Annotated in this window: 48 protein-coding genes, 1 rRNA gene and 5 pseudogenes; 17 read left to right on the top strand and 37 right to left on the bottom strand. The window is 71.7% G+C overall.

The window, feature by feature from the left end:
- The 3 genes and pseudogenes from ACWBNA_RS42380 to ACWBNA_RS42370 all read left to right on the top strand — a co-directional run.
- Positions 1-543 (top strand): annotated as a pseudogene (locus tag ACWBNA_RS42380) (hypothetical protein); the annotation flags it as partial.
- A gap of 237 nt (positions 544-780) precedes the next feature.
- Positions 781-1,788: a phosphatase PAP2 family protein gene (locus ACWBNA_RS42375; RefSeq protein WP_482709918.1), complete on the top strand. Its 1,008-nt coding sequence runs from the start codon at positions 781-783 to the stop codon at positions 1,786-1,788.
- Between the two features lie 9 nt (positions 1,789-1,797).
- Positions 1,798-1,947, top strand: a pseudogene (locus tag ACWBNA_RS42370) (phosphatase PAP2 family protein); the annotation flags it as partial.
- A 99-nt stretch (positions 1,948-2,046) separates the two neighbouring features.
- On the opposite strand, the gene ACWBNA_RS42365 reads toward ACWBNA_RS42370, so the two are convergent.
- A complete protein-coding gene (locus ACWBNA_RS42365; RefSeq protein ID WP_482709917.1) occupies positions 2,047-2,262 on the bottom strand; it encodes an I78 family peptidase inhibitor in 216 nt (71 codons plus the stop codon).
- A gap of 432 nt (positions 2,263-2,694) precedes the next feature.
- Between ACWBNA_RS42365 and ctaD the strand changes: the two are divergent.
- Positions 2,695-4,266, top strand: a pseudogene (ctaD, locus tag ACWBNA_RS42360) (aa3-type cytochrome oxidase subunit I); the annotation flags it as partial.
- Here the strand turns inward: ctaD and ACWBNA_RS42355 are convergent.
- The 3 genes from ACWBNA_RS42355 to ACWBNA_RS42345 are packed head-to-tail and all read right to left on the bottom strand — an operon-like array spanning position 4,265 to position 7,162.
- Positions 4,265-5,305 (bottom strand): helix-turn-helix transcriptional regulator, encoded by a 1,041-nt coding sequence (locus ACWBNA_RS42355; RefSeq protein ID WP_482709916.1) that lies wholly within the window; start codon positions 5,303-5,305, stop codon positions 4,265-4,267. The pseudogene ctaD and the gene ACWBNA_RS42355 overlap by 2 nt on opposite strands.
- Positions 5,306-5,358: 53 nt before the next feature.
- Entirely contained in the window at positions 5,359-6,651 is a 1,293-nt protein-coding gene (locus ACWBNA_RS42350) for an ABC transporter substrate-binding protein (RefSeq protein WP_482709915.1), read from the bottom strand.
- The gene (locus ACWBNA_RS42345) at positions 6,626-7,162 is read right to left on the bottom strand and encodes an MTB12 C-terminal domain-containing protein (protein ID WP_482709923.1); all 537 of its coding nucleotides are present in this window, start codon (positions 7,160-7,162) and stop codon (positions 6,626-6,628) included. Before ACWBNA_RS42345 ends, ACWBNA_RS42350 begins: the two co-directional genes overlap by 26 nt.
- Positions 7,163-7,293: 131 nt before the next feature.
- Between ACWBNA_RS42345 and ACWBNA_RS42340 the strand changes: the two genes are divergently transcribed.
- The 3 genes from ACWBNA_RS42340 to ACWBNA_RS42330 are packed head-to-tail and all read left to right on the top strand — an operon-like array spanning position 7,294 to position 11,209.
- Positions 7,294-7,773 (top strand): hypothetical protein, encoded by a 480-nt coding sequence (locus ACWBNA_RS42340; RefSeq protein ID WP_482709913.1) that lies wholly within the window; start codon positions 7,294-7,296, stop codon positions 7,771-7,773.
- A complete protein-coding gene (locus ACWBNA_RS42335; RefSeq protein WP_482709912.1) occupies positions 7,773-10,517 on the top strand; it encodes an ABC transporter permease subunit in 2,745 nt (914 codons plus the stop codon). Before ACWBNA_RS42340 ends, ACWBNA_RS42335 begins: the two co-directional genes overlap by 1 nt.
- The gene (locus ACWBNA_RS42330; protein WP_482709911.1) at positions 10,514-11,209 is read left to right on the top strand and encodes an ATP-binding cassette domain-containing protein; all 696 of its coding nucleotides are present in this window, start codon (positions 10,514-10,516) and stop codon (positions 11,207-11,209) included. Before ACWBNA_RS42335 ends, ACWBNA_RS42330 begins: the two co-directional genes overlap by 4 nt.
- Here the strand turns inward: ACWBNA_RS42330 and ACWBNA_RS42325 are convergent.
- Positions 11,148-11,738 (bottom strand): LysM peptidoglycan-binding domain-containing protein, encoded by a 591-nt coding sequence (locus ACWBNA_RS42325; RefSeq protein ID WP_482709910.1) that lies wholly within the window; start codon positions 11,736-11,738, stop codon positions 11,148-11,150. The genes ACWBNA_RS42330 and ACWBNA_RS42325 overlap by 62 nt on opposite strands.
- 115 nt (positions 11,739-11,853) lie before the next feature.
- Positions 11,854-12,534: a LysM peptidoglycan-binding domain-containing protein gene (locus tag ACWBNA_RS42320; RefSeq protein ID WP_482709909.1), complete on the bottom strand. Its 681-nt coding sequence runs from the start codon at positions 12,532-12,534 to the stop codon at positions 11,854-11,856.
- 546 nt (positions 12,535-13,080) lie between these two features.
- Between ACWBNA_RS42320 and ACWBNA_RS42315 the strand changes: the two genes are divergently transcribed.
- Complete coding sequence (locus tag ACWBNA_RS42315) at positions 13,081-13,863, top strand: hypothetical protein (RefSeq protein ID WP_482709908.1); 783 nt, start codon at positions 13,081-13,083, stop codon at positions 13,861-13,863.
- A gap of 122 nt (positions 13,864-13,985) precedes the next feature.
- Entirely contained in the window at positions 13,986-14,354 is a 369-nt protein-coding gene (locus ACWBNA_RS42310) for a hypothetical protein (RefSeq protein ID WP_482709922.1), read from the top strand.
- Between the two features lie 71 nt (positions 14,355-14,425).
- On the opposite strand, the gene der is transcribed toward ACWBNA_RS42310, so the two are convergent.
- The 5 genes from der to aroH all read right to left on the bottom strand — a co-directional run bounded on the left by der (position 14,426) and on the right by aroH (position 19,081).
- Positions 14,426-15,901, bottom strand: a complete 1,476-nt coding sequence (gene der, locus ACWBNA_RS42305; protein ID WP_482709907.1) for a ribosome biogenesis GTPase Der — start codon at positions 15,899-15,901, stop codon at positions 14,426-14,428.
- 266 nt (positions 15,902-16,167) lie between these two features.
- Positions 16,168-16,755: a lysophospholipid acyltransferase family protein gene (locus ACWBNA_RS42300; protein ID WP_482709921.1), complete on the bottom strand. Its 588-nt coding sequence runs from the start codon at positions 16,753-16,755 to the stop codon at positions 16,168-16,170.
- A 62-nt stretch (positions 16,756-16,817) separates the two neighbouring features.
- Positions 16,818-17,504, bottom strand: coding sequence for a (d)CMP kinase (cmk, locus tag ACWBNA_RS42295; RefSeq protein ID WP_482709906.1), 687 nt, complete (start codon positions 17,502-17,504; stop codon positions 16,818-16,820).
- Between the two features lie 132 nt (positions 17,505-17,636).
- Positions 17,637-18,722: a prephenate dehydrogenase gene (locus ACWBNA_RS42290; protein ID WP_482709905.1), complete on the bottom strand. Its 1,086-nt coding sequence runs from the start codon at positions 18,720-18,722 to the stop codon at positions 17,637-17,639.
- Complete coding sequence (aroH, locus tag ACWBNA_RS42285; RefSeq protein ID WP_482709904.1) at positions 18,719-19,081, bottom strand: chorismate mutase; 363 nt, start codon at positions 19,079-19,081, stop codon at positions 18,719-18,721. The genes ACWBNA_RS42290 and aroH overlap by 4 nt, the downstream gene beginning before the upstream one ends.
- Positions 19,082-19,319: 238 nt before the next feature.
- Here aroH and ACWBNA_RS42280 point away from each other — a divergent pair, with 238 nt between their 5' ends.
- The 3 genes from ACWBNA_RS42280 to ACWBNA_RS42270 are packed head-to-tail and all read left to right on the top strand — an operon-like array spanning position 19,320 to position 21,007.
- The gene (locus ACWBNA_RS42280) at positions 19,320-19,988 is read left to right on the top strand and encodes a hypothetical protein (RefSeq protein ID WP_482709903.1); all 669 of its coding nucleotides are present in this window, start codon (positions 19,320-19,322) and stop codon (positions 19,986-19,988) included.
- An 18-nt stretch (positions 19,989-20,006) separates the two neighbouring features.
- On the top strand, positions 20,007-20,588 hold the full coding sequence (locus ACWBNA_RS42275; RefSeq protein WP_482709902.1) for a DUF6529 family protein: 582 nt from the start codon (positions 20,007-20,009) through the stop codon (positions 20,586-20,588).
- Complete coding sequence (locus ACWBNA_RS42270; RefSeq protein ID WP_482709901.1) at positions 20,585-21,007, top strand: Rieske (2Fe-2S) protein; 423 nt, start codon at positions 20,585-20,587, stop codon at positions 21,005-21,007. Before ACWBNA_RS42275 ends, ACWBNA_RS42270 begins: the two co-directional genes overlap by 4 nt.
- 4 nt (positions 21,008-21,011) lie before the next feature.
- On the opposite strand, the gene ACWBNA_RS42265 is transcribed toward ACWBNA_RS42270, so the two are convergent.
- The 12 genes and pseudogenes from ACWBNA_RS42265 to ACWBNA_RS42210 form a co-directional block, all read right to left on the bottom strand.
- A complete protein-coding gene (locus ACWBNA_RS42265) occupies positions 21,012-22,028 on the bottom strand; it encodes an ADP-ribosylglycohydrolase family protein (RefSeq protein ID WP_482709900.1) in 1,017 nt (338 codons plus the stop codon).
- Positions 22,025-22,756, bottom strand: a complete 732-nt coding sequence (locus tag ACWBNA_RS42260; RefSeq protein WP_482709899.1) for an NUDIX hydrolase — start codon at positions 22,754-22,756, stop codon at positions 22,025-22,027. The genes ACWBNA_RS42265 and ACWBNA_RS42260 overlap by 4 nt, the downstream gene beginning before the upstream one ends.
- Positions 22,757-22,870: 114 nt before the next feature.
- Positions 22,871-23,023, bottom strand: a pseudogene (locus ACWBNA_RS42255) (RNA polymerase subunit sigma-70); the annotation flags it as partial.
- A 104-nt stretch (positions 23,024-23,127) separates the two neighbouring features.
- On the bottom strand, positions 23,128-24,273 hold the full coding sequence (locus ACWBNA_RS42250; RefSeq protein ID WP_482709898.1) for a pseudouridine synthase: 1,146 nt from the start codon (positions 24,271-24,273) through the stop codon (positions 23,128-23,130).
- Complete coding sequence (gene scpB / locus ACWBNA_RS42245; RefSeq protein WP_482709897.1) at positions 24,273-24,947, bottom strand: SMC-Scp complex subunit ScpB; 675 nt, start codon at positions 24,945-24,947, stop codon at positions 24,273-24,275. Before scpB ends, ACWBNA_RS42250 begins: the two co-directional genes overlap by 1 nt.
- Complete coding sequence (locus ACWBNA_RS42240) at positions 24,944-26,050, bottom strand: segregation and condensation protein A (RefSeq protein ID WP_482709896.1); 1,107 nt, start codon at positions 26,048-26,050, stop codon at positions 24,944-24,946. Before ACWBNA_RS42240 ends, scpB begins: the two co-directional genes overlap by 4 nt.
- An 18-nt stretch (positions 26,051-26,068) precedes the next feature.
- Entirely contained in the window at positions 26,069-26,644 is a 576-nt protein-coding gene (locus ACWBNA_RS42235) for a hypothetical protein (RefSeq protein WP_482709895.1), read from the bottom strand.
- Positions 26,629-27,765, bottom strand: coding sequence for a ParA family protein (locus ACWBNA_RS42230; RefSeq protein WP_482709894.1), 1,137 nt, complete (start codon positions 27,763-27,765; stop codon positions 26,629-26,631). Before ACWBNA_RS42230 ends, ACWBNA_RS42235 begins: the two co-directional genes overlap by 16 nt.
- 427 nt (positions 27,766-28,192) lie before the next feature.
- Entirely contained in the window at positions 28,193-29,317 is a 1,125-nt protein-coding gene (gene ald / locus ACWBNA_RS42225; protein WP_482709893.1) for an alanine dehydrogenase, read from the bottom strand.
- Positions 29,318-29,453: 136 nt separating this feature from the next.
- A complete protein-coding gene (locus ACWBNA_RS42220) occupies positions 29,454-31,565 on the bottom strand; it encodes a tetratricopeptide repeat protein (RefSeq protein ID WP_482709892.1) in 2,112 nt (703 codons plus the stop codon).
- 161 nt (positions 31,566-31,726) lie between these two features.
- Positions 31,727-32,353 carry an NUDIX domain-containing protein gene (locus ACWBNA_RS42215; RefSeq protein WP_482709891.1) on the bottom strand — a complete coding sequence of 209 codons (627 nt, stop codon included), beginning with the start codon at positions 32,351-32,353 and terminating at the stop codon, positions 31,727-31,729.
- 85 nt (positions 32,354-32,438) lie between these two features.
- Positions 32,439-34,085 carry a CTP synthase gene (locus tag ACWBNA_RS42210; protein ID WP_482709890.1) on the bottom strand — a complete coding sequence of 549 codons (1,647 nt, stop codon included), beginning with the start codon at positions 34,083-34,085 and terminating at the stop codon, positions 32,439-32,441.
- A 522-nt stretch (positions 34,086-34,607) separates the two neighbouring features.
- Here ACWBNA_RS42210 and ACWBNA_RS42205 point away from each other — a divergent pair.
- Complete coding sequence (locus tag ACWBNA_RS42205) at positions 34,608-36,410, top strand: glycoside hydrolase family 15 protein (protein WP_482709889.1); 1,803 nt, start codon at positions 34,608-34,610, stop codon at positions 36,408-36,410.
- A 67-nt stretch (positions 36,411-36,477) separates the two neighbouring features.
- Positions 36,478-37,860 (top strand): FAD-binding oxidoreductase, encoded by a 1,383-nt coding sequence (locus ACWBNA_RS42200; protein WP_482709888.1) that lies wholly within the window; start codon positions 36,478-36,480, stop codon positions 37,858-37,860.
- On the opposite strand, the gene ACWBNA_RS42195 is transcribed toward ACWBNA_RS42200, so the two are convergent.
- Positions 37,847-38,803, bottom strand: a complete 957-nt coding sequence (locus ACWBNA_RS42195) for an LLM class F420-dependent oxidoreductase (RefSeq protein WP_482709887.1) — start codon at positions 38,801-38,803, stop codon at positions 37,847-37,849. The two genes, ACWBNA_RS42200 and ACWBNA_RS42195, sit on opposite strands and share 14 nt — an antisense overlap.
- Before the next feature lie 61 nt (positions 38,804-38,864).
- Between ACWBNA_RS42195 and ACWBNA_RS42190 the strand changes: the two genes are divergently transcribed.
- Entirely contained in the window at positions 38,865-40,505 is a 1,641-nt protein-coding gene (locus ACWBNA_RS42190; protein WP_482709886.1) for a PucR family transcriptional regulator, read from the top strand.
- A gap of 12 nt (positions 40,506-40,517) precedes the next feature.
- Here the strand turns inward: ACWBNA_RS42190 and ACWBNA_RS42185 are convergent, their stop codons facing one another.
- The 5 genes from ACWBNA_RS42185 to ACWBNA_RS42165 all read right to left on the bottom strand — a co-directional run bounded on the left by ACWBNA_RS42185 (position 40,518) and on the right by ACWBNA_RS42165 (position 46,280).
- Positions 40,518-41,654: a glycosyltransferase family 4 protein gene (locus tag ACWBNA_RS42185; RefSeq protein ID WP_482709885.1), complete on the bottom strand. Its 1,137-nt coding sequence runs from the start codon at positions 41,652-41,654 to the stop codon at positions 40,518-40,520.
- A 692-nt stretch (positions 41,655-42,346) separates the two neighbouring features.
- Positions 42,347-44,065, bottom strand: a complete 1,719-nt coding sequence (recN, locus tag ACWBNA_RS42180) for a DNA repair protein RecN (RefSeq protein WP_482709920.1) — start codon at positions 44,063-44,065, stop codon at positions 42,347-42,349.
- 208 nt (positions 44,066-44,273) lie between these two features.
- Positions 44,274-45,179, bottom strand: a complete 906-nt coding sequence (locus ACWBNA_RS42175; protein ID WP_217242293.1) for an NAD kinase — start codon at positions 45,177-45,179, stop codon at positions 44,274-44,276.
- Entirely contained in the window at positions 45,176-45,991 is an 816-nt protein-coding gene (locus tag ACWBNA_RS42170) for a TlyA family RNA methyltransferase (RefSeq protein ID WP_482709884.1), read from the bottom strand. The genes ACWBNA_RS42175 and ACWBNA_RS42170 overlap by 4 nt, the downstream gene beginning before the upstream one ends.
- A gap of 7 nt (positions 45,992-45,998) precedes the next feature.
- Positions 45,999-46,280, bottom strand: coding sequence for a hypothetical protein (locus ACWBNA_RS42165; protein ID WP_482709883.1), 282 nt, complete (start codon positions 46,278-46,280; stop codon positions 45,999-46,001).
- A 42-nt stretch (positions 46,281-46,322) separates the two neighbouring features.
- Here ACWBNA_RS42165 and ACWBNA_RS42160 point away from each other — a divergent pair, with 42 nt between their 5' ends.
- Entirely contained in the window at positions 46,323-46,670 is a 348-nt protein-coding gene (locus ACWBNA_RS42160; RefSeq protein WP_482709882.1) for an SCP2 sterol-binding domain-containing protein, read from the top strand.
- Here ACWBNA_RS42160 and ACWBNA_RS42155 read toward each other — a convergent pair.
- From ACWBNA_RS42155 to ACWBNA_RS42140, 4 genes are all read right to left on the bottom strand, one after another.
- The gene (locus ACWBNA_RS42155) at positions 46,654-47,643 is read right to left on the bottom strand and encodes an ABC transporter ATP-binding protein (RefSeq protein WP_482709881.1); all 990 of its coding nucleotides are present in this window, start codon (positions 47,641-47,643) and stop codon (positions 46,654-46,656) included. The two genes, ACWBNA_RS42160 and ACWBNA_RS42155, sit on opposite strands and share 17 nt — an antisense overlap.
- Positions 47,604-48,641, bottom strand: a complete 1,038-nt coding sequence (locus ACWBNA_RS42150; RefSeq protein WP_482709880.1) for a FecCD family ABC transporter permease — start codon at positions 48,639-48,641, stop codon at positions 47,604-47,606. The genes ACWBNA_RS42155 and ACWBNA_RS42150 overlap by 40 nt, the downstream gene beginning before the upstream one ends.
- A complete protein-coding gene (locus tag ACWBNA_RS42145; protein WP_482709879.1) occupies positions 48,638-49,681 on the bottom strand; it encodes a FecCD family ABC transporter permease in 1,044 nt (347 codons plus the stop codon). The genes ACWBNA_RS42150 and ACWBNA_RS42145 overlap by 4 nt, the downstream gene beginning before the upstream one ends.
- A 109-nt stretch (positions 49,682-49,790) precedes the next feature.
- Positions 49,791-50,819, bottom strand: a complete 1,029-nt coding sequence (locus tag ACWBNA_RS42140) for an HAD hydrolase-like protein (RefSeq protein WP_482709878.1) — start codon at positions 50,817-50,819, stop codon at positions 49,791-49,793.
- Positions 50,820-50,890: 71 nt separating this feature from the next.
- Here ACWBNA_RS42140 and ACWBNA_RS42135 point away from each other — a divergent pair, with 71 nt between their 5' ends.
- A complete protein-coding gene (locus tag ACWBNA_RS42135; protein ID WP_482709877.1) occupies positions 50,891-52,183 on the top strand; it encodes a DUF1015 domain-containing protein in 1,293 nt (430 codons plus the stop codon).
- A gap of 57 nt (positions 52,184-52,240) precedes the next feature.
- Here the strand turns inward: ACWBNA_RS42135 and ACWBNA_RS42130 are convergent, their stop codons facing one another.
- The 4 genes and pseudogenes from ACWBNA_RS42130 to rrf form a co-directional block, all read right to left on the bottom strand.
- Complete coding sequence (locus ACWBNA_RS42130; protein WP_482709919.1) at positions 52,241-53,119, bottom strand: tetratricopeptide repeat protein; 879 nt, start codon at positions 53,117-53,119, stop codon at positions 52,241-52,243.
- Between the two features lie 45 nt (positions 53,120-53,164).
- Positions 53,165-53,758 (bottom strand): annotated as a pseudogene (locus ACWBNA_RS42125) (tetratricopeptide repeat protein); the annotation flags it as partial.
- A complete protein-coding gene (locus ACWBNA_RS42120) occupies positions 53,689-54,378 on the bottom strand; it encodes a hypothetical protein (protein ID WP_482709924.1) in 690 nt (229 codons plus the stop codon). The pseudogene ACWBNA_RS42125 and the gene ACWBNA_RS42120, both read right to left, overlap by 70 nt.
- A gap of 323 nt (positions 54,379-54,701) precedes the next feature.
- A 5S ribosomal RNA gene (rrf, locus tag ACWBNA_RS42115) occupies positions 54,702-54,791 on the bottom strand.

The following is a 54,791-nucleotide window of genomic DNA, read 5'->3' as shown; positions in this document are numbered from 1 at the left end:
CGCGCCCCCGGCACGCGCCGCGCCCCCGGCACGCGCCGCGCCCCCGGCACGCGCCGCGCCCTCGGCATGCTCCTCGCCCCCCTCGGCGCCGCCGCCTACGTGCTGTGGGTCGGCCACCGCACCGGCCGCGGCCCGCTCGGCTACCTCGACGTCCAGGCCGGCTGGCGCAACGGGTTCGACGGCGGCCAGGCCTTCGCCCGCTTCGTCGCCGACAAGTTCACGTCGTTTCCGTCGGCCCTGGCGGGCGTGGGGCTGATCGTCGGGGTCGGACTGATCGTCTGGCTGTACGTCGTCTGTGTTCGGCAGCGCCAACCGCTGCCGCTCCTGGTGTACGCGGGTGTCGTCACCGCCCTCGCCCTGTGCGCGTCGAGCTACTTCGGCTCGAAACCGCGCCTGCTGATGCCCGCCTTCCCCCTGCTGCTGCCGCTCGCCCTCGCCCTGGCCCGGCTGCGTACGCCCAGGTCGGCTGCGGTGCTCGGGACGGTCGCGGTGGCATCGGCGGTGTACGGATCGTTCTGGCTGAACGGCTCCGGTCCGCCCTGACCGGCTCCGGAGCGCGATGAGCGCCCGGAGAATTCCTCCCCATGATTCGGTGAACGAATTCATAAGCGGGATAAAACCGCAACCCAGAATGATCAAAGGAATTGAAGGACACGCGCGGCAGGCATTGCGGAATCATTGGAGATAAACCTCTCTCTGAGAGGAATCCCACATCACATCGTCATCACAAAGCCGTGGATTCGCCCGGGACCAGAGCTCACTCGCTGTAACGTCGATTGGGTGCGTACCGAACGAAACCTCACCCGTCTGGACCGGGTGTTCGCGAGGCTGGACCGTGAGCCGGAACGGCCGGCTCACATCGACGTGCCGAAGATGAGCCGGCACCGGGTCGCGCTGCTCGCCGGAACCCTGGCTTTCTACCTGGCGATCGTGTGGCTCGTGGTGACCACCTCCTGGCTGGTCCGACTCGACTGGCAGGTCATGTTCTTCCGGCCGTACCAGCAGTGGGCCGGCATCCACTGGTTCGTCGACTACTACGTGGTGCTCGGCCAGCGCGGCCCGACCGCGGTGATGGTCGCGGCCTGGCTGGGCTGGCGTTCCTGGCGGCAGCACACGCTGCGGCCGCTGCTGACCCTGGGCGCGGCCCTGCTGCTGCTGAACATCACGGTCGGCGCGGCCAAACTCGGCATGGGCAGACTCGGGCCCCACTACGCGACCGCCATCGGCTCGAACGAGATGGGCCTGGGCGGCGATATATTTCCCAGCGGCCACACCGCCAACGCCGTGGTGACCTGGGGAATCCTGGCCTATCTGGCCTCCGCCCCATGGGCCCGCCGCTGGCTGTCCGCCGTGTCGGCGGTGACCTCGCTCGGCGTCGGCATGGCCACGGTCTACCTCGGTACGCACTGGCTGAGCGACGTGCTCCTCGGCTGGGCCGCCGGCCTGCTGGTCCTGCTGGCGCTCCCCTGGATGGAGCCGCTGATCGCACGCGCGGAGGCCGGGATCTTCGACCTGCGCGACCGCTGGCGCGCCCGCGGCGGCATCACGGCTCCGGCACCGCTGTCGCCCGTCGAGACCCCCGTGCGGCTCAAGCCGCGCCCGGCCTCCGAGAACGAGACCGCGGCCCGCACCGCGACGCCGCGCGCGCCCGTCTACCTGGCCCCGGGCCCGCACACGGTCCGCTCGGAACGCACTCCGCTCACCCCGGCCGGCAGTCGGCGCCCACCCCAGACGGACCGCGTGGTGCGCGGTACCACCTCGACGGCCCGGCCCCTGACGGGCGGCTGACCTNCGACGCCGCGCGCGCCCGTCTACCTGGCCCCGGGCCCGCACACGGTCCGCTCGGAACGCACTCCGCTCACCCCGGCCGGCAGTCGGCGCCCACCCCAGACGGACCGCGTGGTGCGCGGTACCACCTCGACGGCCCGGCCCCTGACGGGCGGCTGACCTGGGACAGCGGGCCGGTACGCACGCACCCGCCCACCGGACACGGCGACGGCCCCGGCTCTCTTTCCAAGAGCCGGGGCCGCCCCCGTGCGGGGTGGGTCAGCCCTTCCAGGCCCGGGCCACCTGCCCGTCCTTCACCTCGAAGTTCAGCCGTCCCACGCGGTACTCCATGGTGATGATCGCCCCCGGCGGCAGCGACCGCACCGTCGACCACCCACGCTCGCGCGCGAGCCGTTCGGCCCGGTCGGAGTCGAGGCCGACGTAGGTGTCCGGACTGTCGTCGGGTTCGGAGTCAGGAGTCGGAATCGGTGCCATACGGCCACGCTAGGCCCTGTCCGACGGCCGGGGAAGGCCGGGCCCCGCACCCAGCGTCACGCGTCCCTCTCCGGTCACGCTTCTGTCACAGAATCACGACACCCGTTTCCCTCGAACTCCGTCACACGTACGAGCGGTTCCCTAGGCCTTCCGCAGGTAATCGAACGCAATTCCCGCGTGTCGCCAGAGCTGCGAGAAATGCCCGGCGGAAAGTTCCGGGAGAACCGTTCCCCACCCTCTTTCCCCCGCTGATTCCGCGGAGGCCCGCGGGGTCCTGCTGCCGGACGAGAAAATACCCGGTTCCGGCACAGAACCCCCGTACGCCCTCTGTCGACCAGGCGATCCCGCGAGCATCATGGCGGGAGCTCGCGGGTACGCGTGGCGCGGGCTTCAGGGGGCCCGGGACAGGGCGAGCGAAGGGGCGAGCGAGCGATGGGCACGCAGACCGTGCAGGCGACGGCACGACCCGTGCGGACCGAGCGTCATGGCCGGGTGGTCGTCGACTGGCTGACCACCACCGACCACAAGAAGATCGGCCATCTCTACCTGATCACGTCGTTCGGGTTCTTCCTGATCGCCGGTGTGATGGCGCTGCTGATGCGCGCCGAACTCGCCCGGCCCGGTCTGCAGATCGTCGACAACCAGCAGTTCAACCAGCTCTTCACGATGCACGGCACGATCATGCTGCTGCTGTTCGCGACCCCGAGTTTCGCGGGCTTCGCCAACGAGCTGATGCCGTTGCAGATCGGTGCGCCCGACGTCGCCTTCCCCCGGCTGAACATGCTGTCGTACTGGCTGTTCCTCTTCGGCGGACTGATCGTGCTCGGCTCGCTGCTGGTGCCGTCCGGCCCGGCCGCCTTCGGCTGGTTCGCCTACGCGCCGCTCAACGACTCCGTGCACTCCCCCGGCGTCGGCCCCGACCTGTGGATCATGGGCTTGGCGCTGGCCGGCTTCGGCACGATCCTCGGCGCGGTCAACTTCATCACCACCATCGTCGGGATGCGCGCCCCCGGCATGACGATGTTCCGGATGCCGCTCTTCACCTGGAACACCCTGTTCACGTCGATCCTGATCCTGATGGCGTTCCCGGTGCTCGCCGCCGCGCTGCTGGTCCTGGAGGCGGACCGGCGGTTCGGCGCGCAGGTCTTCGACGCGGCCAACGGCGGCGCGCTCCTGTGGCAGCACCTGTTCTGGTTCTTCGGGCATCCCGAGGTGTACATCATCGCGCTGCCGTTCTTCGGCATCATCACGGAGATCATCCCGGTCTTCAGCCGCAAACCGCTGTTCGGCTATCTGACCCTGGTCGCGGCCACGATGGCGATCACCGGTCTGTCGATGGTGGTGTGGGCGCACCACATGTTCGCCACGGGCGCGGTGCTGCTGCCGTTCTTCTCGTTCATGAGCTTCCTGATCGCGGTGCCGACGGGCGTGAAGTTCTTCAACTGGACCGGCACCATGATCAAGGGCTCGCTCTCCTTCGAGACGCCGATGCTGTGGGCGACCGGCTTCCTGGTGTCGTTCCTGTTCGGCGGTCTGACCGGGGTGATCCTCGCCTCGCCGCCGCTGGACTTCCACGTCACCGACACGTACTTCGTGGTCGCGCACTTCCACTACGTCGTCTTCGGCACGGTCGTCTTCGCGACCTTCGCCGGCTTCTACTTCTGGTGGCCGAAGTTCACCGGCAAGATGCTCGACGAACGCCTCGGCAAGATCCAGTTCTGGACCCTGTTCATCGGCTTTCACACGACGTTCCTGGTGCAGCACTGGCTGGGCGCGGAGGGCATGCCACGCCGGTACGCCGACTACCTCGCCGCCGACGGGTTCACCGCGCTGAACACGCTGTCGACAATCGGCGCGTTCCTGCTCGGCATCTCGACGCTGCCGTTCCTCTACAACGTCTGGAAGACCACCAAGTACGGCGAGAAGGTCGAGGTCGACGACCCCTGGGGCTTCGGCCGCTCCCTGGAGTGGGCGACCTCCTGCCCGCCGCCCCGGCACAACTTCACCACGCTGCCCCGGGTGCGCTCCGAGTCCCCGGCGTTCGACCTGCACCATCCCGAGTACGCGGCGCAGATTCCCCAGCCCGAGCCAAAGAGCGAGCAAGCCGGTCGCGAGCCGTCCTGATCGCCTGCGTCAGCTCGGCCGGCTCCAGCACCTCGAACTCGAAGCCCAGCATCATCACGTGGAGCACCATCACGTCGAGGCTCGCGGCTCCGGTGCGCAGGATGCAGCTGTCCGCGTCGGAGGCCTCCAGGGTCCCGGCGGAAGGCGAGATTCGCTCCGCGGCCTCCTCCAGGGGCACCAGCAGCCGGATGACGGCGTGTGCGGCGTACGCGCGCGTGGAGACGCCTTGGGAGACGTACGCGGCGAGGTCTTCGGCGGGCGGGGTGCGCGGTGGGAAACGCGGGCCGTGCGGGGGCCTGGGGGTCATGCGGTCGACGCGGAACGTACGCCAGTCGTCGCGGTCGAGGTCCCAGGCGACCAGGTACCAGCGGCGCTCGCTGCACACCAGGCGGTGCGGTTCGACGCTGCGGCGGGTGGGGGCGCCGTCGTGGTCGCGGTACTCGAAGCGCAGCCGTTCGGCGTCCCGGCAGAGGTTGGCGAGCTCGGTGAGGACGGCCGGGTCGACGGAGGAGGGCAGCGGGCCGCGCAGCATCGGCACGGTGAAGGCGTTCAGGGCGCTCACGCGGCGGCGCAGCCGCCCGGGCAGGACCTGTTCCAGCTTGGCGAGGGCCCGTACCGAGGTCTCGCCGATGCCGTCGATGCCCTGCCCGGCGGCCGTGCGCAGTCCCACGGCGACCGCCACGGCCTCGTCGTCGTCCAACAGCAGTGGGGGCAGTTCGGCGCCCGCGCCCAGCTGGTAGCCGCCGCCGGTGCCCGGGCTGGCGTTGACGGGGTAGCCCAGCTCGCGCAGTCGGTCCACGTCCCGGCGGACGGTGCGCGCGGTGACGCCGAGGCGGTCGGCCAGGTCGGCGCCGGACCATTCGCGGTGGGCCTGGAGGAGTGAGAGCAGGCGCAGCAGTCGTGCCGAGGTCTCCAACATGGGGCCGAGTCTGCCAGCGGTCGCGGACAGCCGCTGTCCGCAATCGGCGTCCTTCAGGGCCGGTACGGCAGCTGGGGAACGTCGAAGCAGGTGCTGTTCATGTCTCCCTGGGACACCCATCCCCGCCCGTCCTCCCAGCGGGCCACCGACAGACAGGCCCGGCGGGTCTTCGGTGGTTCGGCGTACCGCTCGAACACGACCGGGACGAGCAATCCGCCCGCGGTGTATCCCTCGCCGCGGTTCATGAAGGCGTCCACGCACGCACGCGTGACGCCGCCTTGGGGGCAGGACCTGGCCGCGTCCGTGAACCACCTCGCGGCCGCCCAGCCCTCCAACTGCCACTGCGAGTGCGTCTTCAGGTCTTTGGTGGCGTCCCGGAACTCCCGTACGGCCTCATGGCCGGTGTCCTCGTGGTTGCGGCTGGACGCGGTCGCCCACAGGGCGTTGCGGCAGCGCGGGGCGTCCTTGTAGTCCTCGGGGACGGTGGACGTCCAGTTCTGTACGTTCGTGACCTTGGCGGTGATCTGGACGCCGGCGTCGTCCATCGCCTCGCAGAGCCGGGCGTTGCCGTGGCCGTCGATGGCGTCGAAGACGAGGTCGACGCCCTGCTCCTTCAGATCGGCGGCGACCGCGCGGAAGTTGGGCAGCGCGAAGTCGACCTGTTCGGTGACCACCCGGTAGCCCTCGGCCTTCAGCCCTCGCTCGACCAGTGAGGCGTAGGCGGCGGACGCGGCCTGGTTGTACGAGACGACGGCGGCCGTACGGGCGCCGTGTTCGCGCTTGAAGTAGCGGTAGACCTCGGTGCCGCCGTACTGCTCGCCGTCCCAGCCGGTGGTGCCCTCGCGGGGCGCGAGGCTGCCGTAGATGCCGTACAGGTGCGGCCAGGTGTCGTAGGCGGCCCCGATGGGCTGGCCGCCGATGTCGGGCACGCGCGCGCGTGAGACGCGGGAGGCGCCCGCGTAGTCGAGGGCCGTGGTGGCGACCAGGGCGACGACCTCGTCCTCCTCGACCAGCTTGTGCACGCAGGTGTTGTTGCCGACGCCGCTGCCGCCGTCGTCGCACAGCCGCACCTCGACAGGACGGCCGTCGATGCCGCCGCGCGCGTTGAGACGGTCGAAGTAGGCCTTGGCGCCGTCGCGCGGGCCGGTGAACGCGTTGCCGCCGACCGGGCTGGTGGCGCTGGTGATGATGCCGACGCGGACAGGCGTGCCGTCCCTCCGCGCGGGCGCCGGCGTCCGGTCGCCGTGCTCGAAGTCGCTCTCCGGGAGGCGGCTGCCGCAGGCCGTGCCCAGGAGGAGCAGCAGGCCCGCGACGGCCGACTCAGCAGCCCGGACCCGGCGAGGCATTGCCGCTCAGGCCGACCAGCCCGCACAGCGTCTTGACCGAGACCTTCCACACGTCGTCCTGCTCGACGGCCGTACCGGCGGCGTCGGGCATGACCGTGGCGCCCTTCAGGGTGAGGGTGTACGTCACGTTCGCCTCGGTCGGCGAGGTGAACTCGACCTTGCCGACCTTCGCCTCCACCTGGCCGCCGCGCTCGTCGCCGCTGAAGCCGTCCAGGACCTGGCCCATCCGGTCGCCGTTCTCCAGGACGGCCCGCTTGTCCTCGACCGGAACGGCCGGATCGAAGAACTTCACCCAGTTCCGCTTGATCTCCCGCTCGGCCGCCGCGGGGTCGTCCGGAGCGGTCGGGCTCGGCTCCGCGCTGGTGGAGGTCTCCACCGAGGGGGTGGGCGGCGTGGTGTCGTCGCCGCCGCTGTCGTCCGAGCACGCTGTGAGGGCCGAGGCGAGGAGGAACACCCCCACCACCAGCCCTCGGCCGCCGTTCCTCCGCTTGAGGTCGCTCCCGAGAACCATCTGGCTCACCACCGGGTGTCGGTCCGGGCCGTAGGCGCCCGGTGCTTTCAGGGTCAGCTTGCAGAAGGCATAGTGCAAGTCCATGGGCGGACTTGGAAGGCAGCCGGACACATGACGTGTGGGAGCCAGAGATGCGGACAGCCCGACTGCGGACCATGCACCCCGTCCTGTGGGCCGGCTGGGCCGCGCTCGCCGCGGGCGCGGTGCTGTGCGTGCTCGGCTGGTACGGCGTCTCGGGCGAGCGGTTCGCCGAACGGCAGCTGCCCTATCTCGCCTCCTGCACGGTCCCGGGCGCCGCGCTGATCGTCGCGGGCGCGGTACTCCTCACCCACGGCCGCACCGCACTCGCCGCCACCCGCGTGGAGGAGCTGTACGGCCTTCTGGTGGCCTCGGAGCCCGCCGACGCGGAGGAGGAAGTCGGGCAGCCGGTGTCCGCACCCCTGGCGGTCAGCGGGGACCTGCTGATGGTGCCGGGCGGCACCCTCTGGCACCGGGCTGACTGCCCGCTGGTCTCGGGGAAGGCGGAGGCCGTTCCGGTGGACTCCAAGCTGGTGGCGAGCGGCGAACTGGGCCCCTGTCCCATCTGCGAGCCCGCCGAAGAAACCGACTGATGTCCACCCTGACGTACGACCTCACGCTCGCCGGCCTCTCGGTCGGCAGTGCCGCCGCCCTCACCGGGATCGGCCTGATCGTGACGTACCGCGCGACCGGCGTGCTCAACTTCGCCCACGGCGCGATCGCGATGGTGTGCGCGTACGTGCTGCGGCAGTGCGTGGTCGAGTGGGGCTGGCCGCTGTGGGCCGGGGCGGCTCTCACGCTGCTGGTGCTGGCGCCGGGCATCGGTGTGGCACTGGAACGGTTCGTCTTCCGGCCGCTGTCGGTGCTCGGCGGCGACCCCGCGCAGACCCTGGTCGCGTCCATCGGCGTGTTCGTGCTCCTGGTCGGCGGGGCCGCGCTGGTGTGGGGGCAGGGCGCGCGGGACGACGCTCCGGAGCTGGTGCCGGCGGACCCGTGGGGTCAGTTGGCGGTGGTTCTGGTGCTGGCCGCGACGGTCGGTGCGGTGATGCGCTGGACGCGCTTCGGGCGGGAACTGCGGGCCGTGGTCGACGACCGGCAACTCGCCGTGCTCGGCGGGATCGACGCGGACCGGGTGGCCGCGTCCGGCTGGGCGTTCGGCTCGTTCACGGCCGGTCTGACGGGCGTGCTGCTGGCACCGTACGTACGCCTGGACCCGTATGGTCTGCCGTTGCTCGTCATGGAGGTGGTGGCGGTCGCGGTGGCCGCGCGGATGCGCAGCGTGCCGGTGGCCGTGGCGGTGGCGCTGGCCATCGGGGTGGCGCAGAGCCAGCTGACGAGACTGCACCCGTCGGGCTGGGGCGAACCGCTGCTCCAGGCGGTCGGCGCCAACCTCTTCGTCGTGACCCTGCTGCTCGCGGCGCTGGCGCTCCCCGGGATCGGCACGCGCGACGCGCTGCCGCGCACGGCCACCGCGCGCGTGCCGACGCCGCCGGGCGCCTGGATCGTGGCCGCCGTGCTGTTCCTGCTGCCGCTCGGCTTCGCGGGCTCGGACCTGCACACGGCGGTCCAGGTGCCGGCGCTGGGCGTGGTGCTGCTGTCCCTGGTGGTGGTCACCGGACGCGGCGGCCAGATCTCCCTGGGGCAGGCGGCGTACGCGGGCCTGGGCGCGCTCTTCACGGCCCTGCTCGCGGCCGGGCGCTTCCCCGGGCTGCCCCGCCTCCCCGAACTGGCCGCGCTGGCCGTGGCGGTCCTCCTGGTCGCCCCCTTGGGCCTGTTGACGGGCTGGCCGGCGATCAGCCGCCGGGGTCTGGCCCTCGCGCTCGCGACCTTCGCGGTGGGCGTCGGGGTGAGCCGCTTCGTCTTCGCCCAGCCGTACGCCGTCTCCGGTCTGTCGCTGGGCCGCCCGGCCGGCTTCGACGGGGACCGGGCGTACTACGTCCTGGAGCTGTGCCTTCTGGTGGCCGCTCTGCTGGCGACGCACGCCCTGCGCCGGGGCCGCACCGGCCGGGCCCTGGCCGCCATGCGCGACCACGAGGCGGGCGCGTCGGCCGCGGGCGTCCAGGTCCCGTCCCTGAAACTTCTCGCCTTCGTCGCCGGCGCCGCCCTGGCCGCCCTCGGCGGCGGCATGCTCGGCATGGGCCTGCGCGCCTTCGACCCAGGCGCCTACGACCCCGTCCGCGGTCTGCTCTGGTTCGCCGCGGTCGTCGTCCTGGGCGCCGACAGCACCCTGGGCGCCCTGGCCGCGGCCGCGTTGCTGGTGGGCCTCGACGCGGGCGCCCGGGGCGGGGTGGCGGCGGCGCTGATCGGGGTGCTGGCGGTACTGGTCGGCCGCTTCGCCGGAGGACCGTACGAGGCACTGCGGACGGCGACGGGGCGACTGCGGCTGCGGCGGAGGGCGGCGTTGACACCGCTGGGTGCGCGGGTGCGGTCGAGGCTGCGGGCCGGGGAACAGCGCCCGGCGGCAGGGTGGTCGAAGACCCGTCACCCGGGTGCCGCGGCCGCCGACGGCACTCCGCCCCCACCAGGGCCGCCCGCACCCGACCACGAGACCCGCACGGGTGGTGCGGGCGGTAGCCCGGACCCGGCCGGAGGCCGGGTGCCGCCCAGCACACCCGCACCCCCACTCGCGCCCGCCACCCTCACGGCCCGCCACCTCCACGCCCGCTACGACGGCTTCACCGCCCTCGACGGCGTCGACCTCGACATCCTCCCGGGCCGGGTCACCGCGATCATCGGCCCCAACGGCGCCGGAAAGAGCACCCTGTTCCACTGCCTCGCCGGGACCCACCGTCCCTCGCACGGGCAGGTCCTCCTCGGCGGGCGGGACATCACCCGGCTCACCGCACACGCCCGCACACGGCTCGGCATCGCCCGCACCTTCCAGCAACTCGCCGTCTTCCCGTCCTTGACCGTGGCCGACAACGTTCGGGTGGGCGCGGAGCAGGGACGCGTCACCGACCCCGACGCCGTGGAGCGGACCCTGCGACTGCTCGGCCTCGACGGTCCGGTGCGCGCCTCCCCTGCCGCCGATCTGCCGACCGGCACCCTGCGCCGCGTCGAACTGGCCAGGGCCCTGGCGGGCAGCCCGCGCGTCCTGCTGCTCGACGAGCCCGCCGCCGGCCTGGACACCGCCGAGGTCACCGCGCTCACCAAGGTCCTGAGGGCTCTCGCCGCCGACGGCACCGCCCTGCTCGTCGTCGAGCACGACCTGGACCTGGTCGCCGACCTCGCCGACGAGGTGCACGTGATGACGGCGGGCCGCATCGTCGCCTCCGGCCCGCCCGCCCGCGTCCTCGACGCCCTCGACGCTTTCGGCGCCCAGGAGGCCCCCGCATGACCGCCGTCCTGGAACTGCGCCACGCGCGCGTGCGCTACGGCCCCCTGGAGGCCCTGCACGGCGTCACCCTCGCCGCCCCGGGCCCCGGCCTCACCGTCCTGCTGGGCCGCAACGGCTCCGGTCGTACGACGGTGCTGCGCGCCTTGGCCGGCACCGTGGCGCTGTCCGGCGGCGCGGTGCTCTGGGACGGCACCGACGTGACCCGCGTACCGGCGTTCGAACGGGCCCGCCGCGGCCTGTGCCTCGTCCCCGAACGGCAGGCGGTGTTCGGCTCTCTCACCGTGCGCGAGAACCTCGAACTCACGGCGCCGGCGTACGACCTCGCCCTGGACGCCTATCCGCAACTCGCGCCCCTTCTCGCGCGTCGCGCGGGCACCCTCTCCGGAGGCGAGCAGCGCATGCTCGCGCTCTCCCGCGCCCTGCTGTCACGCGCGCGCGTGGTCCTCGTCGACGAGCCCGCCCAGGGCATGTCACCCACGATCGCGGCCCGCACGTACGCGCTGTTGGCCTCGCTCGACGCGTGTGTGGTCGTCGCCGAGCAGCGGCTGCCGCCCGTAGTGCACGGCCGGACGGCGGTCGTGTACGAACTGCGCCGCGGGTCTGTGGCGTTCGGGGGCGAGGCGGGAGAGCTCAGGAAGCGGGAAGGGGCGGGCCGAACACGGCGAAGGCCCGGCCCGAGCCCTCCGGGATGACCAGCATGGTGCCCGGGTTCAGCCGGTCCGGAGAGCCGCCGATCATGTCCTTGTTGGCCTTGTAGAGCTCCTGCCAGCCGCCCTTGACGCCGTACTTGCGGGCGATCGCAGCGAGCGTGTCGCCGGATTTCACCGTGTACATACGGCCCTTGAGCCCGTATCTCTTGGAACAGACCGGCCAGGCCTCCCAGCCCTGCACGGCCACCACCTCCTGGGCGACGGCGATCTGCTCCTCGCGGGTGGCGAGGTCCGCGCGTGGGGCGTACTTCAGTCCGCCGAAGCTCTCCCAGGTCGGCTGCCAGAACTGCAGCCCCCCGTAGAAGCCGTTTCCGGTGTTGACGTTCCACCGCCCGCCGCTCTCGCACTCGGCGATGCAGCCCCAGGGCCACTGGTCCTCGGCGCACTCGTAGGGCACGCGTGTCGAGGACGGTCCGGGAGCCGGTGGTGGCGTCGACGCGTGCGCGACGCCGGAGGCGAGGGCGCAGAGCAGGGCCACGGCCAGAGCGAGCTTGATCGGCTTTGCGTTCATCGGCCCACGCTAAGCAGCGGGGGCCGTGTCCCGGTCGCGGCGCGTCCGGTGCGCCCAGGCGCCCCACCCGGTCGGCGGACCGGGCGGGGCGCCGTGTCCGAGGAGGGGGAGCGGCTCAGAGGTCGAGGCGCTGCCCGGGCACGATCACGTGGGGATCGGCGCCGACGACGGCCTTGTTGACGGCGTAGAGCCGCTGCCAGGTGGTCCCGTGCGAGGCGGCGATGCCGCTCAGCGTGTCGCCCGCGCGGACGGTGTAGTCACCGCGGGACGAGCCGCGGGTCGTGTTCTGTGCCGATCGCTCCGGCGCCTTCGACGGAGCCGCCTCGGTGGTACCCGACCCCGAGGCCGAACCGGACGCCGAACCGGACGCCGATGTCGATCCGGATCCCGAGCCGGCCGCGGAACCCGCGGGTGCGCTCCCGGATGCTCCGGCCCGCGCCGAGCAGGTCGGCCACGCGTCCCACCCCTGGGCCTGCTGGACCTTGGCGGCGACGGTGATCTGCTGGGACTTCGTGGCCCGGTCGGCGGTCGGCGCGTAGGCCGCGCCGCCGTACGCCCGCCAGGTGGAGGCGGAGAACTGGAGTCCTCCGTAGTAGCCGTTTCCGGTGTTGATGTGCCAGTTGCCGCCGCTCTCGCACTGGGCGATGCGGTCCCACACCCCGCCGTCCGCCGCCACGGCGTTGCCGGACGCGGCCAACAGCCCGAGCGGGGCGAGCAGGGCCGCCCCGGCCAGAACCGCCGTCGTACGGGCCTTACGAACGTTGTTGTCGCGAGTGGTATCGGCACATTCGGACATGTGGTTCCCTCTCCACGAACCCGGGGTCCCCCAAGGCGGGACGCGACGCCCTGCGTGTCGTACGCGGTCGTCGCGCTCCGCCCCGTCCGCCGGAGGCTGTGAAGCGAGCAGGCGTCGAGGACGCGTGCGGCCGGCGGACGAACCCGAGCGGTGCTCGATGCACACGGCGGAGGAATGTAGAGAGGGTGACGGGCCGGTATCAAGCAACTGCTTGTCACTCCAGGTCAGTTCACCATTACCCCGGGTATCGGCTTTTTTCGGCCGCCCACTTCATTCGCCGATTTCCGGATTTGTCGACCAGTCGCCTCGACAATCTGTGACCCACCTCACCGGCCCAACTTCCTTTGCCTTCCGAGGAATTGACGGTGAGTGCCGGATTCCGTACCACAGGTGACCCTGCGCTGTGGATGGTTCGATTCCGTTCGCCGTGGAGCGTGACTCCCGCCACAGATCACCCGTTGTCTCCTTCATGAGCCCGGGACCGCCCGGTTCACGGGCCGGGAGCCACCCGGCCCCGCCACGCACCACATCCCGAGGGAGCCACCCGTGCCGCGCATGCTCGACGTCAGCGACGAGGTACGTGCCGAGATCGGCGACGAAGAGGCCGACCGGCTGCTCGCCGGAGAGAACGCACCCGGCAGTTACGACTGCACCTCCTGCCGCACCCAGGGCGACTCCGATCAGGAGCGCACCAGCACCGTCCTGTTCATCGGCGACGAGACCGCCGTCCTCGCCTTCGCCCATGCCGGCTGTCTGCCCTCCCAGGTGGTCCAGGTCACCGAGGAGCAGCTCCGGGGGGCGGTGAAGTCCATCACCGGCGACACCGTCGACCTGGAGCCGGACAAGATCGCACCCGAGCAGGCCGTGCTGGGCGTGACCAGCGGACTCGTCCTGATCGCCGGGGAGTTGTACCCGGCGCTGGTGGTCGAGCCGACCGCGCCGATCGTGCGGCCCGGTGCGACGGGGGTCGGCGACGACTTCCTGCCGCTGCTCATCGAGCAGGGGTTCATGCCGCTGACGACGATCGACTCCGCGCCTTCCGTGCTGCACGGGTGGTCGGTGCTGCTGGCCGTGGGTCAGCTGCACGCGGTGCTCCAGCCTTCGCCGAACGGCGGGCAGCCGGTGGCGTGGTGGCAGGCGCACCAGCCGCTGCAGGTGACCGAGAGCTGGCGGGCCGCCGCGAACAAGCACCAGCAGGTGCTGATGTTCGCCGCGCCGGTGGGGTCGATCGGGCGGCAGCCGCGGGAGGACCTGCTGCGGGACGCGCTGGACAAGGCGGCGGCCAACGGGAAGCTGGTGGCGGCCGCCATGCCGCTCGCGGGGACGTGACCGCGGCGGCCTTCGAAGGGTTGCGCGACCTACGGCGGCTACGGGTGGTACGTCGCTGGTCGCGCCCCTGAAGGCCTGCCGCCCGACCGCATCTCTTCATGTGCGGGGTCGTTTGGACATACGTGCACACCTACGACGTTCCCCGCCGCCACTCCTTCCAGCCGATCCCGCCTGCACGGTCGGCCCAGGAGCCCTCCGGCGGCCCATCGGCCACGCCGATCTACGACGCGCTCTACGCCGAGTACGTCAAGTCGTTCCGTTCCCTGCCGGGTGACCGCAGTGGCGAGGACGAGTTGGGCTTCACCGCCTTCGGGAACATCCCGCACAGTACGGGCTCGTTCAGCACCTCCTACAGCGCCTACAGCGCGGGGGCGTACAACGCCCGTCAGCAGTCGCAGTGGCAGCGGGTGGGACAGATCGGACAGCAGCACAGCACCGGGATGCATCACGTACCGGCGGCGCTGCCGCCCGGACTGCGCAGGAGCATCTGAGGCAGGCATGAAAGAGGGCGGCCCCCGGTCGGGGGCCGCCCTCTTTCATGCCTGCGTCACTTCTTCCTGCGTTACTTCTTCCTGCCGCGCTTCTCGCGCACCCGCACCGAGATGTGGATCGGCGTGCCCTCGAAGCTGAACTCCTCGCGCAGCCGGCGCTCGATGAAGCGCCGGTAGCCCGCCTCGATGAAGCCGGAGGCGAAGAGCACGAACCGCGGGGGCTTGACGCCGGCCTGGGTGCCGAAGAGGATGCGCGGCTGCTTGCCGCCCCGGATCGGGTGCGGGTGGGCGGCGACCAGTTCGCCGAGGAAGGCGTTCAGCCGGCCCGTGGGGACGCGGGTCTCCCAGCCGGCCAGCGCCGTCTCGATCGCCGGGACCAGCTTCTCCATGTGCCGCCCGGTGCGCGCCGAGACGTTCACCCGGGGCGCCCACGCGACCTGGGCGAGCTCGGTCTCGATCTCGCGCTCCAGGTAGTAGCGGCGCTCCTCGTCGAGGGTGTCCCACTTGTTGAACGCCAGGACGATGGCACGGCCCGCCTCCACGGCCATGGTGACGATGCGCTGGTCCTGGACCGAGATGGACTCGGAGGCGTCGATCAGGATGACCGCCACCTCGGCCTTCTCCACGGCGGCCGCGGTGCGCAGCGAGGCGTAGTAGTCGGCGCCCTGCTGGAGGTGGACACGCTTGCGGATGCCCGCCGTGTCGACGAACTTCCAGGTGACGCCGCCGAGTTCGATCAGCTCGTCGACCGGGTCGCGGGTGGTGCCCGCGACCTCGTTGACGACCACGCGCTCCTCGTTCGCCACCTTGTTGAGCAGCGAGGACTTGCCGACGTTCGGGCGTCCGATGAGCGCGATGCGGCGCGGACCACCCAGCACGGTGCCGAAGGTCTGCTCGGGCGCGTCCGGCAGGGCCTCCAGGACGGCGTCCAGCATGTCGCCGGTGCCGCGGCCGTGCAGCGCGGAGATGGGGTGCGGTTCGCCGAGGCCCAGGGCCCACAGGTAGGCCGCGTCGGCCTCACCGCTCTGGCCGTCGACCTTGTTGGCGGCCAGGACGACGGGCTTGCCGGCCTTGCGCAGCAGTCGTACGACCGCCTCGTCGGTGTCGGTCGCGCCGACCTTGGCGTCCACGACGAACACGACCGCGTCGGCCGCCTCGATCGCGTACTCGGCCTGTGCGGCCACCGAGGCGTCGATACCGAGGACGTCCTGCTCCCAGCCGCCGGTGTCGACGAGCTTGAAGCGGCGGCCGGCCCACTCGGCCTCGTAGGTCACGCGGTCGCGGGTGACACCGGGCTTGTCCTCGACGACCGCCTCGCGGCGGCCGATGATGCGGTTCACCAGAGTCGACTTGCCGACGTTCGGGCGGCCGACAACGGCGAGAACGGGCAGCGGCCCGTGACCGGCCGCCTCAAGCGCCCCTTCGACGTCCTCGACGTCGAAGCCCTCTTCCGCGGCGAGCTCCATGAACTCCGCGTACTCGGCGTCGCCAAGCGCTCCGTGGTCGTGCTCCTCGCCCGAGCCGTCGGAGTGGATGTGGTCGTTCATGAAGTCCGTACCTCGTTCATCGTGGTGATCGGTGGAACACCCGGACCGTTTGTCCGGTTGATCCACTACTCAGTGTGGCCTAGGGCCTGTCCGTCGAATCCTGCCGGAGACGCGGGGTCTGGCACGCACATCTGCCGCGTTGTCGTCGGTCGCCGACGCTCCGCGTCGACTCCCTCCTCCGCCTTGCAGCTGCACGCGCCAGACCCCGCTCACCTACGTTAATGGGTCATCGTTGCTTTCCTCCGGCCTGATCCGTCGGACAGGCCCTAGCGCCCGGTCAGGCGCCTGGCGTTTTCCAGGTGTGCGGTCAGCTGCTTCTGAATGCGTTCGGTCGCCTCGTCGAGCGCCTTGCGCGTACGTCGTCCGCTGCCGTCGCCGGCCTCGAACGGGTCGCCGAAGACGACGTCGACGCGGCTGCGCAGCGCGGGCAGCCCCTTTGCCAACCGTCCGGGCCGGTCGGAACTTCCCAGTACGGCGACCGGGACGATCGGGGCACCGCCGCGTACCGCGAAGTACGCGAGCCCGGCGCGCAGTGCGGCGAAGTCGCCCTCGCCGCGGGTGCCCTCCGGGAAGATCCCGAGGACGCCGCCCTCCGCCAGCACGCCCAGTGCCTGGGTGATCGCCGTACGGTCGGTGGTGTGCCGGTCCACCTTGACCTGCCCGATGCGGAGCAGGAAGGGGTCGAGCGGTCCGATGAACGCTTCCTTCTTGATCAGGAAGTGCGTGGGCCGGGGCGCCACGCCCATGACCATCGGGCCGTCGATGACGTGGGAGTGGTTGACGGCGAGGATCACCGGACCGGTCGCGGGGACCCGCCAGGCGCCGAGCACGCGCGGTTTCCACAGCCCGTACATCAGGCCGACGCCGATGCGCCGCCCGACCTCGGCGCCCTTTTCCGAGGGCACGGACGAGGCGCTCACTTCGCGGCCCGCTTCTCCTCGACGAGCGTGACGACGCACTCGATGACCTGCGCCAGTGTGAGCTCGGTGGTGTCCACCTCGACCGCGTCGTCCGCCTTGGCGAGCGGCGAGGTCTTGCGGCTGGAGTCGGCCGCGTCCCGCTTGATCAGGGCCTCGCGGGTGGCCTTGACGTCGGCGCCCTTCAGCTCACCGCTGCGGCGGGCGGCCCGTGCCTCCGGCGAGGCGGTGAGGAAGATCTTCAGGTCGGCGTCGGGCAGCACGGTCGTCCCGATGTCGCGGCCCTCGACGACGATGCCCCGCTCGGCGGCGGCCGCGATGGAGCGCTGCAGCTCGGTGATCCGGGCGCGCACCTCCGCCACCGCGCTGACCGCGCTGACCTTGGAGGTGACCTCCTGGGTGCGGATCGGAGCGGCCACGTCGGTGCCCTCGACCGTGATCGTGGGGTTCTCCGGGTCGGTGCCGGAGACGATGTCGGGCTTGCCGGCCGCCGCGGCGATCTCCGACGGGTCGTCGGTGTCGATCCCGTTGTTCACCATCCACCAGGTGATCGCCCGGTACTGGGCGCCGGTGTCGAGGTAGCTCAGGCCGAGCTGGGCCGCCACGGCCTTCGACGTGCTCGACTTGCCCGTGCCGGAGGGGCCGTCGATGGCGACAATCACGGGCTGGGCGGCGCCGTTTTCCACGGGGGGACACCTTCCTGGTGCGTGGTGGGAGTGTGCGGGGACGCAAAAGCACCCCGCACAAGGTTACTGGCTCGCCGGAGGCCTCCTTACGGGCGGAGGCCGAGGGCCTTCCTCCTGGTGCCGCGGGCGTTCCTACTGGCGGATGGCCCAGCCCCGCTCCCGCAGCGCCGCTGTCAGGACCGGCGCCGCCTTCGGCTCCACCATCAGCTGCACGAGACCGGCCTGCTGCCCGGTCGCGTGCTCGATCCGTACGTCCTCGATGTTGACCCCGGCCATCCCCGCGTCCGCGAAGATGCGGGCCAGCTGGCCCGGCTGGTCGTCGATGAGGACGGCCACGACCTCGTACGCCCGCGGGGCGGACCCGTGCTTGCCGGGAACGCGGACCTGGCCCGCGTTGCCGCGCCGCAGGACACCCTCGATGCCGGCGGTGCCCTCGCGCCGCTTGTCCTCGTCCGAGGACTGCAGTGCCCGCAGTGCCCGGACCGTCTCCTCGATGTCGGCGGAGACGTCCCCCAGGAGGTCGGCGACCGGCCCGGGGTTCGCGGACAGGATGTCGATCCACATCCCGGGGTCGGACGCGGCGATCCGGGTCACGTCCCGGATGCCCTGCCCGCACAGCCGTACGGCGGCCTCCTCGGCGTTCTCCAGGCGCGCGGCGACCATGCTGGAGACCAGGTGGGGCATGTGGGAGACCAGGGCGACGGCACGGTCGTGGGCGTCGGCGTCCATGACGACCGGCACGGCTCGGCAGTGCGAGACCAGTTCCAGGGCGAGGTTCAGCACCTCGGTGTGGGTGTCCCGGGTCGGCGTCAGCACCCAAGGGCGGCCCTCGAAGAGGTCGCCGGTGGCCGCCAGCGGGCCCGACTTCTCGCGGCCCGACATCGGGTGGGTGCCGATGTAGGACGCCAGGTCCAGGCCGAGGGCCTCCAGCTCGCGGCGCGGGCCGCCCTTGACGCTGGCCACGTCAAGGTAGCCGCGGGCGACGCCCCGGCGCATCGCGTCGGCGAGCACCGCGGCCACGTGGGCGGGCGGGGCGGCGACGATCGCGAGGTCGACGGGCTGCTCGGGCGCCTCGTCGGTGCCGGCGCCCAGCGCGGCCGCCGTACGGGCCTGCTCCGGGTCGTGGTCGGCGAGGTGGACGACGACGCCCCGCTGGGACAGGGCGAGGGCGGCGGACGTACCGATCAGGCCGGTGCCGATGACGAGGGCGGTTCTCACTGGGCGATGTCCTTGCGCAGGGCGGCCGCGGCGCCGAGGTAGACATGCGCGATGTCGGCCCGGGGCCGGTCCGACTCGATGTGCGCGAGGACGCGGACGACGCGCGGCATGGCGCCCTCGATGTCCAGTTCCTGGGCGCAGATCAGCGGGACGTCCACGATGCCGAGCTTGCGGGCCGCGGCGGCCGGGAAGTCGCTGTGCAGGTCGGGCGTGGCCGTGAACCAGACGCTGATCAGGTCGTCCGGGGTGAGGCCGTTGCGCTCCAGGACCGCGGTGAGCAGAGCCCCGACCTGCTCGTCCATGTGGCCGGCCTCGTCCCGCTCGAGTTGGACGGCGCCCCTCACCGCTCGTACCGCCACGACGATGCTCCTTGCTGATGTACGGCTCTTGGTCCATCCAGCCTAGTCAGCCACCGTGTGGCCGGTGCGCGGCGCCCGCCCGCTGAGACGGGGCCCGCGCGTGGCGGCGAACCCTGCCAATGTCACTCGTGTCGCCCAATTTTGCCACTTGGGGTGAGAACGCCCCCGTGCGCCTCTGGACGCGGGGCCCCCGGTCCGCTCTCATGGCAGGAAGCTCGCCTCGGGGGAGGCCCTTTTCATGAAGCGCTCCGGACCACTCGTCACTCTGCTCGCGGGACTGCTGCTCGGCCTTTTCATGCTGTCGCTGAACGCCACGACGGGGACGAAGAGCGCCTCCACCTCGTACGCCGAGAATTCACCGGAGGCCACGGCCTCCCCGACGCCCACCAGGACGAGCGCTCCTCCTTCACCGTCCTCGCCGTCCCCCTCCCGCACCCCGGTTCCCGACGCCGACTACGCGGGCCGTACCACCGACGACTCCGCCGCCGTCGCCGTGACGCTGAGCGACGGCAAGGCGGTCGCGTACTTCTGCGACGGCCGCGCGAAGGAGTCCTGGCTGAAGGGCGACGTCGAGGACGACGGCACGATGAAGCTCACCGGCAAGCACGGCGCCGAGCTGAACGGCACCCTCAAGGAGGGCAAGCGGATCAGCGGAACCGTCGACATCGACGGCGACCGGTACGCCTTCACCGCCGACAAGGCGAAGAAGCCGTCCGGGCTGTACCGGGCCACGGCGACGGTGCGGGGCGCGAAGGTCGACGGCGGCTGGATCGTCCTGCCGGACGGCCGGCAGGTCGGCATCCTCACCCGCGACGACGAGCCCTCCCCGGCACCGCGGATCGACCCGGAGACCGGCGCGGTGACGGTCGACGGACAGCAGCTCACGGCACGCCCCGTCACCCCTTGACCCTTCCCGGAGTCGTTCATGACCGTCGACCCGAACGCCGCCACCCAGAGCTTCCCCTCGGAGCCCGACCACCGCCGCCCGCGCCCGGCCCGCTACCTGGTTCCGGCGTTCGTCGCCGCCGCGGTGGCGGTGGGCCTCGGCGTGTACGGCAAGGTCCACGACCCGGCCGGGACCGCCTTCAACCTGGCCGGCTTCAGCAGCACCGGGGCGGTGAAGTCGTGGCTGGCCAGCGTCGCGTTCTTCTTCGCACTCGTTCAGGTGGCCTCGGCGGCGATGGTGTACGGCAGGCTGCCGGGCCCTCGCTGGTCATCGGCCCTGCACCGCTGGTCGGGCCGGGTGGCGTTCCTGGTGTCGGTGCCGGTCGCGGTGCACTGCCTGTACGCCCTCGGCTATCAGACGTACGAAACGCGCGTTTTGTGGCATTCTCTGCTGGGTTGCTTCTTCTTCGGTGCCTTCAGTGCCAAGATGCTGCTGCTCCGCTCGGAGCGACTCCCCGGCTGGCTGCTGCCCCTCGTCGGCGGCCTGGTCTTCACCGCGCTCACGATCATCTGGCTCACCTCTGCCCTCTGGTTCTTCCGCACCTTCGGAGTGACGACATGACTCAAGGCCCGACGCGGCGCACGATCCTTCTCGCGACGGGTGCGGCGGCACTGACCGTCGGGTGCGGCGAGTACGGCGACGAGAGCTCCGACGAGGACACCGGTGCACCCTCGTCCGTCGAGGCCTCCGCCGGGCAGGAACTGGCGAAGACGAGCGACATCCCGGTCGGCGGCGGCACGATCTTCCCCGACGAGCGGATCGTCGTCACCCAGCCGAAGCAGGGCGAGTTCAAGGCCTTCTCGAACATCTGCACCCACCAGCAGTGCCCGGTGGCCAACGTCTCCGACGGCACCATCAACTGCACCTGCCACGGCAGCAAGTTCAGCATCACCGACGGTTCGGTGGCCAACCCCCCGGCCACCAAGCCGTTGCCCGAGAAACAGATCAAGGTGTCCGGGGAGTCGATCACCCTGGCCTGACCCGTCAGGCGTCCCAGAGCGCCCCGAGGGTCACCAGCTCGCCCTGGTACTCGATCCGGTCCGCCCACTCGGCCGGCCAGGCTTCCGCGCCCAGGTACGCGCCGGCGAAGGCACCCGCCAGGCACGCGATCGAGTCCGAGTCGCCGGCCGTGCAGGCGGCCCGGCGCAGGGCCGTCACCGGCTCGTCGGCGAAGAGCAGGAAGCTCAACAGCCCGGTCGCCATGGCCTCTTCGGCGATCCACCCCTCGCCGGTGAACAGGCACGGGTCGGTCTCCGGCGAGGGCGTGCGCAGGGCGTCCTCGAGGCGGTCGAGGATCGCCAGGCACTCGTCCCATCCCCGGGCGATGAAGTGCTCGGGGCCGGGATCCTGGCTGCGCGTCCACAGGTCGCCGAGCCAGCGCTCGTGGTACCGGCCGCGGTTCTCCTCGGCGTACGACCGCAGCAGCCCGACCAGTTCCCCCGGCTCGGCCCCGTGTGCGAGCAGCCGTACGGCGTGCGCGGTGAGGTCGGAGGCGGCGAGTGCCGTCGGATGCCCGTGCGTGAGGGCGGACTGCAACTGGGCGGCGCCCGCGCGCTGTTCGTCGCTCAGCCCAGGCAGCAGCCCGACGGGCGCGACCCGCATGTTGGCGCCGCAGCCCTTGGAGCCGATCTGGCTGGCGTCCTGCCAGGGCAGGTCCGGACGTTCGAGGAGGGCGCAGGCCCGCAGGCAGGTGTTGCCCGGCGCCCGGTTGTTCTCCGGGGAGCGGTTCCAGGCGATGAACTCCCGCCGTACGGGCTCGGCCATGTCGGGCCCGAGCACGCCCCGGTCCATGGCCGACCGCAGCCCCTTCCCCAGCGCCAGCGTCATCTGCGTGTCGTCGGTGACGAGGGCGGGGGTCGGAAGCGACATGTCCCGCCAGGGCCCGAACCTGTCGATGATCGACGACACGCCCTGGAACTCGGTCGGGTATCCGAGCGCGTCACCGAGGGCGAGTCCGATGAGCGCTCCCGTGGCGGCGCGCTTGGTGAGGATAGTGGTCATGCGGGACGTCCTTCCCGGGACGGTCGGAGGAGGGGGGGTTGCAGGGCGGTGGCCGGACCCGCCCGGTACAGCGCGGCCGGTTTGCCACGGCCGCCGGTCAGCCGGGCGGCACCGGGTACCGCTTCGACGAATCCGGGCGTGGCGAGCACCTTGCGCCGGAAGTTGGGCCGGTCGAGCGCGGTGCCCCACACGGTCTCGTAGACCTGCTGCAGCTCGCCGAGCGTGAACTCGGGCGGGCAGAAGGCGGTGGCGAGGCAGGTGTACTCGAGCTTGGCGCCGACGCGGTCATGGGCGTCCGCGAGGATCCGGTCGTGGTCGAAGGCGAGCGGCCCGACGGAGGCGTACGGCACCCAGCGGGCCTGCGCCGCGTCACTGCCGCCGTGCGGTTCGGGCGGGTCGGGCAGCAGCGCGGCGAACGCGACCGACACGACCCGCATCCGGGGGTCCCGGTCGGGCTCGCTGTAGGTCCGCAGCTGCTCCAGGTGCAGCCCGGACACGTCCGCGAGGCCTGTCTCCTCGGCGAGCTCCCGCCGAGCGGCCGTTTCCGCTGACTCGTCCGGCTGTACGAACCCGCCGGGCAACGCCCAGTGCCCGGCGTACGGCTCCTGCCCACGCTCGACGAGCAGCACCTGCAAGGAGCCCGCGCCGAGCGTCAGCACGGCCAGGTCGACGGCGACGGCGAAGGGCTCGTGGGCGTACTTGTCGTAGGCCTTCCTGTCGTCGTTCACCCGCACCCACTCACCTCTTCTTAATAGTCAGTACGACTATAAAGAGGCGGGTGCGTCTCCACAACCCCTCAGGAGCGACACAGCGCGAACACCGCCACCACCGCTCCCGCCCAGCGGCTGCAGCCACGGGATGTCCGTCGCCGGGGCGCTCAACGGCTCCTCAGGCGCGTCGGAGGGCCCGCCCAGCCCCGAGGGCATCGGACGCCGCGTACGGCTCTCCAGCGCCGTCAGACACGTGCTGGTGGCGATCCGGTGCAGCCAGGTCCGCTACGACGCCCGGCCCTCGTAGCGACAGGAGGGAAGGCGAAAACGAATCGGCCGGCCCCGGGAAACATCCGGAACCGGCCGCACACGCGCGTGGAAGGGCGGGACTACAGGTCGACTTCCTTCATCAGCATGCCGACCTCGGTGTTCGACAGCCGCCGCAGCCAGCCCGACTTCTGGTCGCCCAGGGTGATGGGGCCGAAGGCGACGCGGACCAGCTTGTCGACCGGGAAACCGGCCTCGGCCAGCATGCGGCGGACGATGTGCTTGCGGCCCTCGTGGAGGGTGACCTCGACGAGGTAGTTCTTGCCGGTCTGCTCGACGACCCTGAAGTGGTCCGCCTTCGCGTACCCGTCCTCCAGCTGGATGCCGTTCTTGAGCTGCTTGCCCAGGTCGCGCGGGATCGGGCCCACGATGTGCGCGAGGTAGACCTTCTTCACGCCGTACTTGGGGTGGGTCAGCCGGTGCGCCAGCTCGCCGTGGTTGGTGAGCAGGATGACGCCCTCGGTCTCGGTGTCGAGCCGCCCGACGTGGAAGAGCCGCGTCTCGCGGTTGGTGACGTAGTCCCCGAGGCACTGCCGGCCCTCGGTGTCCTCCATCGTCGAGACGACACCGGCCGGCTTGTTCAGCGAGAAGAACTGGTACGACTGGGTCGCGACCGTCAGGCCGTCGACCTTGACCTCGTCGTTCTCCGGGTCGACCCGCTTGCCCTGCTCCAGGACGATCTCGCCGTTGACCTCGACCCGCGCCTGCTCGATCAGCTCCTCGCAGGCACGCCGGGAGCCGTAGCCCGCGCGCGCGAGGACCTTCTGCAGCCGCTCGCCCTCCAGCTCGGCGCCCGGGAAGGTCTTGGGCAGCTTCACGTCCTTCTTGTCTGCGTAGCGCTCGCGGTTGCGCTCCTCGGCCCGCGTCTCGTACTCGCGCGAGGTGGCCGGGGCCCACCGTCCGCGCTGCTGGGGCTTCTTCGGCCCGCCCTTGGCACCGCCGCGGGCCGCGCCGCCGCGCCCCGCCTTCGGGCCCTCATGAGACGCGCTGGGGCCCACGTCGTAGCGGCGCTCCTCGGGGCGGGGCTTGCTGGGACGGCCCTGGCCCTGGCTCTTGGCCTGGCCCTGCCCCTGACCCTGACCCTGAGGCTTGCCCTGGCCCTGAGCCCTGCCCGGACCCGGCTTCTGGCCCCTGTTGTTGCCGGCCCCGCGGGGCTTGCCCCGCCCGCCGCTCTTACCGCTACCGCTACCGCTGCCACTGCTTCGCATCAAAGTTCCGTCGTTGTCGTGTTCGGCATGTTCGTCCTGGGACCGTCGTCCGGCTCCGGAGCGTCCGGATCGAACGACGGTACGGCTTCCTGGGTCTCGGCCTCGATCGCCTCCGCCTCCGGGAGGAAGGGCGCGAGCTCCGGGAGCTCGTCCAGACCGCGCAGGCCCATCCGCTCCAGGAAATAGTTCGTCGTCGTGTAAAGGATCGCACCTGTTTCGGGTTCCGTGCCCGCCTCCTCGACCAGACCGCGCTGGAGGAGGGTGCGCATCACGCCGTCACAGTTGACTCCGCGGACCGCCGAGACCCTGCTGCGGCTGACCGGCTGGCGGTAGGCGACCACCGCCAACGTCTCCAGGGCGGCCTGGGTGAGCCGGGCCTGCTGGCCGTCCAGGACGAAGCCCTCGACGGCCGCCGCGTACTCGGGACGGCTGTAGAAACGCCAGCCGCCGGCGATCAGCCGCAGCTCGAAGCCGCGCCCCTGCACGGTGTACTCGTCGGCCAGCTCCCGCAGCGCGTCCCCGATCTGCCGCCTGGGACGCTGGAGGATCTTCGCCAGGTGCTCCTCGGTCGCCGGCTCGTCCACGACCATGAGGACGGCCTCCAGGGCCGGCTTGAGGTCGAGGTCGGCGACAGTGGGCGGCCCCGGGGGAACTTCGGTGTTCTCCTCGCTCACGGCTTCTTCTCCTCCTTGGGCTCCTCGGGCGGCCGGTCGAACTCGTCGGTGACCACGGGCTGAGCGTCCCCGTCCCCACCGGTCCAGCGCACGAGCAGCTCCCCGAGAGCGGTCTCCTGGTCGAGGGCCACGGCCTTCTCCCGGTACAGCTCCAGCAGGGCCAGGAAGCGCGCCACGACGGTGAGGGTGTCGTCGGTGTCCTCGACCAGCGTCCGGAAGCTCGCCTCCCCCAGCTCCTTGAGCCGCGCGACGACGATCCCGGCCTGCTCCTGGACGCTGACCAGCGGCGCGTGGATGTGGTCGACGTACACCTGCGGCTTGGGCCTGGGCTGCATCGCCTTGACGGCGAGCTTCGCGAACCCTTCCGCGCCGATGCTGATGACCACCTCGGGCAGCAGCTCGGCGTGGTGCGGTTCGAGTCCGACGGTACGGGGGTAGCGGCGGGCCTCCTCGTCGAGGCGTCCGCTGAAGATGTCGGCGATCTGCTTGTACGCGCGGTACTGCAGGAGCCGCGCGAACAGCAGGTCCCGGGCCTCCAGCAAGGCCAGGTCGGCCTCGTCCTCCACCTCGGCGGCGGGCAGCAGCCGCGCCGCCTTCAGGTCCAGCAGCGTGGCGGCGACGACCAGGAACTCGGTCGTCTGGTCGAGGTCCCAGTCCGGGCCCATCGCCCTGATGTGGGCCATGAACTCGTCGGTCACCTTGGACAGGGCGACCTCGGTGACGTCCAGCTTGTGCCGGGAGATCAACTGGAGGAGCAGGTCGAAGGGCCCCTCGAAATTGGCGAGACGGACCTTGAAGACGCCGTCGGAGGGTTCCTCGGCCGCCGCGGGAGCGGGTGGCTCCGCGGGAGCGGAAGCCTCCACGGGAGCGGCGGTCTCCACAAGGGGAGCGGCGGTCTCCACGGGAGCGGCGGTCTCCACAAGGGGAGCGGCGGTCTCCACAAGGGGAGGTTCCCCCACAACGGAGGGTTCCTCCACAACGGGAGGTTCCTCCACCGGAGCCGGGGCCTCAACCGACGCCGGCCCTGCCCCCGGCCCCTTCCCCAGCGCACGCCGACGGCCGGCGGTGGCGCCGGAGACGGGGGGCACGTCGTTCGAGGTCATGGCCCCCGCAGGCTACCGCTACCGCCCGCGCAGCCGTCGTACGAGGATGCTCGCGTCCCCGCGGGACTCCAGATCGGCCAGCACGACGGCGACGGCCTCGCGGACGATTCGCCCTCGGTCGACCGCCAGCCCGTGCTCGCCGCGGAGCACCAGACGCGCGTGCTCCAGATCCATGAGTTCCTCGGCGGACACGTACACCGTGATCTTCTCGTCGTGCCGCTCACGTCCGCTGGGCCGGCGCGAGGCCGCCCGACCGCGCTTGCCGCGCGGCGCGGCAGAACCTTCCTGCGCGTCCTGACCACGTCCGGAGCGGTCCGCGCCCCGGCTGCGGGACTCGCCGGTCCCGGCCGGCTCCGCGCCGGTCGCCACGTGCTCCGCTCCGTCGCCGTCACCGCCCTGGGCGGGCACCGACTGCGGTGCGTCCTCGGACGAGGACGCGGGCGACGCCGCCGCGGCCCCGTCCGGCTCCCCCGCGGGAGCCGGCACCCGGGCCTCGCCGTTGGCCCCGCGCCGGGGAGTGGACGCCTGGAGCGCCATTCCCCCTGTCGTACGGAACAGTTCGTCGGCCCCCGGCAGACTCACTCGGCGTGACACCGGGCGAGCACCTCCCTGGCGAGCTGGCGGTAGGCGGCGGCACCGACGGAGTTGGAGGCGTACGTCGTGATCGGCTCGCCGGCGACCGTGGTCTCCGGGAAGCGGACCGTGCGCCCGATGACCGTGTGGTAGACGTGGTCGTCGAACGCCTCGACCACACGCGCGAGCACCTCACGGCTGTGCACCGTGCGGGAGTCGTACATCGTGGCGAGGATCCCGTCGAGCTCCAGCTCCGGGTTGAGCCGTTCCTGGACCTTCTCGATGGTCTCCGTCAGCAGCGCGACACCGCGGAGGGCGAAGAACTCGCACTCCAGGGGCACGATCACCTTGTGCGCGGCCGTCAGGGCGTTCACCGTGAGCAGGCCGAGCGAGGGCTGACAGTCGATCACGATGTAGTCGTAGTCGGCCATGAGCGGCTTCAGGGCGCGTTGCAGCGTCGACTCGCGTGCCACCTCGGAGACCAGCTGGACCTCGGCGGCGGACAGGTCGATGTTGCTGGGCAGCAGGTCCATGTTGGGGACCGCTGTCTTCAGGAGCACCTCGTCGGCCGCCATGCCCCGCTCCATGAGCAGGTTGTAGACCGTGAGGTCGAGCTCCATCGGGTTGACACCGAGACCCACCGACAGCGCGCCCTGCGGGTCGAAGTCCACGAGCAGCACACGACGGCCGTACTCCGCGAGGGCGGCACCCAGGTTGATGGTGGACGTCGTCTTGCCGACGCCGCCCTTCTGGTTGCACATCGCGATGATCTTCGCGGGCCCGTGATCGGTCAGCGGGCCCGGGATCGGGAAGTACGGCAGCGGACGGCCGGTCGGGCCGATGCGCTCACGGCGCTGACGGGCAGCGTCGGGCGCGAGCGTGGCCGCGTACTCGGGGTCGGGCTCGTACTCGGCGTCGGGATCGTAGAAGTGCCCGTCGGGCAGTTCGTCGTAGTCGGCGAAGTGGTTGTGGGGCGCGCCACTTCCGTCGCCGGCCATGGCGTTCACGTGATGGCCATCCATGCTCTGGTGTGCTGGCTGAGTCACCCCTGAGATCCGGTGACTCCGGTGGGCTGCGAAGGTGCGCACCGCGACGGAGCCGACAGCCTCGAACCCCGCGGGGCCCTCGGCCCCTGCAGGCATTCCTGGTTGACCACCCCCGGGAGAAAATGTCGACTCATTCACAAGTCGTCTTACCTCCTTGGTGACCAGGAAATTTCTAGACAGGTCAGCGTGGCACCATGCCGACGGTTGGCGACTCTATGGCGTGTCGGGCGTTCGCAGCAACACAATCCGCCGGACCCGGCAGGATGTGTCGGCAATGAAACATCCCTCTGTCAAGGGCGTACGGCCGTCGCACGGTAGGTTTCACCGGTGTACGAATCGGTTCAAGGGTTACGTTCGAGGCGAGTTGACCTAGAGCCGCAAAGTGACCATACACACACCCGGCCGGACCTTTGTCGGGCAAGGTCAGGCCGGGTGCGCGGTGTTGACGACCTGTGTTGACGTATCGCCTTTTGCCGAATGCTGACTTGGCGACGGCCGACCAGACGTCCCGGGTGCCGGGCGCTCAGCCGAGCAGCGCCTCCAGCTCCACGTGCTCCAGGCCGTGCGCCTCGGCGACCTCCCGGTAAACGACCCTGCCGTCATGGGCGTTGAGCCCCTTGGCCAGAGCCGGATCGCGGCGCAGCGCCTGCGCCCAGCCGCGGTCGGCGAGTTCGACGATGTACGGCAGCGTCGCGTTGGTGAGCGCGTAGGTGGAGGTGTTGGGCACCGCGCCGGGCATGTTGGCGACGCAGTAGAAGACCGAGTTGTGGACCGGGAAGGTCGGCTCGGCGTGGGTGGTCGGGCGGGAGTCCTCGAAGCAGCCGCCCTGGTCGATCGCGATGTCGACAAGGACACTTCCCGGCTTCATGCGCGACACGAGCTCGTTGGTGACCAGCTTCGGCGCCTTGGCGCCCGGGATGAGGACGGCGCCGATGACGAGGTCGGCCTCCAGGCAGGCCTTCTCGAGCTCGAAGGCGTTGGAGACGACGGTCTGGATCTTCGTACCGAAGACCTTGTCGGCTTCCTTGAGCTTGTTGATGTCCTTGTCGAGCAGGGTCACGTGGAAGCCCATGCCGATGGCGATCTGCGCGGCGTTCCAGCCGGAGACACCGCCGCCGATGACGACGGCGCGGCCGGCCAGTACACCGGGGACACCGCCGGGCAGCACTCCACGGCCGCCGTTCGCGGCCATGAGGTGGTAGGCGCCGACCTGCGGGGCGAGCCGGCCCGCGACCTCGGACATGGGGGCGAGCAGCGGGAGCGCGCGGCTGGGCAGCTCGACCGTCTCGTATGCGATCGCGGTGGTGCCGGACTCGATGAGGGCGTCCGTGCACTCCTTGGAGGCGGCCAGGTGCAGGTAGGTGAAGAGCGTCTGGTCCTTGCGGAGGCGGTGGTACTCCTCGGCGATGGGCTCCTTGACCTTGAGCAGCAGGTCGGCGGTGGCCCACACCTCGTCGGCGGTCGGAAGGATCTGCGCGCCGGCGGCGACGTACTCGTCGTTCGTGATCGAGGAACCGACACCGGCATCGTGCTCGATGACGACCTGGTGGCCGTGGCGCACCAGCTCGTGCACGCCGGCGGGGGTGATGGCCACCCGGAACTCGTTGTTCTTGACCTCGCGGGGGATGCCGACCTTCACGTCGATCACGGTCCTTGGCTCAGAGGATGTCGGGGCATTACAAGACATACCCAGGCATGCAAGGGCACACCGGGATGCACCGCAGGAGAAGGTGCGGCAGAGCCAGTCTAATGAAGGTGTTCCCGCTGTCTAGCCTTTCATTGCATCAATCTTCAGCGGATGTACTTCGGATTTCGCAGGTGTTAGCGCCCTGTTCCGGCAGATCGAGGGGTTCCGGCACGGAAACGGGCCCTTCATCGGGCCCCCCGGCCTCCTCGTCGGCCTCCTGGAGCTCCTCCCCCAGCAGCTGCTCGGCCGTGCTCCGGTGCAGCGCCGCGGCCGTCGGATCGCCGAGGTGCTCCAGCGTGTCGGCGAGCCGCAACTGCAGTGCGGCCTGCAGCCGTACGTCCTCGGCGCGACGCGCCCACTCCACGGCCTCCTGGCAGGTGTGCAACGACTCTTCGGGCCGTCCGGCGTACTCCTGGACGCGCGCGAGTTCGCTCAACGCCCGTGCGTGGGCGGCCACATCGCCGTTCTTGCGGTATCCGGCGACCGCGGCCCGCCAGTTGCGCTGCGCCTCGCCGTACCGGCCCGCGTAGGTGTGGGCCTCGGCGATACGGCCGTACAGCCGCGCGGCGTCCGCGCGCTCGTCGCGGGCCAGGCGCTGGACGAGGGCCCGGCCGTACCAGTCGGCCGCCCGGTCGTAGTCCCCGAGCTCCAGGTGCGCGCCGCCTACGGATTCCATCGCGCGGCCGGTCGCGTACGGGTCGTTCGCCTCCCGTCCGGCGTCCAGAGCCGCCCGGTAACGGGCCAGGGCCTTCGTCGTACGGCCGGTCCGGGCGTCCAGGTCGGCGAGGTTCAGCAGGGCGGCGGCCTTCTCACGGGGCAGCTCGCGGCGCTCGGCCACGTCGAGGACGAGGCGGTGGATGCCGTACAGGTCGGGCGCGGCGGCCTGGGTGCCGAAGTGGGCGACCATCGCCCGCACGAGCTGGGACATCAGGCGCCGGGCGAGGGTGTCCAGCTCGCCGTCGGCGACCGCGAGGCGGGCCGCGGCGAGCAGCGCGGGCCTGCGGATGCTCAGCCAGTCGGCGGCCGCCCTCGGGCTCGGGAAGCGCAGGGAGCGCGGCATGCCCTGGAGCTTCTCGCGTGTCTCGGGGTCGTCGGTCTCGGTGATCGCCCGGCAGGACTGCAGCAGCCGTACGTTCCGCTCCAGCATCCGGGCGCGAGCCAGCTGGAGTTCGGCGGGGCGGTCCTGGGACTCGGCGAGCGCCTTCAGCAGCGGCTGCAGGCAGCCCGGCACCTCGTACTGCGGCAGCGGCGAGGGCACGGCGTGCAGCAGGCCGAGGGCGACGAAGTCGTCCAGGGTGGTGCGGGCGCCGCCCACCGAACAGCCGGCGAGCGAGGAGGCGGTGTGCGGGTCTACGAGGCCGGCCGGAGCGAGGCAGAGCAGTCGCAGTATCCGGGCGGCCGGAGCGGGCAGGGACACGTAGGCGAGCCGGAACACCCTGCTGAGCGGGGTCGTTCCTTCGTCACTCTCGGTGTGCAGGTGCTTGGCGAGGTCGGCGACGGCCGCCTTGGGGCGGGCGGCGAGCCAGCCGCCCGCGAGCGTCAGGGCGGCGGGCTGGGCCTGGCATTCCTCGACCAGGCCTTCGGCGGCACGGGGGTCGACGGTGATGCGGACGGAGCCGGTGTGCCGGGACAGCAGTTCGATGGCGGACTTGGTGTCGAGGCCGCCCAGGGTGCACGGTCGGACGTCCGCGATCCCGGTCAGCGGGCCCCCCGAGACGGCCACCACCAGGCAGTCCGGCGTGTCCGGCAGCAGGGCGTCGACCTGCTCGGCGGTGGCCGCGTCGTCGAGCAGGAGCAGCACGCGGCGATCGGCGAGGCCCTCGCGGAGCGCCGCCGTGAGGTCGTCCTCGGCGGCTCCGGCGGGCGTCGGCAGCTCCAGCGCGGCCAGCAGTTCGCGGGCGGTGAACTCGGTCGGCACGGGCGTGCCGTCGGGCTCGCTGAGCCGGGTCCGCAGCACGCCGTCCCGGTAACGGTCCGCTACCTGCCGTACGAGTTCCTCAGCGAGCGCCGTACGACCCGAGCCGGGCTTGCCCGCGATGAGGAGCACGCGCGCGCGGGGAGCCTTGCGGCCGGAGATGGTGTCCAGGCCGGCGCGCTCGATGTCGGCGCGGAGTTCTTTCAACTCTCTTGTGCGGCCCAGGAATCGAGACCCCGCAGCAGCGTCTCCGGACAGCCGCACGCCGCCTGTGTCCACCGCCTGATCCGTCACGGGCCACACTCCCGTCCCACCGCACGCGCAAGCCCGCCGGGACTCCGGTTCGGGCGTTTCCAGAGCCTAGTTCACGCTCTGCTACGTTCCGTGTGGAGCGCGGCGGGCACATCCCCCGATCGGATCAGCCGATGGTCACATGAGTGGCAGGGTGTGTGGGTTCAGGACTCGAACGGTCGCGCGGGCCAGGGCGCCTCGGCCGGACGCAGCGCGTCGAGCCCGTCACCGCCGCGCGCGGCGACCAGGGAGAGCACACCGACGACGAGGCAGTTGTTGTGCAGCTCCCCCGCGAGCACGCCCCGGACGAGCTCGTCGACCGGCACGCGCGCGTGCTCCATGTCGGCCTCCTCGTCCTCCACCTCGAAGCGCTCCCCCTCGGCCTCGGACAGACCACGGGCGAGGAAGATCCGTACGGCCTCGTCACAGCCGCCGGCCGTCGTGTACACGTCGGTGAGGACCCGCCAGTCCTCGGCCTTGACGTGCGCCTCCTCGTACAGCTCGCGCTGGGCCGCGTGCAGCGGGTTCTCGCCGGGAACGTCGAGCAGGCCGGCCGGGATCTCCCACAGCTTCTGCCGCACCGGGTGCCGGTACTGCTTGATGAGCAGGACACGGTCCTCGCTGTCGAGGGCGACGACGGCGACGGAGCCGGGGTGGACCTGGTAGTCACGGCCGACCACCGAACCGTCGGGCATGACCACCTCGTCCGTGCGGACGGAGGTCTTGTTGCCCACGAAAGGAGTCTCGGTGGACCGGATCTCCCACGCCTCGGGGGTGTCCTTGATCGTCATGCCCTGTCCTTCCACGTGCGCAAAGAGGCCGGGGCGCCCACCTTTTGAATGCGCGCGCCCCGGCCACCGTACAACTGTTGTGCTGCTACGAATTCTTCCGCTCGACCGAGGCCTTCACGAGCCCGGCGAACAGCGGGTGCGGACGCGTCGGGCGCGAGCGCAGCTCCGGGTGCGCCTGCGTCGCGACCAGGTAGGGGTGGACCTCGCGCGGGTACTCGACGTACTCGACGAGCTTGCCGTCCGGCGAGGTGCCGGAGAACAGGATGCCCGCCTTCTTCTCCAGCTCGGCGCGGTAGGCGTTGTTCACCTCGTAGCGGTGCCGGTGGCGCTCCTCGACGTACTCCTTGCCGTCGTACACCTCGCGCACGATCGAGCCCTCGGCCAGCTTGGCCGGATACATGCCCAGGCGCATCGTGCCGCCCATGTCACCCTCGCCGGCGACGATGTCGAGCTGCTCGGCCATGGTGGAGATGACCGGGTGGCCGGTGGCAGCGTCGAACTCGGTGGAGTTGGCGTCGGGGATGTCGGCCAGGTTCCGGGCGGCCTCGATCACGATGCACTGCAGGCCCAGGCACAGGCCGAGCAGCGGGATCTTGTTCTCGCGGGCGTAGCGGATGGCGCCGACCTTGCCGAGCACACCGCGGTCGCCGAAGCCGCCGGGGATGCAGATGCCGTCGACGTCACCGAGCTGCTGGGCGGCGCCGGCCTGGGTCTTGCAGTCGTCCGAGGCGACCCACTTGATCTTCACGCGGGCCTTGTTGGCGAAGCCGCCCGCGCGCAGCGCCTCGGTGACCGACAGATAGGCGTCGGGCAGGTCGATGTACTTGCCGACCAGGGCGAGGGTGATCTCGTGGTCGGGGTTGTGGACGCGGTCGAGCAGGTCGTCCCAGGTCGTCCAGTCCACGTCGCGGAACGCGAGGTCCAGCTTGCGGACGACGTAGGCGTCCAGGCCCTCGCCGTGCACGGTCTTGGGGATGTCGTAGATCGAGCGGGCGTCGGGGCAGGCGACCACGGCTGCCTCGTCGACGTCGCACATCAGCGAGATCTTGCGCTTGATCGCGGTCGGGACCTCGCGGTCGCAGCGCAGCACGATCGCGTCCGGCTGGATACCGATGTTGCGCAGGGCCGCAACCGAGTGCTGGGTCGGCTTCGTCTTCAGCTCCCCCGAGGGGCCGATGTACGGCAGGAGCGAGATGTGGACCACGAAGACGTTGTCGCGACCGACCTCGTGCCGGACCTGTCGGACGGTCTCCAGGAACGGCAGCGACTCGATGTCGCCGACCGTGCCGCCGACCTCGGTGATCACCACGTCGACCTCGTCCGTCGCCATGCGGCGGATGCGGTGCTTGATCTCGTTGGTGATGTGCGGGATGACCTGCACGGTGTCGCCCAGGTACTCGCCGCGCCGCTCCTTGGCGATCACCGTGTTGTAGATCTGGCCGGTGGTGACGTTGGCGGAGCCGTCCAGGTCGCGGTCGAGGAAACGCTCGTAGTGGCCGATGTCCAGGTCGGTCTCGGCGCCGTCGTTGGTGACGAACACCTCACCGTGCTGGAAGGGGTTCATCGTGCCCGGGTCGACGTTCAGATACGGATCGAGCTTCTGCATCACGACGCGCAGTCCCCGCGCCTTGAGAAGCATGCCGAGGCTGGAGGCCGTCAGGCCCTTGCCGAGCGAGGAGGCGACACCCCCGGTGACGAAGATGTGCTTGGTCGTCGTGGATTTGGGCGTCATGGCCAAGAGGGGGCTCCCGTGGTCGCGGTCTGGGGGTGCGGGGCGGCTTCCGGCCCGGAGACACCGGGTTTTTCTGGGGGAGCCGTCGCTGCGGTTCGGGGGTTTCTTGCCCACCGGTCCACGGGCTACCAGGGTATCAGCGCCCGGGCGAGATGGCTTCCGGCCACGCTCCGCACACGGGTCGGCACAGCCCGCACGACCTCACCCGTTTCTCACCCGTTGCTCACCCGTTCGGCTCACCCACGTTGCCCGGAGCGGCACGCGGATCATCTAGGTGCGTCGTATCCTGCTCGGACACTCGCTGATCGAGCCAGGCCGGCAACACGGCACCACCCCCGCCCGTAAGCACCGGAACAACGAGAGCTCGTCAGTTCGTTGAGCAACAGTTGTCGTTTTGCCTCACGGCACCACGGACTGTTTTGCTTCATCGCTCAACGACGCATGACAAAGACCCCTTGACCGCACTAGCGACAGCCCCCCTGTTTTCCCGGGGGCGACGTGGCCGTTCGACTGGAGTTGCACGTGGCCGGGCGCATCGAAGACTACGCACTCATCGGAGACATGCAGACCGCTGCCCTGGTCTGCCGGGACGGCACGGTGGACTGGCTCTGCCTGCCCCGCTTCGACTCGCATGCCATCTTCGCCGGTCTGCTGGGCACCGAGGAACACGGTTTCTGGCGGCTGGGACCCGCGCACGCGGCCGACGCCGCGCCGCCCACCGCGGCCCGGCGCAGCTACCGCGGCGACTCCCTGATCCTGGAATCGGAGTGGGACACCCCCCGTGGCACGGTCCGTGTGACGGACTTCATGCCGCCGCGTGACGGCGCCCCGCAGCTGATCCGGATCGTGGAGGGTGTCTCGGGCCGCGTCCCGATGCGCTCGGCGCTCCGGATGCGTTTCTCCTATGGCCGGGTCGTCCCGTGGGTGCACAAGCACGAGGGCCGTACGGTGGCGGTCGCCGGTCCGGACTCGGTGTGGTTCGACACGGAGGCCGAGACCTACGGCAAGTCGCTGACGACGTACGCGGACTTCACCGTCGCCCCCGGCGAGCGGATCGCGTTCACCATCTCCTGGGAGCCCTCGCACAAGCAGCCGCCGCCGCTGCCGGAGCCGGAGCAGTCGCTGGAGGCCACGGAGGACTTCTGGCGGGACTGGGTCGAGCACTGCACGTACCACGGCCCGTACCGCGAGGCGGTGGTCCGCTCCCTGATCACGCTCAAGGCGCTGACGTACGCCCCGACGGGCGGCATCGTCGCCGCTCCCACCACCTCCCTGCCGGAAGAGATCGGCGGCGTCCGCAACTGGGACTACCGCTACACCTGGCTGCGGGACGCGGCGATCACCCTGTCCTCGCTGCTGCGCACCGGCTACCGCGAGGAGGCCCGTGCCTGGCGTGAGTGGCTGCTGCGGGCAGTCGCCGGTGACCCGGAGAACCTGCAGATCATGTACGGCATCGCGGGCGAGCGCGAGCTGGGCGAGGCGGAGCTGGACTGGCTGCCGGGCTACGAGAACTCCGGGCCGGTCCGGGTCGGCAACGGCGCCGCGCACCAGCTCCAGCTGGACGTGTACGGCGAGGTCACCGAGGCTCTGCACCTGGCCCACATGACGGGCCTGGCCCGCAACGACTACGCGTCCCTGCTCCAGCTGAAGCTCATCCGCTACCTGGAGGGCCACTGGGACGAGCCGGACGAGGGCATCTGGGAGGTGCGCGGCCCGCGCCGCCACTTCGTGCACTCCAAGGTGATGGCCTGGGTCGCCGTCGACCGCACCATCAAGCTGATCGAGTCCGGCGACGCGGACGGCCCGCTGGAGAAGTGGCGCGAGCTGCGGGACGACATCCACCGGGACGTGTGTGAGAAGGGTTACGACAAGGAGCGCAACACCTTCACGCAGTCGTACGGCTCGAAGGAGCTGGACGCCTCCCTGCTGCTGATCCCGCAGATGGGCTTCCTGCCTCCCGACGACAAGCGTGTGATCGGCACCATCGAGGCGATCCAACGCGAGCTGTCCACGTCGGACGGCTTCATCCTGCGCTATCCGACGGACGGGGCCGACGAGGGCGTCGACGGCCTGCCCGGCGACGAGGGCGCCTTCCTCGCCTGCTCGTTCTGGATGGCCGACGACCTCGCGATGATCGGCCGCGTCGACGAGGCCCGCAAGCTGTTCGAGAAGCTGCTGTCGCTGCGCAACGACCTCGGGCTGCTGGCCGAGGAGTGGGACTCGCGCCTGCAACGTCAGGTCGGCAACTTCCCCCAGGCCTTCAGCCACGTGCCGCTGATCGACACGGCCCTGCGTCTGACGGCGTCGGGGGCCTACGGCGGCTGAACAGGACCGGCCCGCCGTGTCCGCCTAGGCTGGAGGTCATCGAGCCCCTGCGAGGAAGGGGGCGGCCATGGCTTCCCTCTCGAAGGCGGGCGCGGCTCTCGCCGCGCTGCGCGAGGACCTGACCGGTGCGGCGTTCGCTCCCGGGGATCCGGGCTATGACGAGGCCCGGGCCGTCCACAACGGCATGATCGACCGGCGGCCCGCCGTGATCGCGCAGTGCGTGGACGAGGACGACGTCGTACGGGCCGTGCGCTTCGGGCGGGAACTGGACCTGCAGATCGCGGTCCGCGGCGGCGGGCACAGCGTGGCCGGCATGGCGCTGAACGACGGCGGTCTGGTCGTCGATCTACGGCGGATGCACGAGGTGACCGTCCACCCGGCAGCCGAGGCGGTACGGGTCGGCGGCGGTGCCACGATGAGCCACCTCGACCGCGCCACCCAGCCCTACGGCCTCGCCACCACCGGCGGGCGGGCCTCCACGACCGGCGTCGGCGGCTTCGTCCTGGGCGGCGGCACCGGCTGGCTGGACCGCTGCTGCGGGCTCGCCGTCGACAACCTGCTCGGCGTCGAGCTGGTCACCGCCGACGGCAACCGGATCCACGCGAACGCCGACGAGAATCCCGAGCTGTTCTGGGCCCTGCACGGCGGCGGCGGCAACTTCGGCATCGCCACCGCGATCACGCTGAAGCTGCACGAACTGCCGGCGTTCTCCATCGCCCTGCTGCTGTACCTGCCGGAGCACGGCCCCGAGGTCGTCCGCACCTACCGCGACCTGATCGCGGTCGCCCCGGTCGAGGCGGCCGGCGGTGTCATCTATCTCACCGGCCCGCCCGAGGAGTTCGTCCCGCCCCACCTGGTCGGCACGCTGCTGTGCGGGATTTTGCTGACGTACGCCGGCGGCGAGGAGGACATGCGCAAGCTCGCCGAGCCGCTGCTGGCTCTGCCGCACGAGGCGGAGATCGTCGGGGCGATGCCGTACGCCGACGTCCAGTGCATGATCGACGATCCGCCCGGGCTGCGGAACTACTGGTCGGCGGAGTACGTCTCGCAGGCGCCCGACGACTTCGTGGACGTCTTCTGCGACCGCGCGCGCTCCATGCCCGTACCGTCAGGTACCCAGCACGTGCTGTTCCCGCAGGGCGGCGCGATCGCCGACGGGCCGCGCGAGTATCCCGTGCCGTACCGGGACGCGCCGTGGGCGGTGCACCCGTTCGCGGCCTGGGAGGACCCGGCCGACGACGAACGCGCCGTCCAGTGGGTCCGGGACGTGCGCGCCGACGTCCGGCCGTGGAGCACCGGCGCGGTCTACCTCAACTTCATCGGCGACGAGGGCACAGAGCGGGTCGAGGCCGGGCTGGGCGCCGAGAACACCCGGCGGCTGGCGGCGGTGAAGCGGCAGTTCGACCCGGACAACGTCTTCCGCTTCAACCACAACATCACACCGGCCTGAGCGCTGTCAGCGTCCGCTCCCCCGCCGCGTCCCCCGCCGTGGCCGGGACCAGCGCGATCTCGTCGAGCCCGGCCTCGGCATAGGCCTCGATCCGGGCCCGTACGGCGTCGAGGTCGCCGACCAGGCCGACCGCGCCCGCGGCCCGGGGCGGGAGCGCCCGCAGCAGGGCTTCCCGGTCGGCGCCGGCCGCGGCCAGCTCCACCGCTTCGCCGAGGCCCGCCGCGGCGAACATGTCGCTGTAGCCCGGCACGGTCAGATACCCGGCGATGCTCCCCAGGACCTGGGCGAGGGACTCCGGTGCCGGATCGACCGCCGCGGGCAGCCAGGCGGCCAGTGCGGGCGGGGTGCGGCCGGCCCGCTCGGCCGCCGCGAGCAGCTTGGCCCGCAGCACGCGCACCTGCTCCGGCGAGACGAGGTCGAGCAGCATGCGGTCGGCGTGCGCGGCGGCCGTGGCGATCGCGCGGTCCCCGAACGCCGCCACGGTGAGCAGGCCGCCGGGCGGTGGCAGCCGGCGCCGGAAGGGACTGTCCGGCACGACCGGCTCCCCCGTCACACCGTGCAGAAACCGCCGTACGGCCGCCGCGCTCTCCTCCATCACGGCCGCCGGCCGCACCCGCGGCCGCCCGTGCACGCCCTCCACCACCCGCTTGCTGGACGTGCCCAGCGCCACCCCTGCCGGGCGGCCGGTGAGGGCCGCGACGCCCGCGGTGCCCCGGGCGATGGTGAACGGGTCACGCACCGACACCGGGACCGGCCCGGCGGTGAGCGCGACCCGTTCGGTGGCCCGCCCGATCGCCGTGGCCAGTACGAAGGAGTCCCAGGTCGGGCCCTCACCGGCCCACACCTCGCGATACCCGAGCCGGTCGGCGAGCACCGCCACCCGCACCGGCTCGTCGACCGGACTGTCGTCCTCGCGCCCCACGGCGACCACGCTGATGTCCATGCCCCGCCGCTACCCGGCGGTGATCTCCCCAACCCGGTGCGGCGCGGGTAGCGTCCGCTGCATGGACAGCCGTACGGACCACCGATTCGAGAGCCAGGGTGCCGGGATCACCGTTCAGCGCGCTCTGGAGCTGCCCGGCCTGCGCAGCGGGCTGCCCGAGGTCCTCGCGGGTGCGGACCGGCTGGAGCGCACCGTGCGCTGGGTGCACGCGGGGGAGGTGCCCAACATCGCCTCGCTGCTCAAGGGCGGTGAGCTGCTGCTGACGACCGGCTACGCCCTGGGCGCCCGTCCGGCCGAACAGCGCGCGTTCGTGCGCACCCTCGCCGAGCGCGGTATCGCGGCCCTCGTCGTGGAGCTCGGCCCGCGCTTCACCCGGCTGCCCGCCGCCCTGGTCGACACGGCACGCGCGGCCGGGCTGCCGCTGGTCCAACTGCACCGCGAGGTGCCCTTCGTGTCGGTCACCGAGGAGATCCACACCGAGATCGTCAACGGTCACTACGCGCTGCTCCAGCGGGCTGAGGAGGTGCACCGCCGGTGCACCGAGGCCCTGCTGGGCGGCGGCGGGATCCCCCAGGTGCTCGGCATCCTGGCCGACTTCGGCGGCAACCCGGTCTTCCTGGAGACGACGGACGGCCTGCTCCTGTACGCCGCCGGGGCCGGCCCCGAGGGCGCGGATCCGCTCCAGGTGTGGGAGGGGCTGCGCGGCCAGCACAAGGACACCCCGCCCGCGGGCTCGGTCCTGGTGGACGTGCCGGGCGGCGGGCCGAGTACGGGCTCGGTCCGCGCCCGCCTCGTCCTGCTTCCCGTCCGCGCCCCGCTCGCCCCCGTGCACCGGATGGCCGCCGAGCGGGCCGCGGGCATCCTGGCCGTGGTCCTGATGCAGGCCCGGCAGGAGGAGGAGCTGGCGGCGCGGGGACGGGGGGATTTCCTGACCGACCTCGCCGAGGGACGCGTCGCGGCCCAGGACGCGCCCGCACAGGCCCGCGTGCTGGGCTTCAAACCGGGCGACAGCCCGCTGCTGCCGGTGGTGATGCGCGTCGGGGACGCCCTCTCTCCCGGTGGCGGGTGGGCGGTCCTGGCGCGGGCGGTCGCGGAGGAGCTGGCGTCCGTGGGAGTGCCGGTCCTGCTGGGCGTACGCCCTGTGGAAGGCCGCGTTCCGCTGCTTGTGGGCCTGCGTTCGGAATCGGAGCGGTCAGCGGTCGCGGACCGGGTCGCGGCGGCGCTCAGGACGGGCGTGGAGCGGGCCGGCATGCAACGGCCGGGAGCGCAGCCGCCGGTGGTGGTCGTCGGCGTGGCGGGCGGCTGGGCGGCGGCCTCGGCCGGCCTCAGGCACGCGGCGGAGACGGCGACGGCGGCACAGGGGCTGTCGGACCGGCCGTGGTACGACGCCCGCCGGCTGGACATCGACCTGCTCCTGTGGCGGCTGCGCGACGATCCGGACCTGGCGGCCTTCGTGGACCGGGCGATCGGCCCCGTCCGCGACCACGACAACCGCTCCAAGCCGCCGCTGCTGCCGACCCTGGAGACGTACCTGGCGCACGCGGGCCGCAAGGCGGAGACGGCACGCGAACTCCACCTCAACCGGCAGACGCTGTACAACCGCCTCGCCCGCATCGGCGAGTTGCTGGGCACCGATCTCGACGACCCCCAGACGGTACTGGCGTTGAGCCTGGCCCTGCGGGCGCGTCGGCTCGTGCCTTAGCCCCGGCGCCTGTCAGCTCAGGGGCCGCGGCTGGGTCAACTCGTCGTAGACGCTGAGGACCTGGGCGACCGTCTCGTCCTCGGTCGGCCAGGTGGCCGCCTGGCGTACGCCCTTGTCCCGCAGCAGTTCCTGGCGCCCGGGATCCGCGAGCAGCCGTACGACGGCGTCGGCGAAGGCCTCCGCGTCCCCGTCCGGGACGAGTTCGGCCGCGTCGCCGACGAGTTCGGGGACACCGCCCGCGTCGGTGGCGACGAGCGGCACACGCGCGTGGAGGGCTTCCTGGGCGAGGACGTCCCGCGACTCCCCACTGCTCGGCAGCAGCGCGAGGTCGGCGGCGGCGAGCAGCTCGGTGACGTCGTCCCGCCGCCCGATGAGCCGGACCGGCAGTCCCTCGTCCTCGATCCGCCGCTGCAACTCCACGCGCAACGGACCCTCCCCCGCGATCACCACCAGCGGCACCGGGTCGAGGCGGCGCCACGCGCGCGTGGCGTCCAGCAGCAGGTCGTAGCCGCGGTGCCGGTCGAGGGAGCCGACGGCCATCAGCAACGGGCGTCCCGTCGCGCCGAGTTCGGCCCGGACCTTGGGGCGCAGCCGGTCGGGGTCCTCCGGCTCGGCGGCCTTGCGGGGCCCCGGCAGCGCGACGGCGGCGAGCCGGGCGTCCCGCGCTCCCGTCCGGCGCGCCCGGTCCACCAGGGCCGAGGTGGTGCCGAGCACCACGGAAGCGGCCTTCACCACCCGCCGCTCCAACAGGCGCAGGAAGTGGGCGCGCGCACCCTCGGCGTACGCCCGGTCGTGCCAGGTGACGATGAGCGGGGTACGCCGCCCGCTGAGCGCGAGCACCGCGCGGAAGGAGGCGTGCAGCCCGTGCGCGTGGACCAGGTCGGCGTTGGTGCACGCCATCCGCAGCGCGGCCACGGAGCCCGGGTCGCTGCTGCGCGGCACGTGCACGTGCTCGGCGCCGGCCCCGGTGAAGTCGTAGGCGCGATCGGCCTCGACGGGGGCGCACACCGTGACCCGCACGCCCCGCTCGACCAGCCCCGAGGTCAGGGAGCGCACGTGCGCGCTGCTGCCGGCGTTGCCTCCGCCCAGCACCTGTACGGTGCGCAGCGGCGACTGGCCGTGCGGTGAGTGGCTGCTCACGGGGGTCACGTGGCCGGGGCTCCTGGTTCGGCGTCGGGCGGTCACGAGGAAACGTACAGAAGGTGTCGGGCGGAGGGGTGTACCGCGCGCTTCCTACGCGTTACTGCGTTCTACGCCAAGGATGCCAGTACGTACGGGTGTTCCGGGAACGCCGGGTGCCGGTCGGCCCGGCGACACGGTGAGTAGGGTCACCCACACGAGTGAGGGAGGGGCGAGTTCCGCACAAATGTGCCCGCACGGTTCCTCTCGGAGGCGGGCCAGATCCCTTCCCTGGCGTCCCGTCACCTGCCGCCCACCGAGCGCGTCACCTCGCTCGCCCTGCCACGACCCGGCCGCAGCGGCGGCGGCGTGCGAAGCAGCCCGGCCGTCGCCCGCGACCACGGCGGCGCCGCCCAGGGCCGCACAAAGCGCGTGCGCCCCCGTGTCGCCGGTCATCGCGCGCTCACCGACGTCGTCGGACCGTACGGCCACCGCAGCGCCCACCGCGGCCGCGGACAACTCCTCCCCGGGCCCCGCCCTCAGCAGCCCCGGCCCGCAGAATGCGACGAACCTCGCAGCCGCCCTCCCGGCCGTACGTCCACGAGGTTCACGAAATGCACGCCCGGAGGGAACGAGCGGGGCGGCAAACGGACGAGGGGGCGAACGGGCGGGGCGGCGAGGCAGACCGGCTCGGCTCCGGGGCAGGGCCCCGGGTCAGTTCGTCACCCGTCCGCCCGGGCCGTCGCCAGCAGCTCCTCCGCGTGCGCCCGAGCGGTCTCGGAGTCCTCCTGCCCGGCGAGCATCCGGGACAGCTCCCGGATACGCTCCTCGCCCTCCAGCACCTTCACGCCGGACCGCGTCACGGACCCGTCGTGGGTCTTCTCCACCAGAAGCTGCCGGTCGGCGAAGGCGGCCACCTGAGGAAGGTGCGTCACGACCACGACCTGTGCGGTCTTCGCCAGCCGGGCCAGCCGCCGCCCGATCTCCACCGCCGCCTTGCCACCGACACCGGCGTCGACCTCGTCGAAGAGATAGGTCGGCACGGGATCGGTCCCGGCGAAGACCACCTCCACCGCCAGCATCACGCGCGACAGCTCACCACCGGACGCGCCCTTGGCGATCGGCCGGGGCGGCGCCCCCGGATGCGGGGCCAGCAGCAGCTCGACCTCGTCGGCACCGGCCGGCCCGTACGCGACCGCACGCCCGCCGACCTCGACGCCCTCGGGATCCTCGGTCTGCCGGATGTCGAAGGACACACGCGCGTGCGGCATGGCCAGCGAGGCCAGCTCGGCGGTCACGGCCGCCGCGAACCGCTCGGCGGCCTCCGTCCGCGCGTCCGACAGTGTCTGCGCCATTCCGCCCAGTTCGGCCCGCAGCGCGTCCCGCTCGGCAGTCAGTTCCCCGATCCGGTCGTCGTCGCCGTCCAGTTCGGTGAGGCGCGCGGCACTGCGCTCGGCCCAGTCCAGCACCGAGGCGACGTTCTCGCCGTACTTACGCGTCAGCGCGGTCAGCGCGGCCCGCCGCTCCTCGACGGCCGCCAGTCGCAGCGGATCGGCGTCGAGGTCGTCGGCGTACCCGGCGAGTTCCCCCGCCACGTCGCCGAGCAGGATCCCGATCTCCCCGATCCGGTCGGCGAGCCCGGCCAGTGCCGGGTCGTACGACCGCACGGCGTCCAGGGCCCGCTGCGCGCCCGCGACGAGCGTGGCGGCGTCGATGCCCTCGGGATCCTCGGGGTTGCCGGCGACGGCGGCGTGAGCGGCCGTGGCGGCGGACGCCAGGGCCTCCGCGTGCCCGAGCCGCTCCGCCTCCTCCGCGAGCTCCACGTCCTCCCCGGCGCGCGGCTCGACGCCGGCGATCTCGTCGAGGCCGTAACGCAGCATGTCGGCTTCTTGGGCCCGCTCACGCGCACGCGTGGTGATCTCGTCGAGCTCGACGGAGACGGCCCGCAGCCGCCGATACGCCTCCTTGTACTTGGCCAGCGGCCCGGCTACGGCGTCCCCCGCGTACCGGTCGAGCGCCTGCCGCTGCCGGGACAGCTTGAGCAGCCCCTGCTGGTCGGTCTGCCCGTGCACGGCCACCAGCTCGTCGGCGAGCTCGGCGAGCACCCCCACGGGCACACTGCGCCCGCCCAGGTGCGCCCGGGACCGCCCTTCGGCGGAAACGGTACGGCTGATCAGCAGCGCCCCGTCGTCGAGTTCGGCGCCGGCCTCCTCGGCCCGTACGGCGGCCGTGGCGTCCGCGGACATACTGATCCGCCCCTCCACGACCGCGTTCTTGGCCCCGATCCGCACGAGCGCCGCGTCGGCACGCCCCCCGAGCAACAGCCCCAGGCTGGTGACCACCATGGTCTTGCCCGCACCCGTCTCACCCGTGACAGCGGTGAACCCCGGCGACAGCTCGACGACCGCGTCGTCGATGACTCCGAGCGACCGTATCCGCATCTCCTCCAACACGGACACGACCTTACGAGGTCAGGGAGGGGAAGTGCGACGGCCCCCGCCCCTGACATGTGAAGGTGCAGGTAACGAATGCGCACAGGCCTCACTTGTCACTCGGGCGAGTGGAGGCACCGAGGGGCGCGGGGAACCGCGCGACGAGCCACATCCGGCCCGCAGCCGCGCGAACCACCCCACGCTCCCTCCGGTGGCGCTAGTGGGGCGCTCCCCGCCAACCGGAAACCGGCAACGCGAACTTCGCCACAAGCCGATCAGTGAATGACGCGTGATGCAGCCGGGCCAACCGCACCGGCACGGCCCCCCGCCGCACCTCGACCCGTGCCCCCGGCGGCAACTCCACCGTCCGCCGCCCGTCACACCACAGCACACCCGGCGGAATGTGCGGCAGCACCTCCACCGCCAGCACGGAGTCCGGCGAGGTCACCAACGGCTTCGCGAACAGCGCGTGCGCACTGATCGGCACCATCAGCAACGCCTCGACCTCGGGCCACACCACTGGCCCGCCCGCCGAGAACGCGTAAGCAGTGGACCCGGTCGGAGTGGACAGAACGATCCCGTCACACCCGAACCCGGTGACCGGCCGCCCGTCGATCTCCAGCACGACTTCGAGCAGCTTCTCGGCGGAGACCTTCTGGACGGCGGCCTCGTTCAGCGCCCAGTCGGTGTGCACGATGTCGCCGTTGCGATGCACGACGACATCGACGGTCATCCGCTCCTCGACCTCGTACGCCTTCGTCGCCACCCGCTCGACGACCCTGTCGAGATCGTCCCGCTCGGCCTCCGCGAGGAACCCGACGCGCCCCAGATTGACGCCCAGCATCGGCACGCCGGACGCCCGCGCGAACTCCGCGCCCCGCAGCAGCGTCCCGTCACCCCCGAGCACGATCAACAACTCGCACCCGTCGAGGCACTGCGGAGTCGCCTCCTTGACCAGCTCCACCTCTTCCGGCAGCGGCAGATCCAGCGCCTCCGCCTCCAGGACGCGCACGCCGATGCCCTCGCGCAGCAGGCCCTTCACCACCAGTTCGGCGCTGCGGATCGCCGCGGGCCGCCCGGTGTGGGCGAGCAGGAAAACAGTACGAGCTCGGTTCTGGCTCAACGCGGCCCCTCCGCCACTGCACGGTCAACGTCGGCCGGGTCCAGTTGGGGTGCTCCCGACCGCAGCCACAGAAAGTATTCGACATTCCCGGACGGGCCGGGCAGCGGACTCGCGGTGACACCCTTCACACCGAGCCCCAGTTCCCACGCCCGTCGCGCCACCGCGCTCACGGCCTCGGTCCGCAGCTGCGGACTTCGTACGACTCCCCCACTGCCCAGCCGCTCCTTCCCCACCTCGAACTGCGGCTTGACCATCATCACCAGATCGGCATCCGGCTTCACGCACCGCACCAGGGCGGGCAGTACCAGGCCGAGCGGGATGAAGGACAGATCCCCCACGACAAGATCCACAGGCTCCCCATCGATCGCTTCGAGCGTCAACTCGCGTACGTTCGTACGGTCCTTGACGGTGACGCGTTCATCGCTCTGGAGAGACCACGCCAGTTGGCCGTAACCGACGTCGACAGCGACGACGTGCGCGGCCCCCGACCGCAGCAGGACGTCGGTGAAACCCCCGGTGGACGCGCCGGCGTCCAGCGCCCGCCGCCCCTCGACGACCAGCCCCTCCGGCACGAACGCCTTGAGCGCGCCGGCGAGTTTGTGGCCGCCGCGCGAGACGTAGTCGGGATCGCCGTCGTCGGCCGCGACCACGATCGCCGCCGCGGTCTCCACCTGCGTGGCGGGCTTGGTCGCGACGGCCTTGCCGACGGAGACCCGCCCGGCGGCGATCAGCTGGCTGGCGTGTTCGCGCGAGCGCGCCAGCTTCCGGCGGACGAGCTCCGCGTCGAGACGACGGCGTGCGACTCCTGCCACGTTCGGTTCAGCTCCTGCTCTGGTACGGCGCTGGGGGCGCCGGAGGTCCCGGCCGGGCGTCGAGCGCGGTGAGCGCGTCACGCAGCCCCCGGTGTACATCCTCGTACACCTCGAGGTGTCCGTCGGTGGCGAGGTGGTCGGCATCGGCGAGCCGCTCCAGCTGGGCGTCGACCTCGGCGTGGCCCGTCGCGCTGCGGGGCACGTTCAGCGGGGCGGGGGCGGCGGGGTCGTGGTCGGGCTCCACCGGCGCTTCCTGCGGTGCCTCGTTCTCCGGCACTGTGTCGCTCATGCCCAGACGCTACCTCGAAGCGCTGGGGTACCGTCGAGCGCGATGGCCACGATCGAGGAGTGCCGCGCCGCACTCGAGAAGCTCTCGGACAACATGCAGAGCGCCGAAGGGGACGTCCGTACGGCGGCGGCCCTGGACCGCTCGGTGAGCTGCCGTATCACCGACCTGGACGTCACCTTCGTCGGCCGCCTGACCGGCGGCCGGATCCGGGTGACCGACACGCTCCAGGGGCCTCCGCCGGACAAGGCCCAGATCAGACTGACGATGGCCGGCGACGACCTGGTGGCGCTGGTCGACGGCGAGCTGAACTTCGCCAAGGCATGGGGCTCGGGCCGGGTGAAACTGGAGGCCGGCCTACGGGACCTGCTCCAGCTCAGGAAGCTCCTTTAGCCACGACCGTCGGTTCGGCGGTCACGGCCTTCGCTTCCGTACGCGCCTTCCGCGCCGCCGGCACCACCAGCGGCGTGCCCGTCTCCGGGTCGTCGATGACCTGACAGCGCAGCCCGAAGACCTCCTCGACCAGGTCGGCCGTGACGATGTCGTTCGGGGCGCCCTCGGCGATGATCCTGCCGTCCTTCAGGGCGATCAGATGCGTGGCGTACCGGGCGGCGTGGTTGAGGTCGTGCAGCACGGCGACCAGCGTGTGCCCCTGCTCCTCGTGCAGCTCGGCGCACAGGTCGAGGACGTCGATCTGGTGCTGGATGTCGAGGAAGGTCGTCGGCTCGTCGAGCAGCAGCAGCGGGGTCTGCTGGGCGAGCGCCATCGCGATCCACACCCGCTGGCGCTGGCCGCCGGACAGCTCGTCGACATACCGGTCGGCGAGTTCGGCGACCCCGGTCCGGGTCATCGACTCCTGGACGACCCGTTCGTCCTGGGTCGACCACTGGCGCAGGATGCCCTGGTGCGGGTAGCGGCCGCGCCCGACGAGGTCGGCGACGGTGATGCCGTCGGGCGCGATCGACGACTGCGGGAGCAGCCCGAGGGTGCGCGCGACCTTCTTCGCCGGCATCGACTGGATGACGTTGCCGTCGAGGAGGACCCGGCCCTGGTGCGGCTTCAGCATCCGCGACAGCGCCCGCAGCAGCGTGGACTTGCCGCACGCGTTCGGGCCGACGATCACGGTGAAGGAGTTGTCGGGTATCTCGACCGACAGCTCCTCGGCGATGACCCGCTGGTCGTAGGCGAGGGTCACGTTCTCGGCGGACAGGCGGTTCACAGTGCTCCTTCGGGGGTTCTCGTTCGCCGTGCCGCGCGTCTCGGGCCGGGTTCTCGTGTGCGGGCTCGTATCCGGCTTCCGCAGGGCCGTATCCGGCTTCCGCGGGCTCATATCCGGCCCGCCTTGCGCTCGGTGACCAGCAGCCACAGCAGATAGACGCCGCCGAGGACGCCGGTGACCACGCCCACGGGCACCTGGTCGGCACCGAAGGTGCGCTGCGAGATCCAGTCGGCGGCGACCAGCAGGGCGGCGCCCATGCACAGGGACGGCAGCAGGTTCGGGCCGGGCGAGCGGGTGAGGCGGCGGGCCAGCTGCGGCGCGGTGAGCGCCACGAAGCTGACGGGGCCGGCGGCCGCGGTGGCCGTCGCGGTGAGCAGGACGGCGGCGACCAACAACAGCAGCCGTACCCGCTCGACGCGCACCCCGAGGGCGTACGACACGTCGTCGCCCATCTCCATCATCCGCAGTCCGCGGGCATTGGCCAGGACGAGCGGCACGAGCACGGCGCACAGGATGAGCAGCGGCCAGACCTGGTCCCAGTCGCGCCCGTTGAGCGATCCGGTCATCCAGACGACCGCACGGGCGGCGTCGACGATGTCGGACATGGTGAGCAGATAACCGTTGATCGCGGTGACGATCGCGGAGACACCGATACCGACGAGGACCAGTCGGTAGCCGTGCACACCCCGCTTCCAGGCGAGCAGATAGATGGCGAACCCGGTCGCGAGACCGCCCACGAGCGCACCGAGGGTGACCTGCAGCGAGCTGCCGGAGAACAGGACGATCATGACGAGCGCGCCGGCCGTGGCACCCTGCCCGAGCCCGAGTACGTCCGGACTGCCCAGCGGATTGCGGGAGATGGCCTGGAACAGCGCACCCCCGACCCCCAGCGAGGCGCCGACCAGGAGTCCGACGAGGACCCGCGGCAGGCGCAGTTCGTTGACGATGAACTCCTGTCCCGCGTTGCCGTCGCCGACGAGCGTCTTCAGCACGTCGGAGGCCGGGATCGGGAAGTCGCCGGTGCCGATCAGCACGACGCTCGCGGCGAGCGCGGCGAGCAGCAGCAGGCCCACGACGGTGACGGCACGCAGGTCCACACGGAGCGAGAGCCCGCCCGGAGTCCTGATGGCACGGTTGGTCTTCACAGCTGCGCCGTCCTCCGCCGTCGTACGAGATAGATGAAGACCGGGCCGCCGAGGATCGCGGTGACGATGCCGACCTGGAGCTCCGAGGGCCGGGCGACGATCCGGCCGAGGACGTCGGCTCCGAGCAGCAGCACGGGCGACAGGATCGTGGCGTACGGCAGGATCCAGCGCAGGTCGGGCCCGGTGAAGGACCGAACGACGTGCGGGACCATCAGACCGACGAAGACGATCGGCCCGCACGCGGCGGTCGCCGCCCCGCACAGCACGGTCGCGGAGAGCATGGCCAGCGCCCGGGTGCGGTTGAGGTTGGCGCCCAGCGCCTTGGCGGTGTCGTCGCCCATCTCCATGGCGTTGAGCGGCCGGGCGAGCGCGAGTGCGAGGACGGTGCCCACCGCGAGGAACGGCAGTACCTGGAGGATGGCCGAGTTGTTCGCGGAGGCCAGCGAACCGACGGTCCAGAAGCGCATCCTGGACAGCGCCACGTCATCCATGATCATCACGGCCTGGAGATAGCCGTAGAGCGCGGCACTGATCGCCGTGCCGGCGAGCGCCAGCCGTACCGGGGTCGCTCCCCGGCTGCCGCCGAGGAACCAGACCAGCGCCCCGACCGCCGCCGCGCCGACGAACGCGAACCAGACGTAGCCGCTCAGCGAGGTGACGCCGAAGAACGTGATGGCGGTGACGACCGCGGCGGACGCGCCCGCGTTGATGCCGAGCAGTCCGGGATCGGCCAGCGGATTGCGGGTGAGCGCCTGGAGCACGGCCCCGGACAGACCGAGCGCGGCGCCCGCGAGCAGCCCCAGCACGGTCCTCGACAGCCGGTCGGCGACCACGACGTCGCCGTACGTCCCCGAATCCTGGAACAGGCCGTGCCAGACCTGCCCCATGGACAGCGCCTTCGCTCCGATCGCGATGCTCGCCGACGCGACGACCAGCAGGATCACCACGGAGACGAGCAGCCCAATGGCGCGTATCGCCTGGCGGGTTGGGGGCACGGGGGCGGTCTCCGCGCGCTGTTCGGGAGGAATGTCGACCAACACCCAGTTAGGTTAGCCTACCCTCGCATTCGGCCACGATCCCGTGCCCCGCAGGCCCGCACACTCACAGGTTCGGCCCGGCCGGCCCCCGCCGGGTAGACCACCCGACGGCTCACAAACCCAGCCTTGCCAGCGCCTTCCCCCCGTCCAGCGCGCACACGCCCTCTCCGGCCGCCGTCCAGGCCGCCGCACACAACGCGCGCAGCCCGTCCAGGGCCTCGCCGTCACCGTCGAGTTCCAGCCGCTCGCCGCCGGCCCGCGCCGTCCACCCACCACACCGGAAACCCCCACCCTCCTCGGTGACTTCCGGCTGCCCGGTGAGCATCCCCCGCAGATCGGCGTCGACATACGTCGGCCGGTGCTGCGGCGGCGCGGCGAGCAACTGCGCGCCGTCCGTCACCCCGGTGAGCACGAGCAGCGAGTCCACGTCTCCGTTGAACGCGCCCTCGATGTCCGTGTCCAGCCGGTCCCCGACCACCAGCGGCCGCTCGGCGCCGGTCCGCAGGATCGTCTCCCGGTGCATGGGCGGCAACGGCTTGCCCGCCACCTGCGGCTCGGCACCCGTGGCGATCCGTACGACCTCCACCGCCGCGCCGTTGCCCGGCGCGATCCCGCGCGCGCTGGGAATCGTCAGGTCGGTGTTGGACGCGAACCACGGCACCCCGCGCGCGACGGCGTAACTCGCCTCCGCGAACCGGCCCCACGGCAGCTCGGGCCCCCCGAACCCCTGCACGACCGCCGCCGGATCGTCGTCCGCCGACTCGACGGGCTCCAGTCCGTGTTCGCGCAGCGCCACCCGCAGCCCCTCCCCGCCGATCACCAGCACCCGCGCCCCCGCCGGCACCTGCTCGGCGATCAGCCGCGCCACCGCCTGCGCGGAGGTGATGACGTCCGACGCCTCCGTCGGTATGCCCAACTCGGTGAGGTGGTCCGCCACAGCGCCGGGCGTCCGCAGCGCGTTGTTGGTGACGTACGCGAGATGCATCCCGCCGGCCCGCGCGGTGGCGAGCGACTCGACGGCGTGGGCGATGGCGTTGCCTCCCGCGTACACCACCCCGTCCAGATCGAGCAGCGCCGTGTCGTACGCCTCGCTCAGGGCCTGCCCCATGCCCTCGGGCTTCGTCCTGACGACCTGGCTCATTCCGCATCGCTCCTCGTTCGCTCGCTTTCCCCGATCATCGCGCATGCCACCGACACCCGTACGATGCCGGGATGAACACAGCAGGTCACTCGGAAGCAACGGCGCCCCGAGGCCTGGAACTCACCCCGTTCCGAGGCCTGCGCTACGACCCCGACCGGGTCGGCAGTCTGGCCGCCGTGACCTCCCCGCCGTACGACGTCGTCGTCCGCCCCGACGGCCTGCACCACCTCCAGTCCGCCGACCCGTACAACATCGTCAGGCTGATCCTGCCCCAGGCCGCCACTCCCGACGTCCGCAACGAACAGGCCGCGGACACCCTGCGCCGCTGGCTGTCCGAGGGCGTCCTCACCACCGACCCCGAACCGGGCCTGTACGTCTACGAGCAGCGCGACGGCGACGGCATGCTCCAGCGCGGCATCATCGGTGCCCTGCGCCTGTCGGAACCGTCGGAGGGCGTGGTCCTGCCCCACGAGGACGTCATGCCGCACGTCGTCGCCGACCGCGCGGCCCTGATGCGCGCCACCTCCGCGAACCTGGAGCCCCTGCTCCTGACGTACCGCGGCAACGGTTCCGCGTCCGCCACCGCCGAGATGGTCGAGCGCACGGCCGCTCAGTCCCCGCTGCTCGCGACGACCACGGAGGACGGCTTCAGCCACCGCCTGTGGTCGGTCACCGACCCCACCGACCTGGCCGCGGTCCGCTCCGACCTCGCCGACCACCAGGCCCTGATCGCCGACGGCCACCACCGCTGGGCCACCTACCGGCGTCTACGCGCGGAGCACCCCTCCCCCAGCCCCTGGGACTACGGCCTGGTCCTCCTCGTCGACACGGTCCGCTACCCGCTGCGCGTCCGCGCCATCCACCGCCTCCTGCACCACCTGCCGGTCGCCGAGGCCCTGGCGCCCCTGGAAGGCATCTTCCGCGTCCGCCACCTCGAAGTACCGCTGGCCGACGCCCTGGAAGCCCTGGCCGACGCGGCCCGCGCGGGCAACGCGTTCCTGCTGGCCGGCGACGGCACCTTCCACCTCGTCGACCGCCCCGACCCCGCCCTGCTGGCCCGAACGATCCCCGCGGACCGTCCGGCCGCCTGGCGCACCCTGGACGCGACGGTCCTGCACGCCACCCTCCTCGACCACGTCTGGCGCATCCCCGAGGACTCCCCCGCCCACATCGCCTACATCCACGACACGGCCGCCACGGTCGAGAAGGCGGAACGCGACGGCGGTACTGCGGTCCTGATGCACCCGGTCCTCGAGGAGGTCGTACGCGACCTCGCCCGCCAGGGCGTCACCATGCCCCGCAAGTCGACGTCCTTCGGCCCCAAGCCGGCCTCGGGCCTGGTGCTGCGCGCGCTGAACACCTGACATGCGAAAGGGCGGGACCCCCTACGCGGGGTCCCGCCCTTTCACTCACGGACGTCGTCAGTCCTTGTACTCGCCCTTGTCGCTGTCGTCGTCCTCGTCGTCCCTGTCGTCGTCTTCGTCGTCTTCGATGACATCGTCGACATCGACGCCCTCGGTGACATCGACGGCTTGCGCGGGGGCCGCGTTGGACTCAGCGTCGTCGTCAACCTTGACCTCCGCCTCCACCTCTACCTCTGACTCTGCCTCCGCCTCGCTCTCGTCGAAGGCGTCGACGAACTCCACCCCGTCCAGCTCGGCGAGCCGGTCCGACGCGTCCGTGCTGCCGTCCTTGTCGGCCTCCGCGGACTTCGCGAACCACTCCCGAGCCTCGCCCTCACGACCGGCCGCCAGCAGGGCGTCGGCGTAGGCGTACCGCAGTCGCGCGGTCCACGGCTGTACGGAGTTGGAGGCCAGCTCGGGGCTCTGCAGCGTCACGATGGCCGCCTCCAGCTGCCCCATGTCACGCCGGGCACCGGCCGCGACCAGCCGCATCTCGACCTGTCCCGCCTTGTCCAGCTTGCGCACCTCGGGCGCCCCGGCCATGTCCAGCGCCTTCTCCGGCCGGCCGAGCCCACGCTCACAGTCCGCCATGACGGGCCACAGGTCGACACCGCCGGTCATCCGCCGCGCGGCCCGGAACTCGGCGAGCGCCTCGCTGTACTTCTGGTTCGCGTACGCCGCGAACCCGCCGGCCTCCCGCACGGCAGCCACACGCGACGCCAGCCGCAGAGCCACCTTCGAGTAGGCGTAGGCGTTCTCCGGTTCCTCGTCGATGAGCCGCGCCACCATCACCAGGTTCTTGGCGACGTCTTCCGCGAGCCCCTTCGGCAGACTCTGCAGCTCCTGCCGTACGTCCTTGTCGATCTCTTCGCCGGTGACGTCCTCGGGGATCGGCAGCCGCCTGATCGGCTCGCGGTCGCGGTCGCGCTCGTCACGGAAACGCCCGCCACCACGCCGGTCGTCCCCACCACGCCGGTCATCACTTCCACGGAAGCCGCCGGGGCGTCCACCACGGTCGTCACGCCGGGGCCCACGGGGCGCGTCACGGTCGTCCCGACCACGGAATCCACCGCGCTCACCGCCTCGTTCGCCACGGCTGTCGTCCCGCCGGTCATCACGACGGTCGTCGCGACGGAAACCACCACGATCGCCCCGGTCGTCACCCCGGCGGTCATCCCGCCGATCGGCGGGCCGGAACCCACCACGGTCAGCGCGCTCACCGCGATCACTACGGTCGTCACGACGGAACCCGCCACGGTCGGGGCGCTCGCCACGGTCGTCACGACGGAAACCACCGCGGTCGCCGCTGTCGCGGCGGTCATCACGACGATCGTCCCGCCGGTCGTCGCGGCGGACGAAGCCCCCGCGGTCGTTGCCACCACGGTCGTCCCGCCGAGCGCCGGACCCACCACGGTTGTCGTCGCGACGGAAACCACCGCGCTCCCCACGGTCGTCGCCCCGACGCTCTACACGCTCTCCGCGATCCGGGCGGTCGGAGCGGTCGTCACGGCGGAAGGGAGGACGGTCACCGTCACGCCGGAACGAGGGACGGTCGCCACCTCGGTCATCCCGACGCGGCCCAGCAGGACGGTCGTCACGACGGAAGGAGGGACGGTCACCACCCCGGTCATCCCGACGCGGCCCAGCAGGACGGTCGTCACGACGGAAGGGAGGACGGTCGCCACCTCGGTCATCCCGACGCGGCCCAGCAGGACGGTCGTCACGACGGAAGGGAGGACGGTCACCACCCCGGTCATCCCGACGCGGCCCAGCAGGACGGTCGTCACGACGGAAGGAGGGACGGGCACCACCCCCGGCATCCCGACGCGGCCCAGCAGGACGGTCGTCACGACGGAAGGAGGGACGGGCACCACCCCCGGCATCCCGACGCGGCCCAGCAGGACGGTCGTCACGACGGAAGGGAGGACGGTCACCACCCCGGTCATCCCGACGCGGCCCAGCAGGACGGTCGTCACGGCGGAACGCCGGACGAGACCCACGGTCGCCGACTGGCCGCTCACCGGGACGGTCGTCCCGCCGACCGCCGGGCGCGCTACGGCTGTCGTCGCGACGGAACCCACCACGGTCACCACGGTCGTCGCCGCGACGGTCATCACGGCGATCGTCCCGGCGCGGGCCCCCGCGATTGTCGTCACGGCGGAAACCGCCTCGGTCGCTGCCGCCGCGGGGATTGGCACCGCGGTCGCTACCACCACGACCGCTGTCGCGGCGGTCGTTGTCGCGGCGGATCCCGCCACGGTCTCCGCCCCGATCTCCGCGGTCACCACTGTCCCGTCGCCGCTGGTCGCGCTCCGGTCGGTCGTCGGGAGAGTTGGTGGACATCGGTGACTCCTGTCTTCGGTACTGCAAGTCATTCTCGCGCAGTCGGGTACCCGACGCGCTCCGGAAAAACAAAAGGACCCCTGGTCCCCAGCTGAACGCTGGGGACCAGGGGTCCTTCCAAGAATTGTTCGGCGGCGTCCTACTCTCCCACAGGGTCCCCCCTGCAGTACCATCGGCGCTGTAAGGCTTAGCTTCCGGGTTCGGAATGTAACCGGGCGTTTCCCTC

Source organism: Streptomyces sp. Q2 (genome assembly GCF_056820935.1).
Note: the sequence above shows the minus strand (reverse complement) of the source record. Positions and strands in the feature narration are given on the sequence as shown.

What these genes read in the sequence shown, in the direction of transcription:
- ACWBNA_RS42365 (WP_482709917.1), bottom strand. Translation starts at nt 2,262, where the DNA reads ATGGCACCGATTCCGACTCCTGACTCCGAACCCGACGACAGTCCGGAC.
- ACWBNA_RS42355 (WP_482709916.1), bottom strand. Translation starts at nt 5,305, where the DNA reads ATGTTGGAGACCTCGGCACGACTGCTGCGCCTGCTCTCACTCCTCCAG.
- ACWBNA_RS42350 (WP_482709915.1), bottom strand. Translation starts at nt 6,651, where the DNA reads ATGCCTCGCCGGGTCCGGGCTGCTGAGTCGGCCGTCGCGGGCCTGCTG.
- ACWBNA_RS42345 (WP_482709923.1), bottom strand. Translation starts at nt 7,162, where the DNA reads ATGGTTCTCGGGAGCGACCTCAAGCGGAGGAACGGCGGCCGAGGGCTG.
- ACWBNA_RS42340 (WP_482709913.1), top strand. Translation starts at nt 7,294, where the DNA reads ATGCGGACAGCCCGACTGCGGACCATGCACCCCGTCCTGTGGGCCGGC.
- ACWBNA_RS42335 (WP_482709912.1), top strand. Translation starts at nt 7,773, where the DNA reads ATGTCCACCCTGACGTACGACCTCACGCTCGCCGGCCTCTCGGTCGGC.
- ACWBNA_RS42330 (WP_482709911.1), top strand. Translation starts at nt 10,514, where the DNA reads ATGACCGCCGTCCTGGAACTGCGCCACGCGCGCGTGCGCTACGGCCCC.
- ACWBNA_RS42325 (WP_482709910.1), bottom strand. Translation starts at nt 11,738, where the DNA reads ATGAACGCAAAGCCGATCAAGCTCGCTCTGGCCGTGGCCCTGCTCTGC.
- ACWBNA_RS42320 (WP_482709909.1), bottom strand. Translation starts at nt 12,534, where the DNA reads ATGTCCGAATGTGCCGATACCACTCGCGACAACAACGTTCGTAAGGCC.
- der (WP_482709907.1), bottom strand. Translation starts at nt 15,901, where the DNA reads ATGAACGACCACATCCACTCCGACGGCTCGGGCGAGGAGCACGACCAC.
- ACWBNA_RS42300 (WP_482709921.1), bottom strand. Translation starts at nt 16,755, where the DNA reads ATGTACGGGCTGTGGAAACCGCGCGTGCTCGGCGCCTGGCGGGTCCCC.
- ACWBNA_RS42280 (WP_482709903.1), top strand. Translation starts at nt 19,320, where the DNA reads ATGAAGCGCTCCGGACCACTCGTCACTCTGCTCGCGGGACTGCTGCTC.
- ACWBNA_RS42275 (WP_482709902.1), top strand. Translation starts at nt 20,007, where the DNA reads ATGACCGTCGACCCGAACGCCGCCACCCAGAGCTTCCCCTCGGAGCCC.
- ACWBNA_RS42270 (WP_482709901.1), top strand. Translation starts at nt 20,585, where the DNA reads ATGACTCAAGGCCCGACGCGGCGCACGATCCTTCTCGCGACGGGTGCG.
- ACWBNA_RS42265 (WP_482709900.1), bottom strand. Translation starts at nt 22,028, where the DNA reads ATGACCACTATCCTCACCAAGCGCGCCGCCACGGGAGCGCTCATCGGA.
- ACWBNA_RS42250 (WP_482709898.1), bottom strand. Translation starts at nt 24,273, where the DNA reads ATGCGAAGCAGTGGCAGCGGTAGCGGTAGCGGTAAGAGCGGCGGGCGG.
- ACWBNA_RS42240 (WP_482709896.1), bottom strand. Translation starts at nt 26,050, where the DNA reads ATGACCTCGAACGACGTGCCCCCCGTCTCCGGCGCCACCGCCGGCCGT.
- ACWBNA_RS42230 (WP_482709894.1), bottom strand. Translation starts at nt 27,765, where the DNA reads ATGCCTGCAGGGGCCGAGGGCCCCGCGGGGTTCGAGGCTGTCGGCTCC.
- ACWBNA_RS42215 (WP_482709891.1), bottom strand. Translation starts at nt 32,353, where the DNA reads ATGACGATCAAGGACACCCCCGAGGCGTGGGAGATCCGGTCCACCGAG.
- ACWBNA_RS42210 (WP_482709890.1), bottom strand. Translation starts at nt 34,085, where the DNA reads ATGACGCCCAAATCCACGACGACCAAGCACATCTTCGTCACCGGGGGT.
- ACWBNA_RS42200 (WP_482709888.1), top strand. Translation starts at nt 36,478, where the DNA reads ATGGCTTCCCTCTCGAAGGCGGGCGCGGCTCTCGCCGCGCTGCGCGAG.
- ACWBNA_RS42195 (WP_482709887.1), bottom strand. Translation starts at nt 38,803, where the DNA reads ATGGACATCAGCGTGGTCGCCGTGGGGCGCGAGGACGACAGTCCGGTC.
- ACWBNA_RS42190 (WP_482709886.1), top strand. Translation starts at nt 38,865, where the DNA reads ATGGACAGCCGTACGGACCACCGATTCGAGAGCCAGGGTGCCGGGATC.
- recN (WP_482709920.1), bottom strand. Translation starts at nt 44,065, where the DNA reads ATGCGGATACGGTCGCTCGGAGTCATCGACGACGCGGTCGTCGAGCTG.
- ACWBNA_RS42165 (WP_482709883.1), bottom strand. Translation starts at nt 46,280, where the DNA reads ATGAGCGACACAGTGCCGGAGAACGAGGCACCGCAGGAAGCGCCGGTG.
- ACWBNA_RS42160 (WP_482709882.1), top strand. Translation starts at nt 46,323, where the DNA reads ATGGCCACGATCGAGGAGTGCCGCGCCGCACTCGAGAAGCTCTCGGAC.
- ACWBNA_RS42140 (WP_482709878.1), bottom strand. Translation starts at nt 50,819, where the DNA reads ATGAGCCAGGTCGTCAGGACGAAGCCCGAGGGCATGGGGCAGGCCCTG.
- ACWBNA_RS42135 (WP_482709877.1), top strand. Translation starts at nt 50,891, where the DNA reads ATGAACACAGCAGGTCACTCGGAAGCAACGGCGCCCCGAGGCCTGGAA.